Origin of the sequence: Brevundimonas sp., from assembly GCF_052436175.1 — a bacterium.
Lineage (GTDB): Bacteria > Pseudomonadota > Alphaproteobacteria > Caulobacterales > Caulobacteraceae > Brevundimonas.
Genome location: NZ_JBQVNM010000006.1, coordinates 1 through 54631, shown reverse-complemented (window position 1 = coordinate 54631; position 54631 = coordinate 1). Strand labels below are relative to the sequence as shown.

57 protein-coding genes and 1 pseudogene (1 of these 58 cut by a window edge) are annotated in these 54631 nt (G+C 67.9%); 31 read left to right on the top strand and 27 right to left on the bottom strand.

Features of this window, described 5'->3' with window-relative positions:
- Both ACT6QK_RS02850 and ACT6QK_RS02845 read left to right on the top strand, forming a co-directional pair.
- On the top strand, positions 1-369 hold the 3' end of the coding sequence (locus ACT6QK_RS02850; protein WP_444596297.1) for an RcnB family protein. Its footprint begins 645 nt before the window's first position; only the last 369 of its 1014 coding nucleotides appear in the window; its start codon lies beyond the left edge, outside the window; it ends in the stop codon at positions 367-369.
- Between the two features lie 190 nt (positions 370-559).
- On the top strand, positions 560-973 hold the full coding sequence (locus ACT6QK_RS02845) for an RcnB family protein (RefSeq protein ID WP_444596296.1): 414 nt from the start codon (positions 560-562) through the stop codon (positions 971-973).
- Positions 974-1127: 154 nt separating this feature from the next.
- Here ACT6QK_RS02845 and gatB read toward each other — a convergent pair whose 3' ends face one another.
- Genes gatB through gatC form a run of 4 tightly spaced genes read right to left on the bottom strand, consistent with a single transcriptional unit; the run spans position 1128 to position 5021 of the window.
- Entirely contained in the window at positions 1128-2633 is a 1506-nt protein-coding gene (gatB, locus tag ACT6QK_RS02840) for an Asp-tRNA(Asn)/Glu-tRNA(Gln) amidotransferase subunit GatB (RefSeq protein ID WP_444596295.1), read from the bottom strand.
- A complete protein-coding gene (locus tag ACT6QK_RS02835) occupies positions 2630-3256 on the bottom strand; it encodes a hypothetical protein (protein ID WP_444596294.1) in 627 nt (208 codons plus the stop codon). The genes gatB and ACT6QK_RS02835 overlap by 4 nt, the downstream gene beginning before the upstream one ends.
- Positions 3253-4731 carry an Asp-tRNA(Asn)/Glu-tRNA(Gln) amidotransferase subunit GatA gene (gene gatA, locus ACT6QK_RS02830; protein WP_444591724.1) on the bottom strand — a complete coding sequence of 493 codons (1479 nt, stop codon included), beginning with the start codon at positions 4729-4731 and terminating at the stop codon, positions 3253-3255. The genes ACT6QK_RS02835 and gatA overlap by 4 nt, the downstream gene beginning before the upstream one ends.
- Before the next feature lie 2 nt (positions 4732-4733).
- Entirely contained in the window at positions 4734-5021 is a 288-nt protein-coding gene (gene gatC / locus ACT6QK_RS02825) for an Asp-tRNA(Asn)/Glu-tRNA(Gln) amidotransferase subunit GatC (protein ID WP_444591723.1), read from the bottom strand.
- Between the two features lie 115 nt (positions 5022-5136).
- Between gatC and ruvX the strand changes: the two genes are divergently transcribed.
- The 4 genes from ruvX to pyrC all read left to right on the top strand — a co-directional run bounded on the left by ruvX (position 5137) and on the right by pyrC (position 8854).
- The gene (gene ruvX / locus ACT6QK_RS02820) at positions 5137-5601 is read left to right on the top strand and encodes a Holliday junction resolvase RuvX (protein ID WP_444591726.1); all 465 of its coding nucleotides are present in this window, start codon (positions 5137-5139) and stop codon (positions 5599-5601) included.
- Complete coding sequence (locus ACT6QK_RS02815) at positions 5598-6533, top strand: AEC family transporter (RefSeq protein WP_444591722.1); 936 nt, start codon at positions 5598-5600, stop codon at positions 6531-6533. Before ruvX ends, ACT6QK_RS02815 begins: the two co-directional genes overlap by 4 nt.
- 66 nt (positions 6534-6599) lie before the next feature.
- The gene (locus ACT6QK_RS02810; protein ID WP_444596293.1) at positions 6600-7580 is read left to right on the top strand and encodes an aspartate carbamoyltransferase catalytic subunit; all 981 of its coding nucleotides are present in this window, start codon (positions 6600-6602) and stop codon (positions 7578-7580) included.
- Entirely contained in the window at positions 7577-8854 is a 1278-nt protein-coding gene (gene pyrC, locus ACT6QK_RS02805; protein ID WP_444596292.1) for a dihydroorotase, read from the top strand. The genes ACT6QK_RS02810 and pyrC overlap by 4 nt, the downstream gene beginning before the upstream one ends.
- Here pyrC and ACT6QK_RS02800 read toward each other — a convergent pair whose 3' ends face one another.
- Entirely contained in the window at positions 8855-9778 is a 924-nt protein-coding gene (locus tag ACT6QK_RS02800; RefSeq protein WP_444596291.1) for a glycerophosphodiester phosphodiesterase family protein, read from the bottom strand.
- A gap of 140 nt (positions 9779-9918) precedes the next feature.
- Here ACT6QK_RS02800 and plsY point away from each other — a divergent pair, with 140 nt between their 5' ends.
- The 3 genes from plsY to ACT6QK_RS02785 all read left to right on the top strand — a co-directional run bounded on the left by plsY (position 9919) and on the right by ACT6QK_RS02785 (position 12206).
- Positions 9919-10557, top strand: coding sequence for a glycerol-3-phosphate 1-O-acyltransferase PlsY (gene plsY, locus ACT6QK_RS02795; protein ID WP_444596318.1), 639 nt, complete (start codon positions 9919-9921; stop codon positions 10555-10557).
- Positions 10557-11642, top strand: a complete 1086-nt coding sequence (dprA, locus tag ACT6QK_RS02790; RefSeq protein ID WP_444596290.1) for a DNA-processing protein DprA — start codon at positions 10557-10559, stop codon at positions 11640-11642. The genes plsY and dprA overlap by 1 nt, the downstream gene beginning before the upstream one ends.
- A gap of 87 nt (positions 11643-11729) precedes the next feature.
- Positions 11730-12206, top strand: a complete 477-nt coding sequence (locus ACT6QK_RS02785) for an Hpt domain-containing protein (protein ID WP_444596289.1) — start codon at positions 11730-11732, stop codon at positions 12204-12206.
- Positions 12207-12271: 65 nt separating this feature from the next.
- Here ACT6QK_RS02785 and ACT6QK_RS02780 read toward each other — a convergent pair whose 3' ends face one another.
- Positions 12272-13408, bottom strand: a complete 1137-nt coding sequence (locus ACT6QK_RS02780) for a DUF2336 domain-containing protein (protein WP_444596288.1) — start codon at positions 13406-13408, stop codon at positions 12272-12274.
- Between the two features lie 91 nt (positions 13409-13499).
- Complete coding sequence (locus ACT6QK_RS02775) at positions 13500-14294, bottom strand: transglycosylase SLT domain-containing protein (protein ID WP_444596287.1); 795 nt, start codon at positions 14292-14294, stop codon at positions 13500-13502.
- 167 nt (positions 14295-14461) lie between these two features.
- On the opposite strand from ACT6QK_RS02775, the gene ACT6QK_RS02770 reads away from it, so the two are divergent.
- Entirely contained in the window at positions 14462-15190 is a 729-nt protein-coding gene (locus tag ACT6QK_RS02770) for a TonB family protein (RefSeq protein ID WP_444596286.1), read from the top strand.
- On the opposite strand, the gene ACT6QK_RS02765 is transcribed toward ACT6QK_RS02770, so the two are convergent.
- On the bottom strand, positions 15187-16215 hold the full coding sequence (locus ACT6QK_RS02765; RefSeq protein WP_444596285.1) for an NAD(P)/FAD-dependent oxidoreductase: 1029 nt from the start codon (positions 16213-16215) through the stop codon (positions 15187-15189). The genes ACT6QK_RS02770 and ACT6QK_RS02765 overlap by 4 nt on opposite strands.
- 43 nt (positions 16216-16258) lie before the next feature.
- Positions 16259-18106, bottom strand: coding sequence for a phosphoenolpyruvate carboxykinase (GTP) (locus ACT6QK_RS02760; RefSeq protein WP_444596284.1), 1848 nt, complete (start codon positions 18104-18106; stop codon positions 16259-16261).
- A gap of 219 nt (positions 18107-18325) precedes the next feature.
- On the opposite strand from ACT6QK_RS02760, the gene ACT6QK_RS02755 reads away from it, so the two are divergent.
- The 7 genes from ACT6QK_RS02755 (at position 18326) to ACT6QK_RS02725 (ending at position 25686) form a co-directional block, all read left to right on the top strand.
- Complete coding sequence (locus tag ACT6QK_RS02755) at positions 18326-18940, top strand: DUF938 domain-containing protein (RefSeq protein ID WP_444596283.1); 615 nt, start codon at positions 18326-18328, stop codon at positions 18938-18940.
- Positions 18941-18967: 27 nt separating this feature from the next.
- Positions 18968-19480, top strand: coding sequence for a GlcG/HbpS family heme-binding protein (locus ACT6QK_RS02750; RefSeq protein WP_444596282.1), 513 nt, complete (start codon positions 18968-18970; stop codon positions 19478-19480).
- A gap of 87 nt (positions 19481-19567) precedes the next feature.
- On the top strand, positions 19568-20032 hold the full coding sequence (locus ACT6QK_RS02745) for a hypothetical protein (RefSeq protein ID WP_444596281.1): 465 nt from the start codon (positions 19568-19570) through the stop codon (positions 20030-20032).
- 58 nt (positions 20033-20090) lie between these two features.
- Positions 20091-20849, top strand: coding sequence for a pseudouridine synthase (locus ACT6QK_RS02740; RefSeq protein ID WP_444596280.1), 759 nt, complete (start codon positions 20091-20093; stop codon positions 20847-20849).
- A gap of 52 nt (positions 20850-20901) precedes the next feature.
- A complete protein-coding gene (gene mutL / locus ACT6QK_RS02735) occupies positions 20902-22767 on the top strand; it encodes a DNA mismatch repair endonuclease MutL (protein ID WP_444596279.1) in 1866 nt (621 codons plus the stop codon).
- 161 nt (positions 22768-22928) lie between these two features.
- On the top strand, positions 22929-25205 hold the full coding sequence (locus tag ACT6QK_RS02730; protein ID WP_444596278.1) for an HAD-IIIC family phosphatase: 2277 nt from the start codon (positions 22929-22931) through the stop codon (positions 25203-25205).
- Positions 25206-25218: 13 nt separating this feature from the next.
- Complete coding sequence (locus ACT6QK_RS02725) at positions 25219-25686, top strand: low molecular weight protein-tyrosine-phosphatase (RefSeq protein WP_444596277.1); 468 nt, start codon at positions 25219-25221, stop codon at positions 25684-25686.
- Here the strand turns inward: ACT6QK_RS02725 and ACT6QK_RS02720 are convergent.
- Positions 25683-26750, bottom strand: a complete 1068-nt coding sequence (locus ACT6QK_RS02720; RefSeq protein WP_444596276.1) for a Kelch repeat-containing protein — start codon at positions 26748-26750, stop codon at positions 25683-25685. The genes ACT6QK_RS02725 and ACT6QK_RS02720 overlap by 4 nt on opposite strands.
- Positions 26750-27313, bottom strand: a complete 564-nt coding sequence (gene rsmD / locus ACT6QK_RS02715) for a 16S rRNA (guanine(966)-N(2))-methyltransferase RsmD (RefSeq protein WP_444596275.1) — start codon at positions 27311-27313, stop codon at positions 26750-26752. Before rsmD ends, ACT6QK_RS02720 begins: the two co-directional genes overlap by 1 nt.
- Here rsmD and ACT6QK_RS02710 point away from each other — a divergent pair.
- Positions 27312-28316 (top strand): lysostaphin resistance A-like protein, encoded by a 1005-nt coding sequence (locus ACT6QK_RS02710; RefSeq protein WP_444596274.1) that lies wholly within the window; start codon positions 27312-27314, stop codon positions 28314-28316. The genes rsmD and ACT6QK_RS02710 overlap by 2 nt on opposite strands.
- A gap of 8 nt (positions 28317-28324) precedes the next feature.
- Here the strand turns inward: ACT6QK_RS02710 and ACT6QK_RS02705 are convergent, their stop codons facing one another.
- Positions 28325-29821, bottom strand: coding sequence for a pseudouridine synthase (locus ACT6QK_RS02705; protein ID WP_444596273.1), 1497 nt, complete (start codon positions 29819-29821; stop codon positions 28325-28327).
- 12 nt (positions 29822-29833) lie between these two features.
- Here ACT6QK_RS02705 and tadA point away from each other — a divergent pair, with 12 nt between their 5' ends.
- Both tadA and ACT6QK_RS02695 read left to right on the top strand, forming a co-directional pair.
- Positions 29834-30307: a tRNA adenosine(34) deaminase TadA gene (gene tadA, locus ACT6QK_RS02700; RefSeq protein ID WP_444596272.1), complete on the top strand. Its 474-nt coding sequence runs from the start codon at positions 29834-29836 to the stop codon at positions 30305-30307.
- A 59-nt stretch (positions 30308-30366) separates the two neighbouring features.
- Positions 30367-30783 (top strand): MliC family protein, encoded by a 417-nt coding sequence (locus ACT6QK_RS02695; protein ID WP_444596271.1) that lies wholly within the window; start codon positions 30367-30369, stop codon positions 30781-30783.
- A gap of 3 nt (positions 30784-30786) precedes the next feature.
- Here the strand turns inward: ACT6QK_RS02695 and aroB are convergent, their stop codons facing one another.
- Positions 30787-31893, bottom strand: a complete 1107-nt coding sequence (gene aroB / locus ACT6QK_RS02690) for a 3-dehydroquinate synthase (RefSeq protein WP_444596270.1) — start codon at positions 31891-31893, stop codon at positions 30787-30789.
- Positions 31890-32462 carry a shikimate kinase gene (locus ACT6QK_RS02685; RefSeq protein ID WP_444596269.1) on the bottom strand — a complete coding sequence of 191 codons (573 nt, stop codon included), beginning with the start codon at positions 32460-32462 and terminating at the stop codon, positions 31890-31892. The genes aroB and ACT6QK_RS02685 overlap by 4 nt, the downstream gene beginning before the upstream one ends.
- Positions 32463-32560: 98 nt before the next feature.
- Here ACT6QK_RS02685 and ACT6QK_RS02680 point away from each other — a divergent pair, with 98 nt between their 5' ends.
- The gene (locus ACT6QK_RS02680; protein ID WP_444596268.1) at positions 32561-33490 is read left to right on the top strand and encodes a tyrosine recombinase; all 930 of its coding nucleotides are present in this window, start codon (positions 32561-32563) and stop codon (positions 33488-33490) included.
- A 2-nt stretch (positions 33491-33492) separates the two neighbouring features.
- On the opposite strand, the gene ACT6QK_RS02675 is transcribed toward ACT6QK_RS02680, so the two are convergent.
- Complete coding sequence (locus ACT6QK_RS02675) at positions 33493-33825, bottom strand: hypothetical protein (protein WP_444596267.1); 333 nt, start codon at positions 33823-33825, stop codon at positions 33493-33495.
- 106 nt (positions 33826-33931) lie between these two features.
- Here ACT6QK_RS02675 and ACT6QK_RS02670 point away from each other — a divergent pair, with 106 nt between their 5' ends.
- The 3 genes from ACT6QK_RS02670 (at position 33932) to ACT6QK_RS02660 (ending at position 36066) form a co-directional block, all read left to right on the top strand.
- Complete coding sequence (locus ACT6QK_RS02670) at positions 33932-34882, top strand: acetyl-CoA carboxylase carboxyltransferase subunit alpha (RefSeq protein ID WP_444596266.1); 951 nt, start codon at positions 33932-33934, stop codon at positions 34880-34882.
- Positions 34883-34965: 83 nt separating this feature from the next.
- Positions 34966-35595: a response regulator gene (locus ACT6QK_RS02665; protein ID WP_444596265.1), complete on the top strand. Its 630-nt coding sequence runs from the start codon at positions 34966-34968 to the stop codon at positions 35593-35595.
- Positions 35596-36066, top strand: coding sequence for a chemotaxis protein CheE (locus ACT6QK_RS02660; RefSeq protein WP_444596264.1), 471 nt, complete (start codon positions 35596-35598; stop codon positions 36064-36066). It abuts the gene before it with no gap.
- Here ACT6QK_RS02660 and ACT6QK_RS02655 read toward each other — a convergent pair.
- The 6 genes from ACT6QK_RS02655 to ACT6QK_RS02630 all read right to left on the bottom strand — a co-directional run bounded on the left by ACT6QK_RS02655 (position 36051) and on the right by ACT6QK_RS02630 (position 44036).
- Positions 36051-37937 (bottom strand): ABCB family ABC transporter ATP-binding protein/permease, encoded by a 1887-nt coding sequence (locus ACT6QK_RS02655; RefSeq protein WP_444596263.1) that lies wholly within the window; start codon positions 37935-37937, stop codon positions 36051-36053. The genes ACT6QK_RS02660 and ACT6QK_RS02655 overlap by 16 nt on opposite strands.
- Positions 37938-37980: 43 nt before the next feature.
- Positions 37981-38997 (bottom strand): beta-eliminating lyase-related protein, encoded by a 1017-nt coding sequence (locus tag ACT6QK_RS02650; RefSeq protein ID WP_444596262.1) that lies wholly within the window; start codon positions 38995-38997, stop codon positions 37981-37983.
- A 3-nt stretch (positions 38998-39000) separates the two neighbouring features.
- On the bottom strand, positions 39001-39984 hold the full coding sequence (locus tag ACT6QK_RS02645; RefSeq protein WP_444596261.1) for a mechanosensitive ion channel family protein: 984 nt from the start codon (positions 39982-39984) through the stop codon (positions 39001-39003).
- A 47-nt stretch (positions 39985-40031) separates the two neighbouring features.
- Positions 40032-41750 carry a cisplatin damage response ATP-dependent DNA ligase gene (locus ACT6QK_RS02640; RefSeq protein ID WP_444596260.1) on the bottom strand — a complete coding sequence of 573 codons (1719 nt, stop codon included), beginning with the start codon at positions 41748-41750 and terminating at the stop codon, positions 40032-40034.
- Between the two features lie 91 nt (positions 41751-41841).
- Positions 41842-43656, bottom strand: a complete 1815-nt coding sequence (locus ACT6QK_RS02635) for an ATP-binding protein (protein ID WP_444596259.1) — start codon at positions 43654-43656, stop codon at positions 41842-41844.
- A 74-nt stretch (positions 43657-43730) separates the two neighbouring features.
- Complete coding sequence (locus ACT6QK_RS02630; RefSeq protein WP_444596258.1) at positions 43731-44036, bottom strand: BolA family protein; 306 nt, start codon at positions 44034-44036, stop codon at positions 43731-43733.
- Between the two features lie 46 nt (positions 44037-44082).
- Between ACT6QK_RS02630 and ACT6QK_RS02625 the strand changes: the two genes are divergently transcribed.
- From ACT6QK_RS02625 to ACT6QK_RS02610, 4 genes are all read left to right on the top strand, one after another.
- Complete coding sequence (locus ACT6QK_RS02625; RefSeq protein ID WP_444596257.1) at positions 44083-44757, top strand: J domain-containing protein; 675 nt, start codon at positions 44083-44085, stop codon at positions 44755-44757.
- 57 nt (positions 44758-44814) lie between these two features.
- Entirely contained in the window at positions 44815-45240 is a 426-nt protein-coding gene (locus ACT6QK_RS02620; protein WP_444596256.1) for an organic hydroperoxide resistance protein, read from the top strand.
- A gap of 71 nt (positions 45241-45311) precedes the next feature.
- Positions 45312-46316 (top strand): cobaltochelatase subunit CobS, encoded by a 1005-nt coding sequence (cobS, locus tag ACT6QK_RS02615; protein ID WP_444596255.1) that lies wholly within the window; start codon positions 45312-45314, stop codon positions 46314-46316.
- A gap of 80 nt (positions 46317-46396) precedes the next feature.
- Positions 46397-47125 (top strand): hypothetical protein, encoded by a 729-nt coding sequence (locus ACT6QK_RS02610; protein ID WP_444596254.1) that lies wholly within the window; start codon positions 46397-46399, stop codon positions 47123-47125.
- A 53-nt stretch (positions 47126-47178) separates the two neighbouring features.
- Here ACT6QK_RS02610 and ACT6QK_RS02605 read toward each other — a convergent pair.
- Positions 47179-47487 (bottom strand): annotated as a pseudogene (locus ACT6QK_RS02605) (DUF2239 family protein); the annotation flags it as partial.
- Positions 47488-47694: 207 nt separating this feature from the next.
- Complete coding sequence (locus ACT6QK_RS02600) at positions 47695-48051, bottom strand: phage holin family protein (protein WP_444596253.1); 357 nt, start codon at positions 48049-48051, stop codon at positions 47695-47697.
- A 163-nt stretch (positions 48052-48214) separates the two neighbouring features.
- Between ACT6QK_RS02600 and ACT6QK_RS02595 the strand changes: the two genes are divergently transcribed.
- Positions 48215-48523, top strand: a complete 309-nt coding sequence (locus tag ACT6QK_RS02595; protein WP_444596252.1) for a CsbD family protein — start codon at positions 48215-48217, stop codon at positions 48521-48523.
- Between the two features lie 17 nt (positions 48524-48540).
- Here ACT6QK_RS02595 and ACT6QK_RS02590 read toward each other — a convergent pair whose 3' ends face one another.
- The 3 genes from ACT6QK_RS02590 to clpS form a co-directional block, all read right to left on the bottom strand.
- On the bottom strand, positions 48541-49269 hold the full coding sequence (locus ACT6QK_RS02590; RefSeq protein WP_444596251.1) for a hypothetical protein: 729 nt from the start codon (positions 49267-49269) through the stop codon (positions 48541-48543).
- A gap of 126 nt (positions 49270-49395) precedes the next feature.
- The gene (gene clpA, locus ACT6QK_RS02585; protein ID WP_444596250.1) at positions 49396-51714 is read right to left on the bottom strand and encodes an ATP-dependent Clp protease ATP-binding subunit ClpA; all 2319 of its coding nucleotides are present in this window, start codon (positions 51712-51714) and stop codon (positions 49396-49398) included.
- A 13-nt stretch (positions 51715-51727) separates the two neighbouring features.
- Positions 51728-52057 (bottom strand): ATP-dependent Clp protease adapter ClpS, encoded by a 330-nt coding sequence (gene clpS, locus ACT6QK_RS02580; RefSeq protein WP_444591728.1) that lies wholly within the window; start codon positions 52055-52057, stop codon positions 51728-51730.
- Between the two features lie 169 nt (positions 52058-52226).
- Between clpS and ACT6QK_RS02575 the strand changes: the two genes are divergently transcribed.
- Positions 52227-52592 carry a hypothetical protein gene (locus ACT6QK_RS02575; RefSeq protein WP_444591729.1) on the top strand — a complete coding sequence of 122 codons (366 nt, stop codon included), beginning with the start codon at positions 52227-52229 and terminating at the stop codon, positions 52590-52592.
- 69 nt (positions 52593-52661) lie between these two features.
- Here ACT6QK_RS02575 and ACT6QK_RS02570 read toward each other — a convergent pair whose 3' ends face one another.
- Positions 52662-53132, bottom strand: coding sequence for a phasin family protein (locus tag ACT6QK_RS02570; RefSeq protein WP_444596249.1), 471 nt, complete (start codon positions 53130-53132; stop codon positions 52662-52664).
- A gap of 319 nt (positions 53133-53451) precedes the next feature.
- On the opposite strand from ACT6QK_RS02570, the gene ACT6QK_RS02565 reads away from it, so the two are divergent.
- Positions 53452-54631 (top strand): D-alanyl-D-alanine carboxypeptidase family protein (locus ACT6QK_RS02565; RefSeq protein WP_444596248.1); only part of this gene is annotated, 1180 nt, incomplete at its 3' end.

Below are 54631 nucleotides of genomic sequence, written 5' to 3'. Positions count from 1 at the left end.
ACCCGCCGGGAGTGGCGCAACCGCTTCGACAGCCAGCGTTGGCAGCGCGACTGGAATCGCAGCCGCGGCTACGACTGGTGGCGCAACGACCGTCGCTTCCGCGGCTGGAGCGGGGTCCGGATCGGTTTCTATTTCGCGCCGGGCTACGGCTACTACAGCGTGCCGCGCCAGTACTACGGCCGCCACTACCAGATCGGCCAGTATCTGCCGGAGATCTTCTGGCGCTACCGGATGGACGACTACCGGACCTACGGCCTCGGCTATCCCCCAGAGGGCACGCGCTGGGTCTATGTCGACAACTCGGTCTATCTGATCGACGAGTACGACGGCTACATCATCGACGTCGTCCGCGACTTCTGGCGCTGGTAGGCCGTCTGTGAGGAACGAGGCCCCGGAGCGCGATCTCCGGGGCCTTTTCCTTGCCCGGGATCCCGGGGCCGAAATCGGGCGGGAGCCTGAACCCGGTGTTCAGCGCGGGTTCAGGCGTCGGGTCGCATTCTTGAAGCAGTCGGAATGTCTCGTCGGCCCCGGTCGGCGAGCCTTGCAAAGGAGACAGACCGTGAAGAAGACCCTGATCATAGCCGCCGTGGCCGCCGTCACCGCCCTGTCCGCCCCCATGGCCGCCTCCGCGCAATCGTGGGGTGACCGCGACCGGGACGGCCGCTACGAGCGCTGGGAGCGCCGCGCCGACCATAATCGCCATGACGGTCGCCGCTACACCCAGCGTGAACGCTACAACGACTACCGTCGCGGCGTCCGCGACCAGCGTCGCGACTATCGTCATGACTATCGCCGCTGGCAGCGCGGCGCGGTGATCCCGCGCGACTACCGCCGCAGCTGGTACGTTAGCGACTACCGTCGTCACGGCTGGCGCGCCCCGCCGCGCGGCTACGGATACTATCGCACGGACACGGGCGACATCGTGATCGCCGCCCTGGCCACCGGCGTGATCCTGTCGCTGTTCAACAACTAGGACGGGCGATTTCCGTCATCCTCGGGCTTGACCCGAGGATCGGACGATCCTCAAGCTGAAAGACGAAGGGGCGCTCCATCGCTGGCGCGCCCCTTTTCTTCTTACGATCGTCGCTGAACCGCTGATCCTCGGGTCGAGCCCGAGGATGACGAATTTAGAGGCCCAGCTTCGCTTTCAGGATGTCATTGACCGCCGCGGGGTTGGCCTTGCCGCCCGTGGCCTTCATCACCTGACCGACGAACCAGCCGAGGGCCTGCGGCTTCTCCGCCACCGCCGCCGCCTTGTCGGGGTTGGCGGTGATGATCTCGTCGATGGCGGTCTCAATGGCGCCGGTGTCGGTGACCTGCTTAAGGCCGTGCTTCTCCACCACTTCCGACGGCGAGCCCTCGCCGTTCCAGACGTGGTCGAACACCTCCTTGGCGATCTTGGACGAGATCACATTGGTCTCGATCAGCTCGACAAGTTCGGCGACATGGGCCGCTGGCAGCGGATTGTCGCTGAACTCCGTGTTGGACGCCGCCAGCCGCGCCGAGACCTCGTTCGTCACCCAGTTGGCCACCAGCTTGGCGTCCCGGCCCTTGGCCGCTTCCTCGAAGTAATCCGCCTTGGCCTGATCGGAGATCAGGACGATGGCGTCGTACTGCGACAGGCCATACTGGCTCATCAGCCGCTTGCGCTTGGCGTCGGGCAGTTCGGGCAGGTTGGCCTTGATCTCGTCGATCCAGGCCTGTTCCAGCTCCAGCGGCAGCAGGTCCGGGTCAGGGAAGTAGCGATAGTCCTGCGCCTCTTCCTTGGACCGCATCGACCGCGTCTCGTTCTTCGTGGGGTCGTAAAGGCGGGTTTCCTGAACGATCTTACCGCCGTCCTCCAGGATCTCGATCTGGCGCCGGGCCTCGTGGTTGATGGCCTGGGAGATGAAGCGGAACGAGTTGACGTTCTTGATCTCGCAGCGCGTGCCCAGATGGCTGAAGTCGCCGGTCGCCTTGAACTTCGCGTACTGGCCTTCGCGGCAGACCGAGACGTTGACGTCGGCCCGCAGATTCCCCTTCTCCATGTCGCCGTCGCAGGCGCCGAGATAGATCAGGATGGTCCGGATCTTCTTCACATAGGCCACGGCCTCTTCCGGCGAACGGATGTCCGGACGCGAAACGATCTCCATCAGGGCCGTGCCCGCCCGGTTCAGATCGACATAGGAATGGGTCGGCGACAGGTCGTGGATCAGCTTGCCCGCGTCCTGTTCCAGGTGCAGCCGCTCGATGCCGACGTTGAAGAACTCGCCGTCCTCGCCCTCGACCTCGACCACGCCCTCGCCCACGATCGGGTGATACAGCTGGCTGATCTGATAGCCGGTCGGCAGGTCGGGATAGAAGTAGTTCTTGCGGTCGAACTGGCTGAACAGATTGATCTTCGCGTTCAGGCCCAGACCCGTCTTCACCGCCTGTTCGACGCAATGTTTGTTCAGCGTCGGCAGCATGCCGGGGAAGCCCGCATCGACCAGCGACACCTGGGCGTTCGGCGCCGCGCCGAAGCCCACGGCCGCGCCCGAGAACAGCTTGGCGTTCGACGCCACCTGGGCGTGGATCTCCAGCCCCATGACGATTTCCCAGGCGCCGGTGCGGCCCTGGATGAGTTTGGATGTGGTGGCAGTCGTGTCGGTCATGTCGATTTCTTATTCAGCAAGCGTGCGAGCTCGACGTCGGAGAATGTCTTGCTGAAGGCTTTAGGCCCCAGCGTATGGGCGACGAGGAATTTATAGTATCGGTCGGGCCGCCGGAAGCCGACGAGATTGCCCAGCTTTGTGCCAAACTGACTGTGGTAGCGCCTTTCAAGGTCTTGGACCTGGAGGGCGATAGGATCATTCTGTCGTATGACCCTCAGGCAGGAATGCAACACGCGGTCCGCCCACATAACACCTCGTGCGAAATCAGACTTCGGCTCTGGCGAAACGCGACTTTCCCGCGACATTTCCTCCACCATCCTGTCGTAGCGGCTGGAGAGCCATTCGCGGTCGATGTCGAACACGCTCGGCGCGGAATCCAAGAACGTCGCTCTGATCACCTGCTCGCCCGGATAGTCGCGTTGAAACCATCCCGACCAATGAGCATCTTTGGCCAGCTCCAAACCTAGAAGGGAGTGTCGGTATTGGTATCCTATGCTGAAATCCGAACGCCACGCCTCACTGTTGCGGAGCCCTAGCACCTCAGCCGCAGTCTTGAGTTGGGTCAGTTTGCCTCGGGCAAAACGAAGAGCATTCTTGTTTCGACCGGCGACAAGAAAACTCACCACCACTTCTCCGCCTTGCCGGTGAACCCGGCGGCCTTTTCCAGCGCCCCGGCGACCTGGAAGACGGTCGCCTCGTCCAGCGCCTTGCCGATGACCTGCAGACCGAGCGGCAGGCCGTTGGCGTCCACGCCCGCCGGCACCGAGATGCCAGGCAATCCCGCCAGGTTGGTCGTCACCGTGAAGACGTCGTTCAGATACATCTTCACCGGGTCGATCTGCTTCTCGCCCAGGGCGAAGGCGGCCGACGGCGTCGAGGGCGTCAGGATGGCGTCCACCCGGTCCCAGACGTTGTCGAAGTCCTCGGCGATGCGACGACGCACCTTCAGCGCCTTCACATAAAAGGCGTCATAGAAGCCGGCCGACAGCACATAGGCGCCGATGGTCAGGCGCCGCTGGACCTCCTTGCCGAAGCCCTCGGCCCGGCTGGTCTCATAGAGGTCCGTCAGGTTGGCCGCGTTCTCGGCCCGATGGCCGAAGCGCATCCCGTCATAGCGGGCCAGGTTCGACGAGGCCTCGGCGGGCGCCACGATATAGTAGGTCGGCAGGGCGTACTTCGTGTGAGGCAGGCTGATGTGGACGATCTCGCACCCGGCCTCCTTGAGCCATTCGATGCCGTCGGCCCAGATCTTCGACATCTCTTCCGGCATGCCGTCCACGACATATTCCGAGGGCACGCCGATGCGCAGGCCCTTGACTGACTTGCCGACGAACGGCGTCCAGTCGGGGGTCGGGATGTCGAGGCTGGTCGAGTCCTTGACGTCGAACGAACACATCGACTTCAGCAGCAGGGCCGCGTCCTCGACCGTCTTCGCGATCGGACCGGCCTGATCCAGCGAGCTGGCGAAAGCGACCATGCCGTAGCGGCTGGCCCGGCCATAGGTCGGCTTGATCCCGACCGTGCCAGTGAAGGCGGCCGGCTGGCGGATCGACCCGCCGGTGTCCGAGGCCGTCGCGGCCAGGCACAGGTCGGCGGCGACCGCCGAGGCCGATCCGCCCGAGCTGCCGCCCGGCGTCAGATCAGCATTCGAACCCTTTGATTTCCAGGGATTGACCACGGGCCCGAAGGCCGAGGTCTCGTTGGACGAGCCCATGGCGAACTCGTCCATGTTCAGCTTGCCCAGCATCACCGCCCCGTCGCGCCACAGATTGGCGGTGACGGTCGACTCATAGGGCGGGACAAAGCCGCGCAGCATGTTCGACCCGGCCGTCGTCTGGACGCCCTGGGTGCAGAACAGGTCCTTGATGCCCAGGGGCGCGCCTTCCAGCACGCCGCCCGTCCCCGCCGCGATCTTCGCGTCGGACGCCCGGGCCATGTCGATCGCCTTGTCGGCGGTGACCTCGACATAGGCGTTCAGGGTCGGATTGGCGGCCTCGATGTTGGACAGGAAGGCGCGGGTGATTTCCTCGGAGCTGAATTCCTTCGACTTCAGCCCGTCGACGGCGCCCTTGAGGGTCAGTTGGGTCAGGTCGCTCATGACTATTCGACCACCTTGGGCACGACATAGAAACCTTCGGCGGCGCTGGGCGCGTTCGACAGCACGTCGGCCACCCTGTTCCCGTCGGTCACCACGTCATCGCGCAGGCGCAGGGGCTGGCTGACGTTCGAGGTCATCGGCTCCACGCCCTGAATGTCCACCTCGTCGAGCTGCTCGATCCAGGCCAGGATGCCGTTCAGCTCCTGGGCCAGCGGCTCCAGCCGGTCCTCGGGGGTCTTGATGCGGGCGAGGTGCGCAACCTTGCGCACGGTCGCGGCGTCGATGGCCATGCGGCCCTCCAGTCGTCGGTCGTGTCGGAAATTGAACCGTCGGGATTAGCCGTCCGATGCCGGATTCACAAGGTTCCGCCTTCGCAACCGCGTCATCGTGGCCTATGCACCCGCCGTGCCCGTCCTCGACCTCACCGCCCTGCCCGACGCCTGCCCGCCGAACACGGCGTGGATGGGGCTCGACCTGGGCGAAAAGACCATCGGCGTGGCGGTCTCGGATACCAGCCGGATGATCGCAAGTCCGCTGGAGCTGATCCGCAAGTCCAAGTTCACGCTCGAGGCCGAACGGCTGTTCAAGCTGATGGATCAGCGTCAGGTCTCGGCGCTCGTGATCGGTCTGCCGATGAACATGGACGGGACCGAGGGGCCGCGCGCCCAGTCCTGCCGCGCCTTCGCCCGCAACCTCGACCGCATCCGCCCGACTCACGTCGCCTTCTGGGACGAGCGGCTCTCGACCAGCGCGGTCGAACGCTTCCTGATCGACGACCTCGACCTCAGCCGCAAGCGTCGGGCCGACGTCGTGGACCGCACAGCCGCCGCCTGGATCCTGCAGGGGGCTCTGGACCGGCTGAGGCCGTGACCGCCCTGATCGCCGGCATCCTGCCGGTCTTCGTCCTGATCGCCCTCGGCTATGGTCTGCGGAAATCCGGCTTCCTGCCCGACGTCGCCTGGCGACCGATCGAGAAGCTGTCGATCAACTGGCTCTATCCGGGCTTCCTCGTGCCCGCCATCTGGCATGCGGACCTGTCGGGCGGCAGCGCCCCCGCTGCGGCCGGAGCCGCCGTCGTCGCCATCCTGATCGTCACGGCGGGAGCCCTGATCGCCAAGCCCTTTCTGACGATCGAGGGCCCCGCCTACACCAGCGTCTTCCAGGGCGTGATCCGCTGGAACAGCTTCGTCTTTCTCCCGGTCATCCAGTCGGCCTATGGCGAACGCGGTCTGGCCCTGGCGGCCGTCATGATCGCCTGCATCATCCCCGTGACCAACATCGCCTGCGTCGCCGTCCTGGCGCGCTGGGGCGCCGACCAGCGCGGCGTCCGGCCCCTGGCCCTGCTTAAGGCCATGCTGGCCAACCCGATCCTGATGGCCTGTTTCCTCGGTCTGGCCCTCAACTTCGCCCGCGTGCCGCACCTGCCCGGCATCTCCGAGACGCTGGAACTGCTCGGCGCGGGTGCCCTGCCGCTCGGATTGATCGTGGCCGGCGCAGGCCTCAGCTTCGCCGAGGTCGCGCGGCGCAAATGGACCATCGGCGTCGTCTCGGTCGTCAAGCTGGGAATCATGCCGGCCCTGATGTGGGGCCTGTGCCTCCTGTTCGGCGGCGACGAGCTCGCGCAGGGGCTGGCCCTGCTGTGCGGCGCCGCGCCCGGCGCGGCCGCCTCCTACATGCTGGCGCGCCAGATGGGCGGGGACGCCCCCCTGATGGCCGGCATCATCGCCCTGACCACGGTCGGCAGCGCCGTGATGATCCCGATCCTGCTGGCGGTGTTCCATCTGGGTCAGGGTCTGGTGTAGCTTTGCCGGAAATCTGACCCCGAACGCTTCGCATCCAGCGTGTTTTCGCTCTATAGCGACCCCTCGATGACCCAGCCCACCGTCACCGAGTCGATGATCGAAGAACGGCTGGCCCCGTTCCCGACGCCCCATTTCCTCTCCGCCGGCGATCTGAACGCCCCCACGGCCATGGCCCTGCTGGACCTCGCGGACGCCTTCGTCGACTTCAACCGCCAATCCTCCAAGAGCCTGTCGCTGCTGCACGGCCGCACGGTGGTCAGTCTGTTCTTCGAGAACTCGACCCGCACCTCCTCATCATTCGAGATCGCGGCCAAGCGACTGGGCGCCGACGTCGTGACCATGCCGGTGGGCGCTAGTTCGGTGAAGAAGGGCGAGACCCTGATCGACACGGCGGTCACCCTGAACGCCATGAAGCCGGACATTCTGGTCATCCGCCACGGCGCCTCGGGCGCGGCGGCCCTGCTGTCCCAGAAGGTCGGCTGTGCGGTGGTCAACGCCGGCGACGGGCGGCATGAGCACCCGACCCAGGCCCTGCTGGATCTGCTCAGCCTGCGCCGCGCCTTCGGCGACGTGACCTCCCTGACCGTGGCCATCTGCGGCGACATCGCTCACAGCCGGGTGGCGCGGTCCAATGTCATCCTGCTGTCGATGCTGGGCTGTCGCGTTCGGCTGATCGGCCCGCCCACCCTGGTGCCCGGTGACGCGGACCGCTGGGGCTGCGAGGTCTTCCATGATATGCGCGAGGGACTTCAGGGCTGCGACGTCGTCATGATGCTGCGCCTTCAACTCGAGCGGATGGAGGGCGCTCTCGTCCCCTCGACCCGCGAATACTTCCGCTTCTGGGGTCTGGATCGCGAGAAACTGGCCTGGGCCGCGCCGGGTGCGAAGGTCATGCATCCCGGCCCGATGAACCGCGGCGTGGAGATAGATTCCGACGTCGCCGACGACCTGTCGGTCAGCCTGATCCAGGATCAGGTCGAAATGGGGGTCGCCGCCCGCATGGCCGTGCTGGCCGCCCTCTCCGCCCGCATCGGAGACGACCGATGAGCGCGCTCGCTGTTATTAACGCCCGCCTGCTCGATCCGGCGTCGGACTATGACGGCCCCGGCGCCGTCCTGATCGAGGACGGCCGGATCGTCGAGGTCGTCCACGGCGCCGCGACCGAACGCCCGTCGGGCGTCGAGATCGTCGATGCGAACGGCCTCTGCCTCGCCCCCGGCCTGATCGACATCCGGGTCAAGACCGGCGAACCGGGCGCCGAGCCGCGCGAGACCCTGAAGTCCGCCAGCCTGTCGGCGGCGGCGGGCGGCGTCACCACCATCGTCATCCAGCCCGACACCGACCCGGCCATCGACGACCCGGCGATGATCGAGTTCATCCAGCGGCGCGGCGCGGCTCTCGATCTGGTCAACGTCCGGGCCGCCGGCGCCGCCACCAAGGGCCGCGAGGGCCAGCGCATGGCCGAGATCGGCCTGATGGACGAGGCGGGCGCGCTCTATTTCACCGATGGTGTCCACGTCATCGCCAACAGCCGCACCCTGCAGCGGGTGATGAGCTATGCGGCCTCCTTCAACGCCCTGATCGCCTGCCGTCCCGCAGACCCCTGGCTCAGCGAGGGCGGCGTCGCCACCTCCGGCGAGATGGCCTCACGGCTGGGCCTGTCGGGCGTACCCGCCATCGCCGAGCGCATCCAGCTGGAGCGCGACCTGGCCCTGGTCGAACAGACCGGCGTGCGCTTCCTCGTCGACCAGATCTCGACCGAGGGCGCGCTGGAGACACTCGCCCGGGCGCGCAAACGGGGTCTGGAGGTCGCGGCGTCGGTGTCGATCAACCACCTCTGCTTCAACGAGATCGACATCGGCGACTACCGCACATTCTTCCGCCTTGACCCGCCCCTGCGTTCCGAGAGCGACCGTCAGGCCCTGATCGAGGCCCTGCGCGACGGCCTGATCGACATCGTCACCTCCGCCCACGCCCCCGCGCCCGCCGAGGACAAGCGCCGCCCCTTCTCGGAGGCCACGCCCGGCGCGGTCGGTCTGGAGACTTTGCTGCCCGCCCTTCTGTCCCTGCATCACGAGGATGGGCTGGACCTGCTGGAGGTTCTGCGCCCCGTCACCCAGGGGCCTGCCTCGGTCCTGGGCCTCGACAGCGGCGCTCTCGCCGCCGGCGCACCGGCCGATCTCGTCCTGTTCGATCCGCACGCCCCGGTGGTCATCGACGCCGCGACCCTGAAATCCAAGTCCAAGAACTCCCCCTTCGACGGCCGCCGCCTCCAGGGCAAGGTCATGGGAACCTGGGTCGCGGGCCGGAAGGTCTTCTGACTATCGCGGGCAGGCGGCGGCCTTCGCCGTCTCCGCCGCCAGCACCCGTTGCACCACCAGCGGCGTGTCGGTGGCGATGACCGTCACGCCTTCACGGAACAGATCGCGGTATTCCGAGGGATCGCCATCGGCGGCATAGGCGTCGTCCCGGCTGCGTCCGGCCGGCCCCAGGGTCCCGAACTGGACCTCGACGCCCCGCTCCCTCAGCGAACGCCACAGGGCCGGACGCTCTTCGCGCGTGCCGGTCCAGGCCAGGACCTGCGGTGGGTTCAGCCCCTCCAGACTGTCCGGCGACGACAGACCCACCGACAGCATCATCTCCGGCGCCATGGCCGCAACCGCCCGCGCCGTCGCGTCGGAATAGGTGATCAGGATGACCCGATCCTGCGCCCCGACGCGGCGCACCTCGTCCACCACGGCGCGGGCCAGGGCCACGGTCGCAGCTTCGTCCGACGGCTTCAGATCGATGGACGCGATGGCCCCGACCCGACCCGCCGCCGCCAGCGCCTCGGCCAGTGTCGGCGGCGCTTCGTCCAGCGTCTGGCCGCCGGGCGTCGTCAGCCGCGCCGCCTTCACCTCGGCCAGAGTCAAATCCGCGACCTTGCCCCGCCCCGTTGTGGTCCGGTCCAGACTATCGTCGTGCATCAGCACCAGCTTGCCGTCGCGCGTCAGGGCCGCGTCGATCTCCACAACTGCGCCCGGAATGGCACGCCCCGTCGCCTCGATGGACGACACGGCGTTCTCCGCCGCCTCCGGCGAGACCTGCCCCCGGTGCGCCGAGATCACCACCCCGCCATCACGCATGCAGTCGAAATAAGCCGCGAGCGCCGGACCGCTGTCGACCGCCGGGCGAGGTTCCGCCCCGGGGGCGACACAGGCGGCCGTCGTCGAGACCAGCAGCAGGGCGACAAGGGTTCGGGTCATGGCGGGCTCCTCGACACGTCCCGCCTGTGGTGGACAGAGCGCACCGGGTCAAGTGAAGCGACGGTGACGGCCGCCTCCCCTTGCTCCAGCCTCGCCGCCGACGCATCGTACGGCCAACGCGAATGAGGGGAGCGAATCAGGTGCAGGATCTGGCGGCGGCAGCAATGGGCTCGTTGGCTCTGGCGGCGGTCGGCGGCTATCTGCTCGGCTCGATCCCGTTCGGCGTGCTGGTGACCCGCCTCGGAGGCGCGGGCGATGTGCGTCAGATCGGTTCGGGCAATATCGGCGCGACCAATGTCCTGCGTACGGGGCGCAAGGATCTGGCCTTGGCGACCCTCCTGCTCGACGCCGGAAAGGGGGCGGCCGCCCTGCTTTTGGCCCGCTGGCTTCTCGGCAGCGAACTGGCCGGCTGCATCGCCGGCGGCGCGGCCTTCCTCGGTCACATCTTCCCGGTCTGGCTGAAGTTCAAGGGCGGCAAGGGGGTCGCCACCTTCTTCGGCCTGCTGATCGCCGCCCACTGGCCGCTGGGCCTGATGGCCGGGGCGACCTGGCTGATCGTGGCCTTCGCCCTGCGCTATTCGTCGCTGGCGGCCCTCGTCGCTGCGGCCCTGGCGCCCCTCTATTCGCTTCTGCCCCTGCCGTCGGCAGGCCTGCCGACTTCGAGCGCGATCACCCTGCTGGCGGTGTTTACGGCTCTGCTCATCTACATCCGGCACCATGAGAACATCGGGCGGCTGCTGAAGGGCGCCGAACCCCGCATCGGGGCGTCAAAAGCCTGATGGCCGCCGGACCGCTCGATGACGCCGAGCGGTTCGCACGTCTCCGCCTCGCGCGCACCGAACGGGTTGGGCCGGTTTCCTTCCGGCAGTTGCTCCAACGCTATGGATCGGCGGTGCGCGCGCTTGACGCCCTGCCCGGGCTCATGGCCAAGGGCGGCAAGGGTGGAGACATCCCCTCCCTCGACCGGATCGCCACCGAAATGGACGCCGGGGCGCGTGTCGGCGCAGCACTCGTCGTGCTGGGCGACGCCGCCTACCCGCCCCGCCTCGCCGCCGTCGATCCGCCGCCTCCGGTGCTTTGGACGCGAGGAAACGTCGCCCTCCTGTCGCGCGAGTCGGTCGCCATCGTCGGCGCCCGGATCGCTTCCGCGGGCGGCCAGAGGATTGCCCGCGGCCTGGCCGACTCTCTCGGCCGATCCGGGTTCGTCGTGGTGTCGGGGCTGGCGCGCGGCATAGACGCCGCCGCGCATGCGGGCGCGCTGGACACCGGCACGGTCGCCGTCCTCGGCGGCGGGGTGGACGACGTCTATCCGCCCGACAACGCTGGCCTCTATGCCGACATCGTCGAAAAGGGCTGCATCGTCTCCGAAAGCCCGGTCGGCCATCGGGCCCAGGCGCGCGACTTCCCGCGCCGCAATCGCATCATCTCCGGTCTGTCGCGTGGCGTGATCGTGGTCGAGGCCGAGATCCGCTCCGGCTCCCTCATCACCGCCAGCCTCGCCGCCGAACAGGGCCGCGACGTCTTCGCCGTGCCCGGTTCGCCGCTGGATCCGCGCTCGAAGGGCCCTAACGATCTGCTGCGCCAAGGCGCCATCCTGTGCGAGGGGGTGGACGACGTCATTCGCGCCTTCGAGACCCTGCGCTCCCTCGCCGAGCCGCCGCCCGACCCGTTCGACATCCCGCCGGAGGATGTGGACCTCGAGGTTCTGGACCGGGTCGCCGCCCTTCTGTCGCCCACGCCGACGCCGAGGGATGAGCTGGCGCGGGCCTGCGGACTGCCGATACAGGTCGTGGCCGCGGCGCTTCTGGACCTCAGCCTGAGCGGGCGGGCCACGCTCTTGCCGGGCGGTCTGGCGACTGATTGACAGTATCTGGAACCGCCGTTCGCCGTAGTCACCGTTCCTTAACAGCGGGCGTCGCATCATCTCCCCAGACGTCTTCGGGAGTTATCGGTGAGTAATCCGGCTCAGGTTTTCAGTCCGCCCAACACCCTTCGCATGAAGGTCGGAGGCGGATTCGGCGGCATCGACGCCAGCGCCATCGCCAAGGCCGAGGCCGCGCTTCAGGCCATGTCGGCCCAGTTCGGCCAGTGGCTGGACGACGAGATCGTCAAGCTGGACGCCGCCCAGGCCGCCATCCGTACCGAGGGTCTGACGCCTGAGAACGGGGAATATCTCTACTGCCGCGCCCATGACCTGAAGGGTCTCGGCACCACCTACCAGTATCCGCTGGTCACCCGTCTGGCTGGATCTCTCTGCAAGTTGCTGGACGACGCCAGCAAGCGTATGGCCGCTCCGATGCCCCTGGTCGACGCCCATGTCGATGCGATCAAGGCCGTGGTCCGCGACAAGATCCAGACCGACGAACACCCGACAGGGCGTGTCCTGGCCGAGGCTCTGGAAAGCCGCGTCGCCGAACACATGGCCTGACGCCTTCGCCGGCTAAACAAAGACGACGCCCGCTCCATCAGGCGGGCGTTTTCAATTCAAGATTGTCAGGCTGCGGCTCGACGGGTCACGGGCTCGGTCGCCCGATCCAGCCGCTCCATCAGATAGGCCAGGTCCTCGCGAGGGGCGTTGGGACGCTGGGTCAGGAAACGCTCCAGCATCTGCTGGCGAAAACCATCGCCGCTGACCTGGCCGCCCTCGGCCACCAGGGTGCGCCAGGTGTCCACGCCGGCCCGGAAGGCCGGAAACAGGCGCGGCGGCAGCCCGGCGCGATCATAGATGGCCCTCAGCCCCAGAGGCCCTGCGTCATGGATCATCAGCCAGGCGCGCGAATGCGGCGTCATCGCCAGTTCGGCCAGGCCATGCTCGAAGAGGCCCATTTGGCCCCGCGCCAGAGCCCGCAACAGAAGGGACGCCGTCAAGGCCTTGCGCCCGTTCAACTGGGCGACGAACTGCGCCAGATCGACGCCCGAACCGGCCTGGTCGATCAGATCGACCGTGGCGCGCTCCCGAGCGAACCCAGCCAGTCGGATAGCCGTCTCAGGCGCGACCGCATGACGCGAAATCAGATGCTCGCGCACAGCTTCGCTCGCGATGGTGATAAGCCGCTCGGTGATCTCGACGGGCAGAACCCGGCGATAGGCCATCGCGGCGACGACTTCCGGGGCGTCGCTGAAACGGTCCAGCGCCTGGGTCATGGCGCGCTCGGACAGGTCGGCGTTGTCATTGGCGGCCAGGGCCTGAACCGCTTGCTCGCACCCGTCGATGCTCAAGGCCTCGGCCACATCGCGCGACACGAACGGCCGGGACGCAACCGCGATCTGACGGATGGCCGAACCGGCCTCGACGATCTCGATCAGGTCCTCGTCGGAAAAGGCGGGCGAAAAACCGATGATGGGCAGAGCGACGCTGTCCACGTCTGCAGCCAGACGGCGCGCCACGTCATGCGGGATCAGATCGGAGGCCTTGAGCGTCACCGCCAGGGCCCGTCGCACCAGCTCGGCGGCGTCCTCCGCCAGCAGTCTCAGGATCTTCTGGGCGGCTTCCCGCTCGTCGTCCGACAGATCCGCGCGATCCATGCTGCGACAAAGCTTGTGCGCGGCCGAGGCGCGTTCGTCCTCGTCGGTCGCCTTGATCATCCTGCGGATGTCGGCGTCGGTCAGGCGGGCTTGAAAGGCGGTCATGGGCGACTCACGAATCCAGAGGACGGCTTCTGTGCGATCATCGGCCCGGCTTGCTTAACGGCCGGTTTACCCTGACGGTCACCGCGTCTCGTCAGGCGGCGTCCGGCCCGGGGCCGAAGGCGCCGCCAAAGCCCGTCTTGCCGCCCTGCCCGTCCTGTCCGAGCAACATGGCAAGGAGGGTCTGATCCTGCTTCAGCCGATCCAGCCGCGCGGCCAGCATGATGTCGCGCTCCGCATCCGTCGGCGGCTTGAGCGGATCGGCGGTGGTGGCTGCGGGCGCGCCCTCTCCCGCCGTCTTTTGAAGGTTGGCGTGAACTTCGGCGACGGTCGCGGGCCGACCGCCCCTGTAGAAGATCGAGCGATTGGCCGATGCCGCCTCCGGGAACAGCGCCGCCGCGCTGGCGCCTGGCCGTGACTGCATCGCCTCCATCAGCTTGGCGGCGCCCGCCGGACCCAGGAAGTGGGCGGCATAGAGATCACCGGCGCCCGGCTCCTGTCCTGTCCGGCCCCGGAGATAGGCGGCGTTGGACGCCGTCAGCTCCGCCGCCATGGTCGAGGCCGCCTGCGGGTCGAACCTCAGGTCCATCACGACATTGCGCGCCGAGCCCTGAACACGCCAGCGCCCGTCGGCGCCGCGCTGGATCAGGTCGGCGTACTGGCCATAGCCGTGCTTGTGGCCCGACTGCTTCACGGTCGCCAGCCAGGTTTGCTCGATGAATTGGAACAGACCCGCCGCCGACGAGGTCCGCGCCTGCGCAGACGGATTCATCGCGCTTTCACGCCTGGCGGTCTTCATCAGAAAGTCGAAGTCCACGCCGGTCGCCCTCGAGGCGCGGCGAATGGCCGCTTCCACGCCGCCTGCAGGGGGAATCGCTCCGATGCTCATAATCCCCGAACGCTGTGCGATCGTGGTTAACAGGAGGTAAATCTTAACGGCGACAGACCGGCATCTGGTGATCGACGATAAGCTTGGCTGCGCCAAAATCCCGCCACAGCTTGAGCGCGCACTTCCCTCACGGCGGGGTCGGGGGCGGCCACGAAGGGATGACGATCATGATGATACGCACCGCCGGCGGTCCAGCCCTGGTCCACCCGCTGGACTATGGAGAACGCAAACGCCCCCTGCCACGGGCGACCTGGCTCGCCATCGGCGTCGTGGCCCTTGCCCACGTCGGCGTCGGGGCGGCGCTCTATTACCAGCGCTTCGAGATGGCCGAGCCGGTGATCGACGTGCCGCCTTCGGTCACCATCACGATGGAGAAACCCGAGCCCCGGCCCGTCATCAAACCAGACGTTCGTCCGCCCGCTCCGAATCCGCCGATCCACAAGGCCGTGCCCAGTCCGGTGACGCCGCCCGTCACCCTGCCGGTCAATGTCGTGGACAACCCCGCCCCCAATCCGGGCCCGGTCATCACCCTGACGACGCCGGTTCCGCCAGAGGCGCCGGTCGGCGTCGCCACGACCCCGACGCCAAAGGCCCCGCCGGTCATCACCCGTCCTGACTGGGTCAGCCAGCCCAGCGCCGCCCAGATGTCCCGCGCCTTCCCCGAGCGGGCGCTCGGCGACGGCATCGGCGGCGCCGCGACCCTGAGATGTCAGGTCCAGGTCAGCGGCGCCCTGTCGGGTTGCGCCATCGCCAATGAGACACCCGGCGGCAAGGGCTTCGGTCGCGCCGCTCTCGGTCTGACCCGCTACTTCCGCATGAGCCCGCGGACCGTGGACGGTCAGGCGGTCGATGGGGCGGCGGTCGTCTTCACCGTCCGCTTCGGCGTGACGGGCTAGAAGGACCGCAAGGGGTCGAGGGCGGCGGCGTCCGGCAGGGACGTCCCGCCCTCGACGGCGTCCGCCACCACCCGTCCCACCATCGGCCCCAGCAGCCAGCCGTTGCGCCGGGGCGCCAAGGCCAGGAACAGTCCGGGCGCGCCTGACGCCCCCGCCAGGGGCAGGCCGTCCGCCGTCGCGCCCCGCACGCCCACGCGCCAGTCGACCTCGGCCGGATCGACGACTGCGCTTGAGAACCGCTCGAGAGCGGCGATCAAGCCCTGCCCCGTGACGGGATCGGGCTCCAGATCGCGCCGTCCGGCCTCCATGGTGGCGCCGATCAGCAGGCGGGCTTCGCCCGACGCCGCATAGGCGCCGAGCCCCCGCACCACGCCGGGCTCGTCCTGGGCTTGAGCCAAGCCGATCTGGCCTCGAATCGGCAGAATACCCGAGACGCGCGCCCACGCGTCGTCAGGCAGACCGGGCAGGGCCGCAGCGGCGCCCGTGGCGAGGACGACCATCCCGGCATCGACCACGCCGCCGGAATGACGCACGCGCCATCCGGCTACTGTCGCCGAAATCTCCTGAGCCTCCGCCAGAATCAAGGAATGGGGCAATCCGGCGCTCAAAGCCGCCAGCGTGTCCTCGGCGTCCACGCGCCGGTCCTCCGGCGCGAACACCCGGTCGCCGTCGCGCCGGGGTGCAAAGCCGAGAGCCCTTAGGCGCGCTTCGATCTCATCAGCCCCCTCGCCCCGCCATTCCGCGCCGTCATCGAGCAATTCCAGCCCATGCGCCTCGGCGAACCCAGGCCAAAGGTCCGCAGCCCGGCGCAGCAGAGCCGCCCGTTCCGGCGTCACATCGTCGATGGCGGATTCCATCGCCGGAGCAATCATCCCGGCGGCGACGGCGGAAGCGTTGAGTCCGCCTGGGTCGAGAACCCGGACGTCACGCCCGCGACGGGTCAGCTCCGCCGCCGTGCACAATCCCAGCACGCCGGCGCCGATGACGAGGATTTCCAAGGACAGGGGGGCAGGCTCGGACGACACGGGCCGCTGTTTCGGCCCGTGCGATCACGATTTCAAGGGGGCGTCAGGCCGAGGCCGCCTCCAGCCGCTCAATGAGGGCCGCATGCTGGCGCCACAGGGCCGGCGGCAGCCGCTCGCCGAAGGTCGCATAGAACTCCGGGATCAGGGCCGCCTCCTCGGTCCAGACCGCCGGGTCCACGTCGAGCAGGATCGACGGGTCGGCCTCCGACAGGTCCAGCCCGTCCAGATCCAGCGCCTGACGCGTCGGGACGCGACCGACCGGGGTGTCCACGGCCTCGGCGGTTCCGTCCAGGCGTTCTGCAATCCACTTCAGAACCCGGGCGTTGTCCCCGAACCCTGGCCAGACGAACCTGCCGTCCTCGTTCTTGCGGAACCAGTTGACGAAGAAGATGCGCGGCAGCTTCGCCGCGTCCGCCTTTTCACCCAGGGCCAGCCAGTGGGCGAAATAGTCGCCCATGTTGTAGCCGCAGAAGGGCAGCATGGCGAAGGGATCGCGGCGCAGCTCGCCGACCCGGTTCTCGGCCGCCGCCGTCCCTTCAGACGCCACGGTCGAGCCCATGAAGACCCCGTGCTCCCAGTCGAAGGCCTCGGTCGCCAGGGGCACGGCCGAGGCGCGACGGCCGCCAAACAGGATGGCGTCGATCGGCACGCCCCTCGGGTCTTCCCATTCACCGGCGATGGTCGGGCACTGGGAGGCGGGCGAGGCGAAACGGGCGTTCGGATGGGCGGCGGGCTCGCCCGACGCCGGATCATGCGGCTGGCCCTTCCAGTTGGTCAGGCCGGCGGGCGCCTCCTTCGTGAGACCCTCCCACCAGACGTCGCCGTCCTCGGTCAGGGCGACATTGGTGAAGACCGTATTCGTCGCCAGGGTCTCCAGCGCGTTCCTGTTGGTGTTGCGGCTGGTGCCGGGCGCCACGCCGAAGAAACCCGCCTCGGGATTCACGGCATACAGGCGGCCGTCGTCGCCGAACCGCATCCAGGCGATGTCGTCGCCCACCGTCTCGGCCTTCCAGCCCTCCAGCGTCGGCTGAAGCATGGCGAGATTGGTCTTGCCGCAGGCCGAGGGGAAGGCGGCGGCCACGTACTTCACCACGCCTTCGGGGCTGGTCAGCTTGAGGATCAGCATATGCTCGGCCAGCCAGCCCTCGTCGCGGGCCATCACCGAGGCGATGCGCAGGGCGTAGCATTTCTTGCCCAGCAGGGCGTTGCCGCCATAGCCCGAGCCATAGGACCAGATTTCACGCGTCTCGGGGAAGTGCACGATCCACTTGTCGTCGTTACAGGGCCAGGCCACGTCCGACTGGCCGGGATGCAGGGGCGCGCCGAGGGTATGGACGGCGGGCACGAAGGCGCCGTGATCGCCCAGCTGCTCCAGCGCCGCCCGGCCCATCCGGGTCATGACGCCCATCGACACGGCGACATAGCCGCTGTCGGTGATCTCGACGCCCAAGGCGCTGATCTTCGAACCCAGCGGCCCCATGCAGAAGGGCACGACATACATGGTCCGCCCGACCATGCAGCCGTCGAACAGGCCCTCCAGCCGGTCGCGCATCTCGATCGGATCGGCCCAATTGTTGGTCGGCCCGGCGTCGGCCTCATCATCCGAACAGATGAAGGTCCGGCTCTCGACGCGGGCCACGTCGCGCGGGTCGGAGGCGGCGTAGTAACTGCCGGGGCGCTTGACCGGGTCCAGCGCCTTCAGCGTGCCCTTGTCGATCAGGTCGGCGATGATGGCGGCCTTTTCGGCCTCGGAGCCGTCGCACCAGTGGACGCGATCCGGACGTGTCAGGGCTGCGATCTGCTCGACCCAGTCGATCAACCGGGCATGACGCGTGGGTGCGGGAAACAGGCCGGGCACGGCGAGCCCTGCCTCGATTTCAACTGCGGACACTGGGGGGCTCCTGGAATCGGGATCGGGCGATCTGCGTCGCCTCGACCGGCAAGAAACATGACGTGATGTTTCAGTTACAAAGCCACGCCGCTTGACCCCGGGTCAAATGACGCACGAAATCACCCGGCGTCCCATGTACTGAAACGGTTACACCGACTTTTCCGGTCGCATGACACCGATGTCACCGGTATCTCCGTGCCATCACATCCTCGAGTTCAGATGCCCCTGCCGACCGATGCGCTTGAATCGCCCGCCGCCGCGCGCAACGCCGAGCCGATCCTGGCCGTGCTTCGCGCCCATCTCGGACCGCGCGCCCGGGTGCTGGAGATCGCCGCCGGCACGGGCCAGCACGCGGCCGCCTTCGCCCGCGCCTTGCCCGAGGTCATCTGGACCCCGACCGATCCTGACGAGACCGCGCGCGCCAGTATCGCCGCCTGGCGTGAGGACGCGGGCCTGTCCAACCTCGCCGCGCCCCTCCGGCTCGACGCCTGCGACGCGACCACCTGGCCCGCAGGACCATTCGACGCCGTCGTTTGCATCAACATGGTCCACATCAGCCCTTGGGCTGCGACCGAGGGACTCATGGCCGGCGCCGCCTCAGTCCTCGTCACGCCCGGCGGCCTGCTGGCGCTTTACGGCCCCTATCTGGAGGCGGACACGCCGCTCGCCCCGTCCAACGCCGCTTTCGACGCCGATCTCAAGCGCCGAAACCCGGACTGGGGCCTGCGCGACCGCGACGCCGTGGTCGCCGAGGCCCGTCGCCACGGCCTGACCCTGACCCGAAGGGTGGAGATGCCCGCCAACAATCTGATGCTTCTGTTCCGCCGCGCCTGACAAGAACAATCAAAGGGAGACCTATCCATGAAGACCGCCGCCAAAGCCATCGCCCTGACCCTGACGCTCGCCCTCGCCGGCGGCGCCGCCACGGCCCAGTCGGTCGCCAAGACCCCCGCGCCCGCCGCCGCCGCCGCGCCGCCTGCCTATGGCGCCCCGATCTCGCTGGCCGAGGCCGAGGCGCTAATCGACCGCGCCGTGGCCGCCTCCAGGGCCCGAGGCTTCCGCATGGCCGTGGCCGTGGTCGAACCGTCCGGCGAACTGGTCGCCTTCGCCCGCATGGACGACACCCAGTACGGCTCGATCCATGTCGCCCAGAAGAAGGCCTGGAGCGCCGCCCGCTATCGCGGAACCACGGCGGCCATGGAGGCGCGCGTCCTTGCCGGCCGCACCGTCAGCCTGGCCAATGAGGACAGTCTGCCCATCGCCGGCGGGGTGCCGATCGTGGTCGGCGGCAAGATTATCGGCGCCATCGGCGTCTCCGGCGCTGCGGCTGCCGAAGATGACGAGATCGCCCAGGCCGCGCTCGTCCGACCCTGACGCCGCCGGCGTGACGCCAACGTCAGGCTTCGTCAGTCGCGTCGGTTCTCCCCCGGCTCCACTGTGTCCCGCACGGGGGAGCACGCCATGTCCGGACAGCGGCCAGATTCATCAGTTCGCGACGTCGTCCGTGCGGCGCTCCTGTCCGTCATCCTCGCGGCCTCGGGCGGCGCGACCCAGGCCCAGGGGGTGCCCCCGCCCCCCGCGCCGCGACTGCCTCCCGTCCCGTCCCTTCCCGTGTTCGTCGCCCCGCCGGCCTATGCCCCGCCGCAGTCCGGCCGATGCGGACGCGAGGACTGGTCATGCCGGCTGGACCGGCTCGAACGGCGCGTGGCCGAACTCGAGGAACAGCTGGATCGCGCCGGAGACCGGGGCGGCGGTCGTCGCGGCCGGTCCGTCGACATGACGGTCGAGCAGGACTGCATCTTCGACAGTTGCTCGGCCATCGCCACCCGGTTGTGCACCGACGGCGGCTTCGCCCGCGGCGTGCCGATCGAGATGCGGCAGAATGGGTCCTGGCAACGCCTCGTCCGGGCCACCTGCCTCGACTGAGCCCGCATCAAGGCGGTCATCCATTGACGAGACGTGCCGCCGCCTGTCAGGGACGGCCATGGCCTGGTCGCGCACCTATGACGGCTCCGAGCCGATCCGTCTGAACAAATGGCTCGGCCAGTCCGGCGTCTGTTCGCGACGCGAGGCGGACGCCTTGATCGCCTCCGGCCTGGTCGCCGTCGACGGCGCCGTGGTGACCGATGCAGGCCGCAAGGTCGAGGCCGGCCAGACCGTCGTCCTGAACGACCAGGCCCAGGCGGCTCTGGCCGAGGGCGTGACCATCGTGATGCACAAGCCCATGGGCTATGTCTCCGGCCAGCCCGAGCCGGACAAGATCCCCGCCGTCCGCCTTCTGACCGCTGACCGCCTGGTCGGACCTGGCGAGCCGCCCGCTCGCGACGCCTCATTGCCCCCCATAGGTCGGCTGGACGAGGATTCGCGGGGCCTGCTGCTGCTGTCGTCCGACGGGGTGGTGGCCAAGGCGGTGATCGGCCCCGATAGCGACCTCGACAAGGAATATCTGGTCCGCGTTAGCGGCGACATCACCGAGAAGAAGCTGAAGATCCTGCGTCACGGCCTGATGCTGGACGGCCGCCAGCTCCGTCCCGCCTATGTCAGCCGGATGGAATCCTTCCGTCTGAAATTCATCCTGCGCGAAGGCCGCAACCGACAGATCCGGCGCATGTGCGAGATGGTCGATCTGGAGGTCGTCGACCTGATCCGCGTCCGCATCGGCCCGCTGAAGCTGGACAACCTGCCCGAGGGTCATTGGCGGATGTTGACGCCCGGGGAACGGGCGGCGCTGGTCGGCGGCTGATCCTGTTCGGTCGTGGCGCGCCCCGGTCGTTCGCCCTATCTTTCCGACTCACATGCCCATCCGCCGCCTCCCCCCCGAGACCGTCAACCGCATCGCCGCCGGCGAGGTGGTCGAGCGGCCGTCCAGCGCCATTAAGGAACTGGTCGAGAACGCCCTGGACGCCGGGGCGCGGCGGATCGAGATCCAGGCCGACGGCGGCGGCCTGTCGCGCATTCTGATCGCCGACGACGGCAAGGGGATGCCGGTCGAGGAACTGCCCCTGGCCATCGAACGCCACGCCACCTCCAAGCTGGAGCCCGACGATGCGGGCGACGTCGACCTGCTGCGGATCAACACCCTCGGCTTCCGGGGCGAGGCCTTGCCCTCCATCGGCTCGGTGGCGCGCCTGACCATCACCAGCCGGGCGCGGGACGCGTCCGACGCCTGGTCCATCACCGTCGAGGGCGGCGACCAGCACCCCACCGCTCCCGCCGCCTTCCCCGGCCCGCACGGCGCCCGGGTCGAGGTCCGCGACCTCTTCTACGCCACCCCGGCCCGGCTCAAGTTCATGAAGTCCGAGCGGTCCGAGGCCATGGCCATCTCGGAGGAGATCAAGCGTCAGGCCATGGCCCATGAAGGCGTCGCCTTCACCCTCGACCTCGACGGCCGGACCACCCTGCGCCTGCCCGCCGAACATCCGGGCGACGAAGGCCGGCTCAAGCGGCTGGCCGCCCTGCTGGGTCGCGACTTCGAGGCCAACGCCCTGTTGATCGACCAGTCGCGCGACGGCATCCGCCTGTCGGGCTATGCGGGCCTGCCGACCTATTCGCGCGGCAACGCCCAGCACCAGTATCTGTTCGTCAACGGCCGTCCGGTGCGCGATCGGCTGCTGCAGGGGGCCCTGCGCGGCGCCTATGCCGACTTCCTCGCCCGCGACCGGCATCCGGCGGCGGCCCTGTTCATCGACATCGACCCGCTGTTCGTCGACGTGAACGTCCACCCGGCCAAGGCCGAGGTCCGGTTCCGCGATCCGGCCATGGTGCGCGGCCTGATCGTCGGCGCCCTGAGGCACGCCCTGGCCGCCGCCGGACACCGCGCCTCGACCACCGTCGCGGCGAACGTGCTGGAGGGTTTCACCGCCCACGCCGGGCCGGCCGCCTACAGCCCTTCGTCGCCCTCGGCCTCCGGCTTCAGCGGCTGGACCGGATGGACCTCAAGCCCCGCCCCCGCGACCGGCACCGGCGTCCTTCCGGGCCTGAACGAACGTTCCGTCAGGGTGGAGAGCTTCGAACCCAACACACTCGCCACGCTCCACTCGCCACTCGCCACTGACACGTCCCAGCCGCTCGATCTGGTCGACTATCCCCTCGGCGCCGCCCGCGCCCAGCTTCACGGCACCTATATCGTCGCCCAGACCCGCGACGGTCTGGTGGTGGTGGACCAGCACGCCGCCCACGAACGCCTGGTCTATGAGCGCATGAAGGCCCAGATGGCCGGAGGCGCCGTCACCCGTCAGGCCCTGCTCACGCCCGAGGTCGTCGAACTGGACCCCGCCGAGGCCGACCGCGTCGTCGCCCGCATCGACGAACTGGCCGAGCTGGGCCTGATCGTCGAACCCTTCGGCGGCGGGGCGGTGCTGGTGCGCGAAACCCCCGCCCTGCTCGGCGACACCGACGTTCAGGGCCTGATCCGCGACATCGCCGACGACCTGGCCGAACACGGCGCGGCCCTCAGCCTGAAGGAACGCATGGCCGAGGTCTGCGGCACCATGGCCTGCCACGGCTCCGTCCGCGCCGGCCGCGTCCTCTCCGCCCCCGAAATGAACGCCCTCCTGCGCCAGATGGAGGCCACCCCCCACTCCGGCCAATGCAACCACGGCCGCCCGACCTATGTGGAACTGAAGCTGCACGACCTCGAAAAACTGTTCGGGCGGCGGTGAAATCGCCCTTTCGCGCCTCCAGGCGTCTGTTGTTTTGAAGGATTCAGCCCTATCTGGGCGGCATGTCGATCAAGGCTCTATCCAAGACGTTGTCGCGCGCCAAATCTGCGGCCAAACTGGCGCCAGCCCCCCCCCTCCCAGCCAAAACTGCCATCGTCAAGATGTCGGAGGCCGAGGCGGGTGAGATCGCTCGCCATTATTTTCATACCCGCCAGTTTGAGGCGGCTTCAAAAGTCGTCGAGACCTGGCTCAAGAAGAATGACGGCTTCTGGATGCAGCGTGAGCGCTACGAAATCGCCTACGAGACCGGCGATCGCGACGGTGCGATCGAGGGTCTGGCGCGTCTGGTTCGCGAATACCCCGACATTGCTGCCGCATACGCGACCTATATCAGTCGGCTGATAGACGCCGACCGACTGCCTGAGGCTCGTTCAGCCTTGGCGATCGCTGAGCCCCTGTTCCCGGATGACGTATGGATACTCAACCACTCGGCCGACCAGGCTGAAAAGTCCGGCGATCTGGCCAAGGCCTTCACCTCACGACGCAAGTCGTTGTCGCTTCAGCCAGACACGCCTTTTGTCCGCACGGCGATGGCGCGCGCACTCGCCGCCGCAGGAAAGACTGAGCTCCTCCTCCGTCACCTGGATGGAGAGGATGTCGAGTTCGGCCATCCGGCGGTCCGCGACCTGGACTATCTGACGCCGACGGACCTGCGGGTCACCCCGACGCGGATGCGACGCGGACTGGTGATTGGGTCATGCTTGGCCAGCGGCATGCCGGATGTCTTTGTCGCCAACGACCCCTTCTGCGAAGCCGACTATGTGATCACCAACAACGGCATGGGCCTGCCATCCAAGCCGCCCCGCCCCCTGTCCGATTACGACTTCCAGTACATCCAACTTCCCCTGCGATCGGTGCTTCCTGAAGCCGCCTATTTCCACCTGCGCTATGACCAGCCCGACGCCTATCAGGCGTTGTTCGACGACACCTGCCAGAACCTGGCCGATCAGCTGGCGGACGTGATGACCTGGAATGTCGAGGCCGGCCTTCTGACCTTCGTGTCGAACTTCCTGCCGCCACAGCAGAACCCTTTGGGGCGCCTGATCCCGCGCTACGATCTGCGCAACCTCGTCCACTTCGTCGAGCGCCTGAACGTCTTCCTCTCCGGGGAGATCGCGAAATACTCCAACGCCCACCTGCTCGACATCGACCAGATCGCCGCCAACATCGGACGACGCAATGTACAGGATGACGTGCTGTGGACCGTCAACCACGCCGCCACCCTTGGCGACAACGATCTGGAGCAGGATCAACAAAGGCTCGAAATAGTCCATCCGGCCTCGGTCCACTACCCGACCCAGCCCTACCGCTTCGTCCAGATGATCTGGCGCGAGATCGAAGCCATGTATCGGTCGATCCATCAGGTCGATATGGTCAAGATGGTGCTGGTCGATCTGGACGACACGCTCTGGCGGGGCGTTCTCGCGGATAACGGCAGCACTGACCTTGAGGGTTGGCCGCTCGCCTTTGCTGAAGCCCTGCTGTTCCTGAAACAGCGCGGCGTCATTCTGGGCATCGTGTCCAAGAACACCGAGGACCGTATCAAGGAGCTTTGGCCCTATCGTGACCTCCTCACGCTCGATGACTTCGCGATCCGCCGGATCAACTGGACGCCCAAGGCGGACAACATCGCGGAGATACTGGCGGAGGTGAACCTGCTGCCCAAGAGCGTTGTCTTCATCGACGACAACCCCGTCGAGCGCGAGGGGGTCAAGCGAGCTTTCCCCGAGATGCGCGTCTTCGGCTCCAACCCCTATCTGTGGCGCCGCATCCTGCTGTGGTCGGCCGAAACCCAGACGGCGACCATTACAGCGGAATCGGCCAACCGCTCACAGATGATCCAGGCTCAGTCCAAGCGGGAGAGCCGGCGCAAGACGCAGTCGCGCGGCGAGTTCCTGGCCTCATTGAACATCCGTGTCGGCATGAAGGTGATCCGGAACACCAACGACCCGAGCTTCCCTCGGGCTCTGGAACTGATCAACAAGACCAATCAGTTCAACACGACCGGTCATCGCTGGACCCAGACCGAGGCGGAAGCCTTCCTCGGCGGTGGCGGCGTCTTCTACGCCATGACGGTGGTGGACGATTTCACGCCCTATGGCCTGGTCGGCGTCCTCTGCGTCAAGGACGATCAGGTTGTGCAGTTCGTGATGAGCTGCCGCGTGATCGGCCTGGAGGTGGAATTGGCGGCAGTGGCCCATGTCCTGGCGGACATGAAGGCGTCAGGCCTGACGGAGGCCCGCGCCTCGATAGTCGAGACCCCGGCTAACCTCCTGTCGCGCGACATCTGGGCACGCAACGGCTTCTCGGGCGAGAGCGAGTTTGCCCGCGCGCTCACCGATTTGCCGCCGATCCCGTCGCACATTGTTATGGAATGAGAAGCGGGGGGCGATGACTCCTTCGGTCCTCTTTGTCTGTCTCGGCAACATCTGTCGCTCACCCCTCGCCGAGGTCGCGATGCGGGAGGAGGCCCGTCGCGTCGGGCTGGAGGTCGTCATCGATTCCGCCGGGACCGGGAATTGGCATGCGGGCGAACCGCCCGACCCTCGCGCGCAAGCGGTGGCGCAGAAGAACGGCGTAGACGCTTCGGCCCTGCGCGCCCGTCAGGTGACGCGGGGCGACTTCACCCGCTTCACACACATCGTGGCCATGGATGCGGACAACCTGGCCAATCTGCGCCGCCTCGCCCCGACGAACGCCACGGCCGAACTCAGCCTGCTGCTCGACCACGTCCCGAGGCGCGAAGGCCAGTCCGTGGTTGATCCCTATTTCGGCGACGACGACGGCTTCGACGTCACGTGGGCGGACGCGGTGGCCGGCGCCCGGGGCCTGATCCAGACGCTGCGCGCGTCGGGCTAGAGCCGGAAGGCTTCCAGCACCGCGCTGGCCCCGCCGCCCGACACGACCTCGCCGCCCGCGATCGCATAGACGGCGTCGCCCACGGCGACGGCCGCCAGCCCGTGCCGGGGCGTCCGCATGGGCGCGCCGGGCGACCAGACATCCTGCGCGGGATCGTAGAGCCAGGTCTCGGTGAAGACACCGCCGCCGCCCTGATCGCGAGGGGCGAACCATTCGCCGCCGAAGGCGACCAGCCGCCCGTCCAGCGCCGCCATGGCCAGCCCTCCGCCGACCTGCCGGCCTGTGGTCGGCGACGGCGGTATGGGCGCGCGCGTCTCCCAGCGGTCGGTCGCGGGGTCGTAGCGGTCGAGTTGTCCAGTGCCGCCGCCCGACACCGTCCGGCCGCCCGCGATCCACAGTGCGCCGTCCAGCACCGCCCCGGCCGCGCTGTTGCGCGCCATCGGACAGGGCCGGCCCTCGCTCCACTTCAGCGTCGCGGGATCGAAGATCAGGTGCGTATCGACATCACCCTGATCGTTCCACTGGCCGTTGGCCTCGCCCTTGGGTGAGCGGCCGGTGATCAGGTGAATGCGGCCGTCATGGTGCAGGCCGACCGTCTCGCACAGCCGCTGCGGCATGCGCCCGACCTCGTGCCAGCGGCCCTGATCAATGACCCAAACATTGGTCATGGCCGTCCAGTCGCCGCCGTCGCGACGGTCATAGCCGCCGAAGCCCCAGACCCGATCCAACGGCCCGTCCACCAGCATCAGATGGTGGCGCGGCTCCGGCAGGCGCGGACCGGGGCTCCAGCGATCCAGAGCCGGATCATAAATGTGGGAGTCGTCATTGATGAACAGCCCGCCCGGCCTGCCGACCAGACCGCCGGCCGTCACGATCCGGTCTCCCTGCCGTGCGGCGTAGATTTCCTGAGTGACAGACGGCAGGGGCGCCGCCGAGGTCCAGCGGCCAGCAACCTCAGCTTGAGCCCGCGTGGCGCCCAACGCGCCGCTGGCGGCGAACGGCGCGACAGCGGCGGTGGCGAGCATGGATCGGCGGGTCAGATCAAACATGACCCGAGGCTGCATCAGGACCTCTTCAGGAACAACACCCGGGCAGCGCCATAGTCGCGCGCGTCCAGCCGCTCGTAACCGGGGGTCTCGATCTCCGGCTCGTCCGACCCGCGCTCGAACACCACCAGGGCGCCGGGTTTCAGCCAGTCCCCCTCGATCAGCCGTTGCAGCGCCTGCTCGCCCAACCCTTTTGCATAGGGCGGATCGAGGAAGGCCATGTCGAACGCCTCGGCGATGGGGCCGGGCCGCACGCCGAGGTCGGTGGCGCTGCGCCGATGCACCCGCGTCGCCCCCATCAGGCCGTAGGCGTCGGCGTTCTCGCGGATCGCGCCGCGCGCGCCGTCGTCGGTCTCCACGAACAGACAGAAGGCCGCCCCCCGGCTCATGGCCTCGAACCCGAGCGCGCCCGACCCGGCGAACAGGTCGATGACCCGCATGCCGTTCAACGGCTCGGCCCAGGCCGCATGCTCCATCACATTGAACAGGGCCTGCCGCGCGCGGTCCGAGGTCGGGCGCGTGCCCTGCCCTTCCGGGGCGACGATGGCGCGGCCCCGCAGATGTCCGGCGACGATTCTCATGCCGGATGCTCTGGACCGGAACGCCCTGGCGTTGCAACGGTCAGAGATGGATTCCCCGCCCGAGTCGCCCGTTCGCCGCAGCCTGCTCTTCGCCGTCGAGGCCGCGCGTCACAGCCCCTTCCTGACCTTCCAGCCGGTGGACCGGCCCTGGCTGCGACTGATCGGAATTGTCGCCCTGTCCGCGGCCTTGATCGTCGCCGTCAGCGCCGGGCTTGGATTGCTGACCGGAGCGCTGACGACCGCCCTGCCGGAACTCATCTCGCCGACCCTGCTCACCGACGCCATTCCCGAAGGACCGCGCCGCCTCTATCAGGAGAGCGCCTTCCTGGTCCTGTTGGCCACCGTCCTGGGCGCCATGGCCCTCGCGATCCTGACGGCCGCCGCCCTCTTCCACCGCCGCTCGTTCGAGGTGTTCCAGTGGCCCGCCCGAAAGCCGTCCTGGAACCTGCTGGGCGGCGGCTTCGTCATCATGGCCGTGAGCAGTCTGGCGCTGTGGCCCGTCGGATGGCTCATCGAGGGAAAGATCGAGCCGGCTCCGGTGCTCAACCCCGCCTATCTGCTGGACAGCCGACTGATCTACGCCGGGGTGGCGGCGGTGATGATTCTGATCGCGGCTGCGGCCGAGGAGGTCGTGTTCCGGGGCGTGCTGCTGCGCGTTCTGGGCGGACTGACGCGCCGCGTCTGGCTGATCGTGCTGATCAACGGCGTCCTGTTTTCCCTGATCCACCTGGACCCCGATCCCGCCGCCTTCGTGGCGCGGGCCGTTTCGGGCATGGTCTGGACCTGGGCCGCGCTCAGGCTGGGAGGGATCGAGTTCGCCATTGGCGCCCACTGGGCCAACAATCTGCTGATCGCGCTCCTGGCCGAGCCCATGTCAGAGGCGGCGGCCGTCGGTCAGAACATCCCTGCCATCTACCTGATACCGGAACTGGTCATCGCCGTGGTGATGGTCGTCGCCGTCGAGGTGATCGCCCGCCGCCGGCCGGCCCTTGAAACGGCTTGAGGCTCAGATCAGCGATCGCCTCGGGGCGGTCCCTTGGGGCCTGAACGCGGCGGCCCCGACCGAGCGGGCCCGGAGCGAGGAGGTCCCGACCGCGCCGGGCCGGATCGCGCGCCGCCGCCACCCGGACCAGAGCGCGGCCCGGACGACCGCCCACCCCCGCCCTGGCGTTCGCCGTCGCGCGCCCAGGTCGGGGACTTGGGCCCGATGACCTTGTCCTCGCGCGACTTGAAGGGACGGCGCGGACGCTCTTCCCCCTCGCGCTCCGGCGCGGAACCTTCCGGCCGGGCCCGGGGTTTGAAGTCACGCTTGGGATGTTCGAACCTCGGCTTGGCCTTGGCCCAGCCCGCCGCCTTCTTCGGCGGATTGGCGGCGCGGGCGGTCCCGGCCTCGGCGGCGGCGTCAGCCGCACGCACCCGGCTGGGCTTGCGCGACGGATCCGACAGGGCCGAGCCGGACTTGCCCTTGACGATCGGCGGGCCGTTGCGCCGACCGGGCGTCGGCGCCGGGGTCTGGACCGTATTGCCTTCGGGCAGGTTCTCCGGCCGGATATGCTCGCCCAGCAGCTCGCGGATCACGCGCGGCCCGACCTCCTCGACCGCGCCCAGCGGCAGTTCGCCCAGCTGGAACGGTCCATAGGCCAGGCGGATCAGCCGGTTGACGGTCAGACCGACCGATTCCAGCACCTTGCGGACCTCGCGGTTCTTGCCTTCGGAAATCCGCACCGTCAGCCAGAGGTTGGCCGAGCTCTGGTCGCCTGCCTCCTTGGCCTTTTCGATGGTCGCTTCGACGGGCCCATAGCGGACGCCGTCGACGACGCAGCCGTCCTTCAGCACGTCCAGCCGTTCCTGGGTGATCCGACCCCGCGCCCGCGCGCGGTACTGGCGCACCAGGGCCGTGTCCGGCAGTTCCAGCGCCCGGCTCAGTTCGCCGTCGTTGGTGAGCAGCAGCAGGCCCTCGGTGTTGATGTCCAGTCGTCCAACCGAGATCACGCGCGGCAGACCGTTGGGCAGGTTGTCGAACACGGTCGGTCGCCCGCCGGGGTCGTTGTGCGACGTCAACAGGCCGACCGGCTTGTTGTAGCGCCAGACGCGCGTGGCCTGGGCCGCCGCGATCGGCTTGCCGTCTACGGTGATCTTGTCGTCGCGCGTCACCAGAGTGGCGGGCGTATCCAGGATGCGGCCGTTGACCGCCACCTTGCCCAGACCGATCAGGCGCTCGACCTCGCGACGCGAGGCGATGCCTGCGCGCGCCATGGCCTTGGCGATTCGCTCGGTCCGCTTGGGTTCGGCGGGTGTCTTGTCGAACTTCCCGCCCGACTTGCCACCGGGTTTTCCACCCGGCTTCCCGGCGAACTTCGGCTTGTCGCCGTCGCCCGGACGGTCGGCCGAGTAGCGCTTGCCGCTGATGCCTCCCTCGGGCCGGGGACCGCGATCCATGGGTTTACGGGCGCCGGCGTCTTGACGCGGGCGGGGCTTCTTGTCGTTGTCGTCTGTATGGCGGACCATGATGAGCGGTTCATGCGCATGGCATTGGCCTTGGCGCAAGCGGCGGCGAACGAAGGCGAGGTGCCCGTGGGGGCGCTCGTCGTCGATGAAACGACCGGCGAGGTGATCGCAGGGGGCTTCAACCGCCCCGTGGCGACCCATGATCCGACCGCCCATGCCGAGATCGCGGCCCTGCGCGCGGCGGCTCTGGCGCGCGGCAACTACCGCCTGACTGACCTGACCCTCTATGTGACGCTGGAGCCCTGCGCCATGTGCGCCGGGGCCATCAGCCACGCCCGCATCGGACGCGTCGTCTGGGGCGCCGACGACCCCAAGGGCGGGGCCGTCCTCCATGGCCCCAGACTGTTCGACCAGCCGACCCTGCACTGGCGGCCGGCCACGACCGGAGGCGTTCTGGCCGCTGAGGCGGGCGACCTGCTGCGCGGCTTCTTTCGTGCGCGGCGTGGCGGCAAGGCCACGACCGGGGACGCCACGGAACAGGGCTGACGGCCCGGCGTTATGCGCAGGAGAGCGGAACGGCTCCGCTTGATGCGAAAGGCCCGCCCTTGTCCCGACTTCGTCCGACCGCTGTCCTCGTCCTGTTTGGCGGCGTCGTCCTCTCCGCCTGCGGGCCGCAGCCGTCAAAAGCGCCCACCGACGGCGAATCGGTCAAGCAGCGCGCCATCGAGGCCCAGACGGCGAAGCGGCGAACCGGGGCCGAGCTTCAGGACCGCGCCCTGAATCGCGTCATCCGCACCGTCTATCTGTGCCAGAACGGCGAGGGCCTGACCGTCGACTTCGACAATCCGCGCCAGATGGCCACGGCGCGCAATTCCAACGGCCTGGCGATCGACCTCTATCAGGAGCGGGCCGCGGACGGCATCTGGTACCGGGCCAGCGGCTATGAGTTGCGCGGCAAGGGGGTGCTGGCCACCTGGAGCGTGGCCGACCGTCCCCCGACCGAATGCCGGGCCATAGACTGACGTTCAGCCGGCCGCGCCCTGTTCGACCAGGAAGGCGCGGACGTCGACCGCATCCACGGACCTTTCCGCGAAGGCGTCGCCGATGGCGCGGGCGAGGATCAGGGTCAGCCGCCCGCCCTCGGCCTTCTTGTCCCCGGCCATGCGCGCGATCAGGGCGTCGGCGCTGAACTGACCCGCCTGACCCAGACGCGTCGGCAGGCCTGCGGCGGCGATCACCGCCTCGACCCGATCCGCGTCCGCCGCCGGACACTGGCCCAGGCGCGCCGAGTAGCGGAAGGCCAGCACACACCCCAGGGCCACGGCCTCGCCGTGCGCCAAGGCGGCTTCGTCAAAGCCCAGCTCCGCCTCGACCGCATGACCGAAGGTGTGGCCGAGGTTCAGCAGGGCGCGCCGCCCCGCCTCCTTCTCGTCCTCGCCGACGATGGCGGACTTGATCTCCACCGACCGCACAACGGCCCGTTCCAGCGCCCCGGCGTCACCGGTCGCGCCCGCCGCGCCCTCGCCGGCCAGCCAGTCGAAGAAGTCCGCGTCGCAAATCAGCCCGTGTTTTAGCACCTCGGCCCAGCCCGACCGCAGTTGCACGGGCGGCAGGGTCGCCAGAACGTCGATGTCGGCCAGCACCAGCCGGGGCTGATGGAAAGCGCCGACCAGGTTCTTGCCGCGCGGGGTGTCGATCGCCGTCTTGCCGCCCACGGACGAATCGACCTGGGCCAGAAGCGTCGTCGGGATCTGGATGAAGTCGATGCCGCGCATGTAGAGGGCTGCCGCCAGCCCGGCGAGATCGCCCACCACGCCTCCGCCCAGGGCGATGACCACATCCCTGCGGTCCAGCCCGGCCGCCAGCAGCCGGTCCAGCAACCGCTCCAGCTCGGCGAAAGACTTGGACCCCTCCCCCGGCGGCACCGTGACGATCTCGGCCCTGATCCCGACGTGGGCCAGAGCGGCGACCAGCGCAGGGCCATGCAGCCCGGCCACGGTTTCGTCGCTGATGATGACGGTGCGCCCCCTCACCAGAGGCCCGATGCGTTCGCCGGACCGCGCCAGCAGACCGCGCTCGACGACGACGTCATAGGCGGCGAAGTCCCCGCCGCTCACAGTAACGACGGTCATCGGCCGGTCTCTTTCTCTGGCGTCTGGTGGGCCTTCAGGGCCGCGAGGATGGCGTCCACGGCGTGGGAATGGGCGCCGCCGCCGACGTCCACGACGATGTCGGCCTCGGCGTAGAGCGGGTAGCGGACTTCGGCCATGGCGGTCAGGGTCTGGAAGGCGTCCTTGCCGCGCAGCAGGGGCCGGGTGTCGCGCCGCTGCACCCGCGAGGCGATGACGCGAATATCGGCGCGCAGCCAGACCGTGATCGCCCGCGTCTTCAGCAGTGCGCGGGTGTCGGCGTTGATCATCGCCCCGCCGCCCGTGGCCAGGACGATGGGTGGTCCTTCCAGCAGACGGCGCATGACCCGCGCCTCGCCTTCGCGGAAGGCGGCTTCACCGAGGCTTGCGAAGATGTCGGACACGCTCATCCCTGCCGCCTCCTCCACTACGTCGTCCCCATCGGCGAAGGGCAGGCCCAGCCGCGCGGCCAGGCGCCGACCCACGGTCGATTTGCCCGCGCCCATCAGGCCGACGAGCGCTATGGTGCGGGCGCCGGGCGCCGACGAGTCGCGCGGTGCGGGGCCGCTCATGCGACGATCCGGAAAGAGGAGGCGGAGAAGAGGATCATGACCAATCCGTCCTCTACACCATGGGCGGGCGCTGGCCACAGCCCCGGTCGGTCCGCGTCGTGACGGTCGAAGCCGCCTCGCCCCAGATCGAGGCCTTTCTGGAGATGATGGCGGTCGAGCGCGACGCCTCGCCCCACACCCTGTCCGCTTATGCGCGCGATCTGGCCGACGCCGAGGCCGGGGTGGGATCGGGCGGCCTGATCGCGGCGGAAGAGATGGCGGTCGAAGCGTGGTTTTCCGGCCTGGCCGCGCGGGGCCTGTCTGCGGCGACGGCGGCCCGCCGGCGATCCGCCGTGCGCCAGTTCTACCGATTCGCCCTCGGCGAGGGCTGGCGCGGCGACGACCCCTCCCACCGCCTTGATGCGCCGAAACAGGGCCGCAGCCTGCCCAAGGTCCTGACCCGCGCCGAAATCGAGTCTCTGTTCGCCGCCGTCGCCGCCCGCGACACGGCCGGGGCGGTGCGGATGCTGGCCCTGGTCGAACTGGCCTACGCCTCCGGCCTGCGGGTGTCGGAGTTGCTGGCGCTCAAGATGGAGGCCGTGCGGCGCGATCCTGCCTGGCTGGTCGTGCGCGGCAAGGGCGGCAAGGAACGGCTCGCCCCGCTCAATGATGCAGCGCGAACCGCGACCAAGGCCTGGCTCGCGGTGCGCGAGGCCCAACGTAAGCCGCTACCCTCTGGGGCCCTACCACCCGACAGCCCGTGGCTGTTTCCGTCCAGCGGCGCGACCGGCCACCTGACCCCCCGCCGCTTCGCCCAGATTCTGGATCAGGCGGCGGTCGAGGCGGGCATCGACCCCGCCCGCGTCAGCCCCCACGTCCTGCGCCACGCCTTCGCCACCCACCTGCTGGAGGGCGGCGCCGACCTGCGCGTCGTCCAGACCCTTCTGGGCCACGCGGACATCGCGACGACCCAGATCTACACCCACGTAGCCACCGACCGCCTGACGCAGGTGGTGACGCAGCATCATCCCTTGGCGAAGGACGAATAGGCTCAACCCGAGGGTTCGTTGTTTTCCGGTGCAGCCCGACGTTCCTGCAGGGTCAGCCGGTCGGTCTTGGCGAAACGGCGCGGATTTCCGCACATCCAGCAGGAACAGACCGCCAGGTGTTCCGCATATTTGGCCGTTGGATCATGGGGCCGGACCCGTCTCGCCTTCTGGCGCATTCGCTCCAAGTCCCGGCGCCGCCTTTGCCGTTTCTCTTCCTTGCCGATCATCTTCCCATCCTCGAAGCCAGAGGGCGGAAAGCCCCGCGCATTGCTGCCGGGGCTGGTGTAGACATGGAGGTGGATAGTCATTCTGATTGCCGTCTCGAAGATGGTCAATCCGCCGCCACTCAACGCCTGAACCCGACTTGCCCGCGCGCGTTGTCGGCTCTAGGTTCCGCCGCCTCGCCGGGCGGCTCTCCTCGCCCGTCACACCGGACGCCCGATGGCCACGCATTATCTCGAATTCGAAAAGCCGATCGCCGAGCTCGAGCACAAGATCGACGAGCTGAGCCAGCTCTCGGCCACCTCGGGCTCGTTCGAGACTGAGATCGCGGGCCTGCGCAAGAAGGCCGCCCAGCTTCGCAAGAAGACCTATGCTGACCTGGATCCCTGGATGAAGACCCAGGTCGCGCGCCATCCCGACCGTCCGCATCTGATCGACTATCTGGCCGGCCTGTTCACCGACTTCGTCGAGCTGAAGGGCGACCGGCAGTTCGGCGACGATCAGGCGATCATGGGCGGCCTGGCCCGGTTCAGGGGTCAGTCGGTCGTGGTCATGGGTCACGAGAAGGGCAACGACACCGCCAGCCGCCTGACCCACAACTTCGGCATGGCCCTGCCCGAGGGCTACCGCAAGGCGGTGCGCCTGATGGACATGGCCGAACAGTTCGGCCTGCCGGTCCTGACCTTCGTCGACACCGCCGGCGCCTATCCTGGCCTCGGCGCCGAGGAGCGCGGCCAGGCCGAGGCCATCGCTCGCTCGACCGAGCGCGGCCTGACCCTGGGCACGCCGATGATCGCCACGGTCACCGGCGAAGGCGGATCGGGCGGCGCCATCGCCCTGGCGGCCGCCAACCGGGTGCTGATGCTGGAGCATTCCATCTATTCGGTGATCTCGCCCGAGGGCGCCGCCGGCATTCTATGGCGCGACGGCGCCCGCGCCCGCGACGCCGCCATGGCCATGAAGATCACCGGGCCCGACCTGCTCGAGCTCAAGATCGTCGATCGCGTGATCCCTGAACCGATGGGCGGCGCCCATGCCGATCCCGCCGCTGCGATCAAGGCGGTCGGAGACGCCGTCGCCGAGGAGCTTCAGGCCCTTTCCGGCCTGTCGCCGGACGCCCTGCGCAAGCAGCGCGCCGACCGCTTCTACGCCATCGGCCGCGCGGGCTGATCCACCCCGACCGCACGTCCCATTAACCACTTGTCCATGGCAGCGTGAGAGCGTCGCCGCGTGGGAATCAATGTGGCGGGGACATGAGCGGCTTCGGTGAGAAACTCCGTGACAGTGCGGTGTTCAACTTCAGCGGCGCCGTCGTCATGGTCGTGGACGATTCGCCCTTCAGCCGCGAACTGACGGCTGAGGCTCTGCGCGGCTTCGGCGCCCAGATCCGCTACGCCTGTTCCACCGCCGAGGAGGCGCTCGACATCATCCGCGACCACGCCATCGACCTGTTGCTCGTGGACTGCGAAATGCCCGGCATGGACGGCTGCGACATGGTGCGCTGGATCCGTCATTCGGGCCTTGAGCCCAACGCCTATGTGCCCATCATCATGACCGCCGGCCACGTCCGCCGATCAAAAGTCGGAACCGTGCGCGATTGCGGCGCCAATTTTCTGATCACCAAGCCCTTCAGCGCCGCCAGCCTGCTGGAGCGCCTGGTCTGGGTCGCGCGGGACAATCGTCCCTTCCTGGAAGCGGGCGACTACAAGGGGCCGGACCGTCGCCGCGCCAAGGCCAAGCCGCTGAAGGAAGGCGAGCGCCGCGCCGACATGATCGCCCGAGCCAAGAGAGAAGCGGAACTGGGACTTTCAGAGGACGAGGCGGAACTGGAAGCCGTCGCCGCCGAACTGGAAGCCGAGGTCGCCGCCATGGGGAGACACTAGATGGTCGTCGTTCGCCAGCAGAGGACCTCGCGTCTGTCCTCGATGATAAACGCCCCGGGTGGCGTCAGCGTAGGGGTCGCCATGGCCCAGGCCATCGCCAATCTTGAGAAACTCAAGCCACAGGGTATGGAGATCGTGACGGCCCAGATCGCCGAACTGGCCGCCCTCACCGCGCCGACGGGTCCCGACGAACACGCCAAGGCCCGCGCCTATGGCTTGTCCGCCGGCATTCTGGACGCGGCCGGGCCGTTCCAGATGGACGACCTGTGCGCCGCAGCCTCCAACCTTTGCGACCTGCTCGACGCCGCTCCAGAGGGCGAGGTCTTCGACTGGCGGATCGTCTCGGTTCACGTTCAGGCCATGCAGCTGATGCAGAAGCTTCCGGCCGGTGCGGCCGGCGACACCGCGCGGCACCAGGTTCTGGGCGGGCTGCGCGAGGTCCTGAAGGCCAAGGTTCAACCGACGGGCTGACCGCTTCCCCGCGTCTGCTTGCGCCACAGGGCGGCGTATTCTCCGCCGACCCGCGCCACCAGTTCATGATGCGCGCCGCGTTCGATGATCCGCCCGGCCTTGAGGACCAGGATCTGATCCGCATCGGCGATCGTCGACAGGCGGTGCGCCACCACCAGGGTCGTGCGACCGGACCGCGCCCTGCGCAGGGTCTTCTGGATCGCCGCCTCGGTCCGGCTGTCCAGAGCGCTGGTCGCCTCGTCGAGGATGAGCACCGAAGGATCGGCCAGCAGGGCGCGGGCAAGACCCACTCTCTGCCGCTCGCCGCCCGACAGCTTCAGGCCGCGTTCGCCCACGCGGGTATGCATGCCTTCCGGCAGGCCGCGAATGAAGTCGGCCAGTTCCGCCGCCTCGGCCGCCGCCCAGATCGCCGCCTCGTCGGCGTCCGGACGGGCGAAGGCGATGTTGATCGCCAGGGTGTCGTTGAACAGGGCCACGTCCTGCGGCACCAAAGCCACCGCCTGCCGGATCGAGGCCTGGGTCACGGCGCGCATGTCCTCCCCGTCGATCCGCACCTGACCGCCCTGCGGGTCCAGCAGGCGAAGGGCCAGCTTGACGATGGTCGACTTGCCCGATCCCGAGGGGCCGACGATGGCCGTGGTCTGGCCTGGCGCGGCGATGAAGCTGACGGCTTCCAGACCGCTGGCGCGCGCGTCGTGGCGGAAGGTGACCTGATCGAAGACGATCTCCGACCCCCGCGCATCGGCCTGCCGCAACAGTGGGCGCGCGTCGGGCGCGTCCGCCACCAGCGGCTGTTGACGCGTCACCTTCAGCATCTCCTCCATGTCTATGAAGGATTGACGGATTTCCCGGTAGGCGAAGCCGAGGATGTTCAGGGGCGCATAGAGAGAAATCAGGATCAGGACGGCCGCCGTCACATCCCCCGGCCCCATCCGTCCGGCGGCGGCCTCATAGCCTGCCATCACGGCCATGACCGCCAGCCCCAGGTTCATCACCAGGGCCTGAACCACATTCAGCATGGCCAGAGACGCGTTGGCCTTCAACGCCGCGTCGTTGTAGGCGCCCAGAGCGCGATCATAGCCCTCCGCCGCCCGCGCCTCGGCCCCGAAGGACTTCACGGTCTCGTAGTTCAGCAGGGCGTCCACCGCCAGGCCCGCCGCCTCGCTGTCGGCGGCGTTCATCGCCCGCCTCTGTTCGATCCGCCAGTTGGAGATGGAGAAGGTCAGAACCGTGTAGATCACCACCACCACGACCGCGACGGCGGCGAAACGCCAGTCGTACTTGCTGCCCAGAACCCCGGCCGCGAGCACGAGCTCCAGTCCGGTCGGGATCAGGTTGAAGGCCAGGACCCGCAACAGGAAGTCCACCGCGCGCGATCCTCGATCGACCGTGCGCGAGAGAGATCCCGACCGCTTGGTCTGGTGGAAATCCAGCGACAGGTTCAGGGCATGGGCGAAGGTCTCGGCCGCCGTCGCCCTCTGGGCCGCCGCCCGCACGGGAGCGAACACCACGTCCGACGCCTGGGGCGCCGCCGACGACAGGAAGCGCACGATGGCCCAGCCCACGGCGAAGCCGGCGAACCCCAGCCCCACGGCCACGCCGGTCGGCTGATCCCGGGCGAGATGATTGACGGCCGCGCCCAGGACCAGAGGCCCCAGCACGCCCAGCCCCTTGCCGGCCAGCGTCAGAAGGATGGCCAGGGTCAGCCGCAGCCTGAGATGCGGCGCCCGCGAGCGCGCCACCAGCCGCGCCAGTTCCATCAGGGCCGTCAGTGTTCCAGGCGCGTCATCCAACGCCGTCCCGCCTTGGGCGCGGACCTCCATCGACCCGCCGCCGCGTCCACCACCTCTGCCGCCCTCGCCTCTTGCCATGGCCGTCATATGGACGGCGGACGCGCCCAGAGGAAGGGCGGGATCACTCCAGCCCGCAGATCACGGCCACCAGTTCATCCACGGCCTCGACCTGCGTCGCCCAGGAACAGACGAACCGCACCGAGCCGTCATCGAAGCGATAACAGGCCCACCCCAGGTCATTCAGCCGCCGGTGCGCCGCCTCGGGCATGCGGACGAACACCGCATTGGCCTCGACCGGATGCGCCAGAACGAAGCGCGAGCCGACGGCGATGCCTGCGGCCAGTCGCTGGGCCATCAGATTCGCGTGGGCGCCGCCCGCCTCCCAGTCCCCGCTCTCCATCAGACCGAGGAAGGGCGCGGCCAGAAACCGGCTCTTGGACGCCGTCTGCCCGGCCTGTTTCAACCGGTTGTCCAGCCGCCGCGCCAGGGATCTGTCGAACAGGACCAGCGCCTCGCTGGCGGCTAGACCGGACTTGGCTCCGCCGAACACAAGGACGTCAACGCCCAGGCGTGGAATGTCCTTCAGGTCGAAACCCGCCGCCGCCGCATTGGCAAGTCGCGCCCCGTCCAGATGGACGCCGAACCCCCGCGCCTTCACCGGCTCGATCAAGTGACGTAGGTCCTCGGACGAATAGACCGCGCCGTATTCCGTCGCCTGGGTCAGGGACAGGGCTGCGGGCGGCTGGCGATGGCCGACCTCCGGCTCCTCGAGGATCGCCTTCAATCCGACCGGATCAATCTTGCCGGACTCGCCCGGCAGACCGATCAGGCCCACGCCGTGCCCGAAAAACCCCGGCGCCCCGGTCTCGTCCGTACAGACATGGGCCGCCTGATGGGCCAGCACCGCCTCATAGGGCTGGGCTAGCATCGCCAGGGCGATGGCGTTCGCGGCGGTCCCGGAAAAAACGAACCGCACTTCTGCGTCAGCATCCAGCCGCGCGCGGATCGCATCCGCCGCGCGCGCCGTGACGTCGTCCGCGCCATAGGCCCGAGCGAAGTCGGCGTTGGCGGCGTTCAGTGCGGCCAGGGCCGAGGGGGCTATCCCCGCCGTATTGTCTGAGGCGAAATCGTAGCGCACGGCTCAGCCCTTTCCGCGCGGCTTGGTCCGCGAGGGATCGTCGGCGTCCCGAGTGACTGCGGTGTGGCCATCCGCCGTTCGCACCGTGACGACGGGCAGCACGTCCTCGTCGCCATAAGGCACCGCCACCTGATGCGGGAACGGGATTTCGATACCGGCCTCGTCCAGCGCTTCCTTGCCCGCCTGCATCAGATCCGCCTGCGTCTGCCACCAGTCGCCGGGCACGACCCAGGCGTGCAGGGTCACCTGCACCGCGCTGTCCAGCAGTCCGGTCACACCCGACCACGGCGCGGGATCGGTCAGCACCTTGTCATGGAGGGTCGCGATCGCCAGCAGCACCTTGCGCGCGTCCGACAGGTTCTCGCCGTACCCGACCGTGAAGTGGATCTCCACGCGACGGGTTTTCTGGCCCGAGAGGTTGGTGATGATGTCGCCCAGAACCTTTGAGTTGGGCACGACGATCTTGTGATTGTTGGCGTTCGACATCTGGGTGGTGAACAGGTCCAGCCGCTGGACCGAGCCGGTCGCGCCCCCGATATCGACGACGTCCCCGACGCGGTACGGCCTCAGCACCAGAAGCATTACCCCGGCGGCCACATTCGAAAGAGTGCCCTGCAGGGCCAGCCCGACCGCCAGGGAGGCGGCGCCCAGAACGGCGATGATCGAGGTCGTCTGAACCCCCAGCCGCTGGAGCACTGCGATCAGGCCGATGATGATGATGACCACCCGCACCACCTGGGCAGCGAAGGTCGTCACCGTCGAGTCGTGGCGGAAGGCCCGCGTCCGCCCCAGGGCCCGGCGCGTGACGCCCGCCCCCCATTTGGCCACGAACAGGGTGGCGGCGAAGATCAGGATGGCGACGGTCAGATTGACCGCAAAGGCGCCGCCCACGTCGATCAGCTTGGCCAGCACGGCCTCGTCGATCTTCAGGGTCTGGCGGCCGGCGGCCACGGCTTCGGAAAGTTGGTCGGGAACGAGGGTGGTCATCGGGCGGGGTCTAACGCCTCACCGGGGGAATGGAACCCGAGCACGCCTCAATTTTCCTTGTTTTTCGGTTTCGGCACGCGTCCGCCACCGCCCTCGAGGGCGTCGAGCAGGTCCATCACCTCGTCCGTCGTCGCGGCCTCCCGCGCGGGCTTGTCCCAGCGGATGCGGCTGATGCGCGGGAACCGCATCGCCACCCCCGACTTGTGCCGCGGCGAGCGCTGCAGTCCCTCGAACGCGATCTCCAGCACCAGGCCGAAATCCCGCTCGGCCCGCACCGAGCGCACCGGGCCGAACCGCTCGACCGTGTGATCGCGGACGAACTTGTCCAGCTGCTTCAGCTCTTCATCGGTGAAGCCGAAGTAGGCCTTGCCCACGGGCGTCAACGCCCCGTCGGCCGTCCAGACGCCGAACGTATAGTCGGAGTAGAAGCCGGACCGTTTCCCGTGGCCGCGCTGGGCGTACATCAGGACGCAATCCAGAACATGGGGATCGCGCTTCCATTTGAACCACGGCCCCTTGGGCCGCCCGGCGACATAGGGACTGTCCCAGCGCTTGAGCATCAGCCCCTCGGCCGCCGCGCCCACCGGCGGATCGGCCCGCAGGACGCCGAGGGCGTCCCAGCTGTCGAAATCCACGACCGGAGAAAGATGCAGTCGCTCGCCTGCATGGCCCGCCACGACCGCCTCAAGCCGCGCCCGGCGCTCCCGCAACGGCAGACCGCGCAAATCCTCCCCGGCCTCAGCCAGCAGGTCATAGGCGTAGAGCGCCGCCGGATAGGCCGCCGTCAACTTCGCATCCACGGTCTTGCGGTTCAGCCGCTGCTGCAGATCGCCGAACGGCGCCACATGCGGCGTGCCCTGGTCATCGGCGCGCACCACCAGCAGCTCGCCGTCGATAGCGCCCTCGAACGTCAGGCCCTGCATCAGGTCGGAAAAGGCGGCCGTGATCTCGTCGCCGTGCCGGGAATAGAGCCGCGCCACGCCGTTCTCTCGCACCGCCTGCACCCGGATGCCGTCCCACTTCCACTCTGCCGCATAGTCGGCCGGGTCGAGCCGATCGAAATCCACCGCCTCGTCGATCGCCACCGCCAGCATGACGGGGCGGAACCGCCCCGGCGCCTCGGTGTCCGGCCGCTCTCCCCTGCCCTCGACCCAGGCGAACAGCTCCGCATAGGGCGGCTCGACCGCGTGCCAGACCTCCACGATGTCGGCCGCTGTGAGAGGCTCCAGCGCCGTCGTCGTCTCCTCGCCTGCCGGCTCCGGCGGCGCGGTGACGGATACGGGCCGCATCATGGCCACGGCCGTGCGCGCCAGTTGGGCCGACAGACCGATCCGCAGGGCTCCCGTCACCAGTTTCAGCAGGGCCCAGCGTCCCTTGGGCGCCAAGGCGTCCAGCCAAGCTTCGATCAGGGCCTGCACCTCGCCGCGCTTCGCCTGGGTCAGGGCGTCGACCACCTCGCCGAGGTCCGGTTCGCGATTGGGTCGTCGTTCGGGATTCGTCGGCCAGGCCAGGGCGACCGTTTCGGCCAGATCCCCGACGTAGTCGTAGGACCAGCCGAACAGCACGGGGTCCATCCGCCCCTCGATGGCGCGGCGGATCAGGGCGGGTTTGGCCGCGTCGAAGCTCAGTTCCCCGGTGAGGGCGGCCAGAGCCCATCCGCGATCCGGATCAGGCGTGGCGCGCAGATAATCCCTCAGGATCACCAGCTTGGCGTTGCGTGACCGCGTCAGCGACAGACGGTCCAGCAGTTCGGCGAAGGCGCGCATTCCATCCAGCCCGACGTGACGCGATCCGTCACCGGTTGGCTAACGGACGAGACAGCACAGGTTTCCCCGGCCGGCGCGCTTTGCGCAAGCGTCAGGCCGCTTCGGCCTCGACCCCTGCGTCTTCCAGAGTGGTGCGCATCGCAGCCCGGCCGCCCGGCGCCAGAACCATCAGTTCGGCCAAATCGGCGAAGTTGATCGGCTTGGTCAGATAGGCGTCCGCTCCGGCCGCAAGTCCCGCCCGGCAATCCTCGGCGCGGGCGGAGGCCGACAGGACGGCGATGGGGGTATCGGCATTGGCGCCCGCATCCCGGATCAGACGCGTCGCGGTCAGGCCGTCCATCACCGGCATGTTCACGTCCATCACGATCATGTCGAACCGCTGATCGGCACAAAGCTCCACGGCGATCTGGCCGTTCTCCGCCGCCACCGTGCGATGTCCAGCGGAGTTCAACCAGGCTTCCAGGATCATGCGATTGACCGGGTGATCCTCGACGATCAGCACGTCCATGCTGCGGGCTTCGCTCGTCAGCTCGACCGACTCGACCGCCGCGCCGGACGCCGTCCACTCCACGACCTCGGCCTCGACAGTGAAGGTGAAGGTCGAACCCTTGCCGGGCGTCGAGGCGACCTTGATGTCGCCGTGCATGATGTGCGCCATGCGCCGGGCGATGGTCAGGCCCAGGCCCGTGCCGCCGAACCGGCGCGTCGAGGAGGCGTCCAGCTGGGTGAACGGCTGGAACAGCCGCCCGATATCCTCTTCGGAAATGCCGGGGCCGCTGTCGGCGACGATGAAGTTGAACCGCACCCGCCGATCCGACAGGCGGATGCTGTTCACCTCATAGTCGATGGCCCCGCTGTCGGTGAACTTCACCGCGTTGGACAGGAGGTTCTGCAGAATTTGTCCGACCCGCAGGGGATCCCCGCGCACCACGGCCGGCGTCTCGCCGCTGAAACGGCAACGCAGATCGACGCCCTTGGCCTCGGCCAGGGCGACGAACGGCGAGCTGACCCGCTGATGAAGGTCGTCCAGGGCGATATCGACCGTCTCGAACCGCATCCGCCCCGCCTCGATCTTGGTCATGTCGAGGATGTCGTTGAGCAGCGACAGCAGGCTGTCGCCGGAGTTGCGAATGATCGACAGGTATTCGCGCTGGGTCTGGTCCAGCCCCGTCGAGCCCAGCAATTGGGCCGCGCCCAGCACGCCGTTCATCGGGGTGCGGAGCTCGTGCGACACCACGCCCAGGAAGCTCGACTTGGCCTCGCTGGCGGCGTTGGCCTTGTCGCGGGCGGTCTCCAACTCCTCGATCAGGCGGGCCTGATCGGCCTGGAAGGCGCGGATCCGCTCCTCGCGCAGCATGTTCATCGTCACCATGACGAACAGGCCCGCAGCCGTGAACGGCAGGACGGCCAGGAGCGACCAGAAGAGGGGCGACCCCCAGAGACTGGCGGCGATCACGGCGGCGACCGCGCCATAGGGAGAGGAGATGACCAGGGCCTGGCGCGGCGAGCCGCGCAGCTGGGCGAAGACCAGCACATAGCCCGAAATCAGAAGCGCGACGGCCAGGGCCCCGCCGAAGGCGTTGCCGTTGAACCAGGCCATCAGGGGCGCAGCCGCCCAGGCGGCGGTCGTGACGGTGGCTACGGCGGGAAACAGCAGCCCCCAGCGGGCGCCGACCTTTCCGGACATGGATTTTTCGAACCAACTGCGGACGGCGCCCGCAGCCAGGGTGACGAGGAACCAGACGAGAGCGGACCGCCAGCCGACGACGCCCAGCAGGCCCACGGCCCAGCTGGCGATGATCATATAGCGCAGGTACTGGGTTTGCAGCATCGCCGCGAGCGCCTGTGCGGCGTCTCCGGCGTTGAGCGACTCCAGCCCCTTGCCCATTCCGTCGGATCCCACCATCCGCAATTCCGGTCTACTATTGGCCCCGGAAAAGACGGTAGTTTGAATGCCCTAAGACGACATGAACGCCGCGATCAGGCGCGGGACGCCGCCTCTGCGGGTGTCAGGGCACGGATTGAAAGGGCGTGGACGGGCCCGGCCAGTTCGTCCGCCAGTAGCGTATTGACCGCCCGCTGGCGCGCCACACGGCTCAACTCCTCGAACGCCGCCGAGACGATGGTCAGGTTGAAGTGGCTCTCGCCGCCCGGCCTGGCGTCCATGCCGCCCTCATGGTGATGACCGGCGTGACGCCAGCTGTCGTCCTCCAGCTCCAGCGCCACCGGCGACAGGGCCGATGTCAGTTTTTCCCGGATAATCGTCGCAATCGGGCCGTCCGACATCGATGCTTCCTTGATGAGGTCCAAATCGACCCTACACTTGGGGTCGATGGCTGCCGAGTTCCAATACAAACCCCGTTTCAAGGACATGCGGATCAAACCGCCCCGCCCCGAAGAGGAGGCGGCGGAGGCTGACGTCCTGCGCCTGAAGCCCGGCGAGAAGCCGTGTCAGTGGCCCGACTGCCGCCAGGCGGCCACCGCCAAGGCGCCCAAATCGCGCGAGCGGCTCAATGACTTCTACGAATTCTGCCAGCGGCATGCTGGCGAATACAACAAGGGCTGGAACTTCTACGCCGGGATGAGCGAGGGCCAGATCCGCGCCGCCCAGGAGAACGAGGCCATGACCGGCGGTCGCCCGACCTGGGAGATGAAGGCCGGCAAGATGTCGCGTGAAGCCGCCGCCTTCGCCGCCAAGATGGGCACGGCCAATACCCAGGGCGCCGGCAGCTGGCGCGACAGTTTCGGTCTGTTCGGTCGCCGCACCCAGGAACAGGCCGGCCCCAACGGCGAGGCCGAACTGCGTATCGGCAAGCTGGAGCGGACGGCTCTGGCTGACCTCGATCTCGACCTCCGCACCGACAAGGCGGCGGTCAAGGCGCGCTATCACGAGCTGCTGAAGCGCTTCCACCCCGACCTGAACCAGGGCGACCGCGGCGCCGAAGCCAAGCTCCAGCGCGTCATCAAGGCCTACAAGACGCTCAAGAAGGCCGGACTGGCGGCCTGACCTCTGGCGGACCGGCCGCGAACGCATACCTTCAGGCTCCCAATCAAGGAGCCCACCATGGAAGTTCTCTACACCGCCCACGCCACCGCATCGGGCGGCGGTCGTGACGGCCGCTCGGCCACCGACGACGGCAAGATCGACGTCAGCCTGTCCGTTCCCAAGGCCATGGGCGGCGACGACGGCCCGGGCACCAACCCGGAGCAGCTGTTCGCCACCGGTTATGCGGCCTGCTACCTCGGCGCCCTGCGTCTGGTTTCGCGCAACGAGGGCAAGCCGGTCGGCCCCGACACGAAGGTCACCGCCGGCGTCGGCTTCGGCAAGAACACGCGCGGCGAGGGCTTCAACCTCGACGTCTCCCTGACCGTCAGCGATCACGGCCTGGACCAGGCGACCATCGACGACCTGATCCAGAAGGCCCATCAGGTCTGCCCCTATTCCAACGCCACGCGCGGCAATGTGGACGTGGCCCTGAAGGCCGTCTGACTCCGCTCATCCCGGCGAAAGCCGGGGTGAGCGGGGTTTATGTGTCCACGAACGTGCGCTAATCGCACCTCATGACCTCCCCTCTCGACGCCGCCCCCGATCCGCTCCTGACGTTCGAACCGCACCGCAAGGCAAGCGTGCGCGAGCTTTTCGGCGTCGATAGCGACATGCAGGTCCCGGTCTTCGAGCCGGGCGACAGCCATGTGCCGGAAGTCGACCCCGCCTACCGCTTCGATCCCCAAACGACCCTGGCCATCTGCGCCGGCTTCGCCCACGACCGCCGCGTCATGGTCCAGGGCTATCACGGCACCGGAAAGTCGACCCATATCGAACAGGTCGCCGCCCGCCTGAACTGGCCGCTGGTCCGGGTGAACCTGGACAGCCACGTCAGCCGTATCGACCTGGTCGGCAAGGACGCCATCGTCCTGAAGGACGGCAAGCAGATCACCGAGTTCCGCGAGGGCATGCTGCCCTGGGCCCTGCAACGTCCGATCGCCTTGGTGTTCGACGAATACGACGCCGGCCGCCCTGACGTGATGTTCGTCATCCAGCGCGTGCTGGAGGCCCAGGGCCGCCTGACCCTGCTGGACCAGAACCGCGTCATCCGTCCCAACAAGCATTTCCGCCTGTTCGCCACGACCAACACCATCGGTCTGGGCGACACCTCGGGCCTGTATCACGGCACCCAGCAGATCAATCAGGGCCAGATGGACCGTTGGTCGATCGTGACCACCCTCAACTACCTCGACCACGACGTGGAGGCCGAGATCGTCGCCGCCAAGGTTCCCGAATGGTCGGACGCCGAGGGCAAGCGCAAGATCGCCGCCATGGTCCGCGTCGCCGACATGACCCGCAACGCCTTCATGAACGGCGACATCTCCACCGTCATGTCGCCCCGCACCGTCATCACCTGGGCCCAGAACGCCCAGATCTTCAACGGCGACCTCGGCCTCAGCTTCCGCCTGACCTTCCTCAACAAATGCGACGAACTGGAACGCCCGACCATCGCGGAGTTCTACCAGCGGGCGTTCGGGGAGGACCTGCCGGAAGCGGCGACGCGGGTGAAGGTGGGGTAATGACTGACGGAGATTTCTTTAGCCGAAATTACCTTCGGCCAACCGAGAACCTCCGCGACTCTCCCCGGTTTAGACGGCGTTTGCAGGGCTACTTCTTCGACCGTGTCGCCCAGACACATGGCCACGACATCTCTAAACTGATCTTGCGCGAACTGGGCGTGCAGGTGCCCTTCGGCAGCGTCAGCTACGACTGGGTAGGCTTCTTTGACAAAGCTGAGCTGAGAGATATTCTCGGCCTCATTACTGTAACATATCAAGTTCTATTAAAGAACAATTCATCAAAAGCTTCCGCCTGGCTAGAATTCTGCGCGCGCGCACTCCATGAAGAGGCATTGAGTTATCGGATCGACGATAAGGGCGGGGTTCACTACCTCGTCGATGCCGAGTTTGGGCGCTCACTGTCGTCCACTATCGCTGCTTTAGACCACGCAGACTTCGGCCATGCGCGGGACTCTCTTGTTCGATTGAACGCCGCCCTTGATCGCGGACCGGATACACTCAGCGCTGTGCGAGAATGTTGGGACGCCAATGAGAACGTCTTCAAGATATTGTTCGCCGGCAAGCCGCCTCGATTGACTGAGAATGAGCTCAAGCTCCTCGAACCGCTTCTGGTTGATCAATATTCGGCAAATGGCTTGGCTGCCGCGCGGCAGATGAAGGAGTCTTTCGGGAGATGGGTTACGGCAATGCATCAGTATCGTCACGCACCCCACTTGACCGACCCTGCCCCGCCACCATTGGACCTTGCAGTCCTCATGGTTAGCCAAGGATTGGGTTTCTTGAGATGGCTGGCTGCATTCAAGCGATAAAAATGTTGTCGTCGCGGCAGAGCGTTGCGAACACCTGCCTCCTCACCCCCCTCCGGCCACCCCTTCATCGCCGCCTCCAGCGCCGCCTCATCCCCCGCGAACAGCGCCCGCACGGCCTCCTCACAGCCGGGCCTATCCCCCGCCATCGCAGTCATGAAGGCATAGGCGGCGTCGCGGGCCTTGCGCGCGCGGTCGGGACCCTCGGCGTCGCGCAGGGCGGTCTCGACCAGCTTCCTCAGGGCTGTCGACGCCCCGCCGGGTTGACCGGCGAGCCAGTCCCAGTGGCGCGGCAGTAAGGTCACCTGCCGCGCCGTCCCCCCCAGCTTCGGCCGCCCCGGGCCCCGTTTTTCCTTGACCGGCGCCGGCTTCAGCTGCTCCACCGGATACTATCTCTTTCGTCATTCCGGGCGAAGCGTAGCGGAGACGCGGAACAGGGCGGCGCGCGAGAGCGCGAAGCTGTCGCAACCTTGGCGGTTGGCGTGAGGGTCTATCGCCTGCGCTTCGCTTCGGCGCCGCCTTGTTCCGGGTCTGCGGCTCGCGGCGCTCGCCTTCGCCCGGAATGACGAAAGCTACTCCCGCCGCTTCCCGTCGCCGATAAACGCCCCCGCCGCCCAGCTGACCACGCCGGTGATGATCGCCGCCCCGATTCCCGCCCACAGCCCGTCAACGACGAACCCGCCCAGCAGCACAGCCACCAGACCGATAGTCGCGGCGTTCACCACCAGTAGGAACAGGCCCAGGGTCACCACCGTCAGCGGGAAGGTCAGGAACACCAGGATCGGCCGCACCAGGGCGTTCACGATGCCCAGCAGAAACGCCGCCCACAGCAGGGAGCTGGTCGCCGTGAAGGCCACCCCGGGCACGACCTGGGCGGCCAGCCACAACCCGGCGGCGGTGACGAAAAACTGGAGAATGGCGCGCAGCATGGAGACCTCCGTTGGCCCCGAATCTAGGGCGGCGCGGCCCCGCCCGCAATCGCGCCAAAACCGCCGGTCGTTCTTGGAACCTTGGCCGTTGGCGCGCACTATGATGGACAGGCGGCCCTCCCCCTCACCCCACTGTGGCCGCGTCATCGAGACAGGACAAATCATGACCGACCAACGCATCGAAGGCGCCGCATCCACCCTGACCGGCAAGGCCCAGGACACGCTCGGCAAACTGACCGGTGACAGCAAGCTTCAGCTCGACGGCAAGCTGAACGAGGTCAAGGGCAAGGCGCTCGACGCCTATGGCCGCGTCATCGACGGCCTGGACGGCCTCGTCGAGAAGGCCCCGGCCCAGTATCAGGACAAGGCCCGCCAGGGCCTCGACTTCGCCCGCCGCAAGCCCCTGCTCACCACCGGCATCCTCGCCGGCGCCGCCATCCTGCTGTCCAGCTTGGGCAAGCGTCGCGGCTGATGTAACCGGACGCCCGGTCAGTCGTCGCCGCGAGGCGGGCTGGCCGGGCTCTTGTCCTTGGCGTCGATCATGCGCCGCGTCATTGCGATCCGCTGGACCAGATCGCCGCCCTCGCTGTCCGGCGGCGTCACCGGCAGGGCGTCAAGCCGCGCTTTGGCCCCGTCGAAGTCCCCCGACTGACGCTGGACATTGGCCAGGATGACCTGATGCCCCCACCACTCCGCGGGATCTTCGTCCTTCAGTGAGCCGATCGCGGCGTCCATCGCCGGAATCAGTTCGGCGGCATAGCGGCCATACCGATCCGGGTCGTCCCTCACCTGCCAGCTGGCCTTCAGAAGCATCCAAGCGGAGCCCAGCGGCGGGATGTCCTTTTCCAGCCGCGCTGCCACGAAGCCGAACACATAGTATGACGCCTCATCCTTGATCGCCGCGTATTCCGGCGTCATGACCAGCGCCTGGATCGCCGTGACCTCTTCGGGCGTGAAGTCTCGATAGACCGGGAACCTGCTGCCGGGGCATTGCGGCAGGGGCATGGGGAAGGTCCAGGACCCGATCGGCATCCCGTCCAGTTCCATCCCGAAGGTCGAATAGGAGCCTGTGCTGGTCCAGGTGAACTTCTTGCCGTCCACCGGACAGGTCGCCTCGGCCTGATACGGCGTCCCGGCCGCCGCGACGCCCGGCAGGGCCAGTCCGCCCGCCATCATCGCCGCCGCGACCGCCCCTGCGAAGACCCTGAACGAACGCATGCGACCCTCCTTGTGGACCGGGTCAGGCTCGACCGCCTTCGTGGCGCATTCGTGGCCAGACAGGCAGCAAGAAAAAGGCCCGGATCCTGGGATCCGGGCCTTTGTGGTTTCAGCCGGCGGGCCGGATCATTCGACGATCTCGTCCGCCTTCTGGGCCGCCTTGATCGCCGCGCCGCTGGCCTCGGTGATGTCGAAGGCGATCTTGCCGTCCTTCAGCTCCACCTTGACGTGACCGCCCTTGGTCAGGCGACCGAACAGGATGTCGTCGGCCAGCGGCTTCTTGATATTTTCCTGAATGACACGGCCCAGAGGACGCGCGCCGTACAGTTCGTCGAAGCCGTTCTTGGCCAGCCAGTCGGCCGCGTCCTCGGTCAGTTCGATGGTGATGTTCCGGTCCGCCAGCTGGGCTTCCAGCTGCATCACGAACTTGGTCACCACCGAGCGGATCGTGTCGGCGTCCAGCGATTTGAAGCTGACCACGGCGTCCAGACGGTTCCGGAACTCCGGTGCGAACAGGCGCTGGATGGCCTTTTCGTCCTCGCCTTCGACCTTGCCGCGACCGAAGCCGATGGAGGCCCGGGCGTTGTCGGCGGCGCCCGCATTGGTGGTCATGATCAGGACCACGTTGCGGAAATCGACCTTCTTGCCGATGGCGTCGGTCAGCATGCCGTTGTCCATCACCTGCAGCAGGATGTTGTAGACGTCCGGGTGGGCCTTCTCGATCTCGTCCAGCAGGACCACGGCGTGGGGATGCTGGTCGACGGCGTCGGTCAGCAGACCGCCCTGATCGTGGCCGACATAGCCCGGAGGCGCCCCGATCAGACGCGAGACGGTGTGCCGCTCCATGTATTCCGACATGTCGAAGCGCAGCATCTCGATGCCGAGCGTCGAAGCGAGCTGCTTGGCCACCTCGGTCTTGCCCACCCCGGTCGGGCCGGCGAACAAGAAGGAGCCGATCGGCTTGTTCGGATCGCGCAGCCCGGCCCGGGCCAGCTTCATGGCCGAGGCGACCTGTTCGATGGCAGCGTCCTGACCGAAGACGGCCCGGTTCAGGTCGGACTTGAGCTCGCGCAGGCCCTCGACGTCGGACTTGGACACCGACTTCGGCGGGATACGGGCCATCTTGGCGATGACGGCCTCGACCTCCTTCTGGCCGATGACCTTCTTGCGCTTGGATTCCGGCAGCAGCATCTGCGACGCCCCCGCTTCGTCGATCACGTCGATCGCCTTGTCCGGCAGCTTGCGGTCGGTCATGTAGCGGGCCGACAGCTCGACCGCCGAACGGATGGCGGCGTCGGTGTAGCGCAGCTTGTGGTGACCTTCGTAGGCGGTCTTCAGCCCCTTCAGGATCTTCACCGTATCCTCGACCGTCGGCTCGTTGACGTCGATCTTCTGGAAGCGCCGGACCAGGGCCCGGTCCTTCTCGAAGTGCTGGCGATATTCCTTGTAGGTCGTCGACCCCATGCAGCGCAGGCTGCCCGAGGCCAAGGCTGGCTTCAGCAGGTTGGACGCATCCATCGCCCCGCCCGAGGTCGCCCCGGCGCCGATCACCGTGTGGATCTCGTCGATGAACAGGATGGCGTTCTCGTGGTTCTCCAGCTCCTTGACGACCTGCTTCAGCCGCTCCTCGAAGTCGCCGCGATAGCGGGTGCCCGCCAGCAGGGCCCCCATGTCGAGACTGTAGATGGTCGCGCCTTCCAGCACGGCCGGAACCTCGTGCTTGACGATCTTCAGCGCCAGCCCTTCGGCGATGGCGGTCTTGCCGACGCCGGGCTCGCCGACCAGCAGGAGGTTGTTCTTGGTCCGGCGGCACAGAATCTGGATGGCGCGCTCGACCTCGGCCTGACGACCGATCAGGGGGTCGATCTTGCCGTTCTTCGACTTCTCGTTGAGGTCGACGCAATAGGCTTCCAGAGCCTCACCGCCGGTCTTGGCTGCGGCGGCGTCCTCGGCCTCCTCCGGCGACTGGCCGTTGGTGCGGGCCGGACGGGTCTCGCCGGCGCCGGCCTTCTTGGCGATGCCGTGGGCGATGTAGTTGACCGCGTCATACCGGGTCATGTCCTGCTCCGGCAGGAAGTAGGCGGCATGGCTTTCCCGCTCGGAGAAGATGGCGACCAGCACATTCGCGCCGGACACTTCCTCGCGGCCGGACGACTGGACGTGGATCACCGCGCGCTGGATCACGCGCTGGAAGCCGGCGGTCGGCTTGGCGTCCTCGCCGTCGCTGGTGGCCAGGGCGGCCAGGTCGGTGTCGACATAGCTGGTCAGCGCCGTCTTCAGCGCGCCGAGATCGACGTTGCAGGCCTTCATGACGCCGGTGGCGTCCGGGTCGTCGATCAGGGCCAGCAACAGGTGTTCGAGCGTGGCGTACTCGTGCCGACGCTCATTGGCGTAATGGACCGCGCGATGCAGGGTCTCTTCGAGAGGACGGGAAAACGAGGGCATGGGGAGGTTCCTCTCAGTCCTTTTCCATCGTGCATTGGAGGGGGTGTTGGTGACGGCGGGCGGTTTCCACCACCTGGGCGACCTTGGTTTCGGCCACCTCATAGGTGAAGACGCCGCACACGCCGACGCCATGCTGGTGCACATGCAGCATGATACGGGTCGCGGCCTCGCGGTCCTTCTGGAAGAACCGCTCGAGCACATAGACGACGAATTCCATCGGCGTGTAGTCGTCGTTCAGGATCAGCACCCGGTAGAGCGAGGGCTTCTGAAGCTTGGGTTTTGTTTCGGTGATGGTAGCGGAGCCTGAGCCCTGCCCCTGTTCACCCGGCCGACGGATAGGCATTCGGTGTCCGGTATTTCGGGAGAGTCGAAACGCTAGATAGGGAATGATGGCCTGAATTGAAGCGACGGCAAGTCACAGCTTTCGTGACGTGCCGCTGCGGCGCCCCTCCGACACCTGACGTTGCGGCGCGAGCAGGTTGCGCAAGGCCGGAAACGGGCGACTTTAGCCCATGACCGAGTGGAATATGTTCCTTCAGGCCTATGTCCGGGCCGACGACTATGCCGCAGCCCTTCGCGCGGCCGAGCGGTTGATAGAGCTGACGACGCCGCTGGCGAGGACCGCCGACTGCCACGTCTCGCCGTACTACAAGTTCGAGGATCAATACGGGGTCTGGCTGTCGCTGGAGGCCCCCGACAAGCCCTTAGCCTGGCTGGCCCTGCAGACTACACTGGCGACGGGCTGGCATGTCGGCGGCGACGAGACGGACCGCCATGCCGTCTGGGATGTTCGCAGCGACGGCCCCGGCCCGATCCCCGAGGCGCGGTGGCTGAATCTGGAGCTCTATGCGACGGGCGAAACCGGGGCCGCCGATTGACCCGCAAACGAAAGGCCCCCCGGATCGCTCCGGAGGGCCTGACGGTACGCTACTGAAAGGTTCGGTCGCTTAGCGGGCGGCCTGGAACTTCTCGACGGTCGCGGTGACGCGCTCGTTGATCGGCTTGAAGCTGTCCTTCACCGAGGCGGTGAAGACGTCCGTCGCCTTGGTGACTTCAGCCAGGTAAACTTCCATGGCCGACTTGGTGTAGCTGGTTTGCAGCTCGATCAGCTCCTGGACCGAACGGACCTTGGCCATCGACTGGGCGGCGGCGACGCCGGTTTCCCAGCTGGTCTTGCCGTACGACAGGGCCTGGGCCGACAGGGTCTCCGCGCCCTTCTGGGCGGCGGCGGCGGCGGCCACGACGGCGTCGAGGTTCTGCTTGCTTTCGGCGCTCAGGTCCGAGAGCGAGGCGGTGGTGCGGTCCAGACCTTCACGGAAGGCCTGGGCGCCGGCGGCCTGGACTTTTTCAGCCTGGGCGGTGGCGGCGGCGGCGGTCTTTTCGACGGTCTTCTTAACGGCTTCGGCGGTGTCGGCCATGGGATGATCTCCAGAACTCGAATGCGCGGAAAACCCCGCGCCGGATTTTTCTCGTGACGGGCGATTCCGTCTCGACGATGGTCATATGGTGCAAGTGCGAAGAGAGGTCAAGGGATATTGTGCACTGCAACAAATGAACACTGATAAGCTTCATCCGCCCGTCACACAGCCGTTCAAATTCCTGTTGAGACCTCATTAACCACCGCGAAACCCACGGAGGCCATGTTAGGAGCCACTATGCCGGGCCGGGGGGCCGCCACCGGGATCGCGCCCGCCCCCGCCGGGCCGCCCCATAGACTGTGAGGCTATCGCTTTGCCGATGACCGCTCGATTCCGTCGTTTCTTCACCGGCCTGATCGGGGTGATGGTCGTGCTCGGGCTCGCCGCGACGCCGATGTCGGCCCCGGTCGAGGCCCAGTCGTCCGAGAACGCGCGCTACGCCGCCATCGTGGTCGATGCCACGACGGGCGAGACCCTATTCACGCGCTATGCCGACACGACGCGCTATCCGGCGTCCCTGACCAAGATGATGACCCTCTACATGACGTTCGAGGCCCTGTCGGAAGGACGGGTCAGCCTGAACGACGAGATCGTGGTCTCTCCCCTCGCCGCCTCGCAGCCGCCGTCCAAGCTCGGACTGGCCGCCGGTCAGCGCATCAGCCTGGACGACGCCATGCGCGCCACGGCCGTGCGCTCGGCCAACGATATGGCCATGGCCATCGCCGAACACGTCGGCGGATCCCAGGCGCGGTTCGCGGCGATGATGTCGCTCAAGGCCCAGCAGCTGGGCATGACCCGGACCCGCTACGTGAATCCCAATGGCCTGCCCGACAGCCGTCAGGTAACCACGGCCCACGACCTCGCGATTCTGGCCCGCGCCCTGATGCGCGACTATCCTCAGTACTACAGCTATTTCGGCCAGCACGACTGGGCCTACCAAGGACGCGGCTACCGCAACACCAACGGCCTTCTGTCCTCCGGCGCGGGCTATGACGGCATCAAGACCGGCTTCACCAACGCCTCCGGCTACAACCTCGCCGCCTCCGCCGTGCGCGACGGTCGTCGGTTGATCGTGGTGGTTCTGGGCGGCCGGTCCAGCGCCAGCCGCAACGGCCATGTCGCGGACCTGATGAACACCGGCTTCGAACTGGAGAACCGTCGGGCCAGGGGCGAGCCGATCCAGATCGCCCAGGCCTTCTATGAGCAGCGCGGCTTCGGCATCAACACCGGCCCCGTCAACGATGGCGCAATCGCCTACGCCTCCCTCCCGCGGGAAGACGAGGAAGAGACCGGCATGGGCTCGCCCGGCCCGGCCCCGACCGCCGTGGCCTACGCCAGCCTTCCCCCCGCCCCGGCGGCGCGCGTCCCGTCGCCGATCCATGTGGCCGGCGTCGATGTTCCCGCGCCCGCCCCGACGCGCCCGGCGCCCAACCTGACCGCCTCGTTGAATGGGTCCGTCTCCAGCCGCGCCGCCGCGACCCCGCCGCGCGCTGCGACGC

Coding starts and splice junctions, on each gene's coding strand:
- ACT6QK_RS02725 (WP_444596277.1), top strand. CDS start 25,219: ATGACTCCTTCGGTCCTCTTTGTCTGTCTCGGCAACATCTGTCGCTCA.
- ACT6QK_RS02600 (WP_444596253.1), bottom strand. CDS start 48,051: ATGCTGCGCGCCATTCTCCAGTTTTTCGTCACCGCCGCCGGGTTGTGG.
- ACT6QK_RS02755 (WP_444596283.1), top strand. CDS start 18,326: ATGCCCCTGCCGACCGATGCGCTTGAATCGCCCGCCGCCGCGCGCAAC.
- ACT6QK_RS02625 (WP_444596257.1), top strand. CDS start 44,083: ATGGCTGCCGAGTTCCAATACAAACCCCGTTTCAAGGACATGCGGATC.
- ACT6QK_RS02655 (WP_444596263.1), bottom strand. CDS start 37,937: ATGGCAAGAGGCGAGGGCGGCAGAGGTGGTGGACGCGGCGGCGGGTCG.
- ACT6QK_RS02770 (WP_444596286.1), top strand. CDS start 14,462: ATGATGATACGCACCGCCGGCGGTCCAGCCCTGGTCCACCCGCTGGAC.
- ACT6QK_RS02780 (WP_444596288.1), bottom strand. CDS start 13,408: ATGACCGCCTTTCAAGCCCGCCTGACCGACGCCGACATCCGCAGGATG.
- gatB (WP_444596295.1), bottom strand. CDS start 2,633: ATGACCGACACGACTGCCACCACATCCAAACTCATCCAGGGCCGCACC.
- ACT6QK_RS02635 (WP_444596259.1), bottom strand. CDS start 43,656: ATGGTGGGATCCGACGGAATGGGCAAGGGGCTGGAGTCGCTCAACGCC.
- ACT6QK_RS02710 (WP_444596274.1), top strand. CDS start 27,312: ATGCCGGATGCTCTGGACCGGAACGCCCTGGCGTTGCAACGGTCAGAG.
- cobS (WP_444596255.1), top strand. CDS start 45,312: ATGACCTCCCCTCTCGACGCCGCCCCCGATCCGCTCCTGACGTTCGAA.
- tadA (WP_444596272.1), top strand. CDS start 29,834: ATGCGCATGGCATTGGCCTTGGCGCAAGCGGCGGCGAACGAAGGCGAG.
- ACT6QK_RS02570 (WP_444596249.1), bottom strand. CDS start 53,132: ATGGCCGACACCGCCGAAGCCGTTAAGAAGACCGTCGAAAAGACCGCC.
- ACT6QK_RS02670 (WP_444596266.1), top strand. CDS start 33,932: ATGGCCACGCATTATCTCGAATTCGAAAAGCCGATCGCCGAGCTCGAG.
- ACT6QK_RS02575 (WP_444591729.1), top strand. CDS start 52,227: ATGACCGAGTGGAATATGTTCCTTCAGGCCTATGTCCGGGCCGACGAC.
- dprA (WP_444596290.1), top strand. CDS start 10,557: ATGGCCGCCGGACCGCTCGATGACGCCGAGCGGTTCGCACGTCTCCGC.
- aroB (WP_444596270.1), bottom strand. CDS start 31,893: ATGACCGTCGTTACTGTGAGCGGCGGGGACTTCGCCGCCTATGACGTC.
- mutL (WP_444596279.1), top strand. CDS start 20,902: ATGCCCATCCGCCGCCTCCCCCCCGAGACCGTCAACCGCATCGCCGCC.
- ACT6QK_RS02630 (WP_444596258.1), bottom strand. CDS start 44,036: ATGTCGGACGGCCCGATTGCGACGATTATCCGGGAAAAACTGACATCG.
- ACT6QK_RS02685 (WP_444596269.1), bottom strand. CDS start 32,462: ATGAGCGGCCCCGCACCGCGCGACTCGTCGGCGCCCGGCGCCCGCACC.
- pyrC (WP_444596292.1), top strand. CDS start 7,577: ATGAGCGCGCTCGCTGTTATTAACGCCCGCCTGCTCGATCCGGCGTCG.
- clpS (WP_444591728.1), bottom strand. CDS start 52,057: ATGCCTATCCGTCGGCCGGGTGAACAGGGGCAGGGCTCAGGCTCCGCT.
- ACT6QK_RS02595 (WP_444596252.1), top strand. CDS start 48,215: ATGACCGACCAACGCATCGAAGGCGCCGCATCCACCCTGACCGGCAAG.
- ACT6QK_RS02750 (WP_444596282.1), top strand. CDS start 18,968: ATGAAGACCGCCGCCAAAGCCATCGCCCTGACCCTGACGCTCGCCCTC.
- ACT6QK_RS02640 (WP_444596260.1), bottom strand. CDS start 41,750: ATGCGCGCCTTCGCCGAACTGCTGGACCGTCTGTCGCTGACGCGGTCA.
- ACT6QK_RS02740 (WP_444596280.1), top strand. CDS start 20,091: ATGGCCTGGTCGCGCACCTATGACGGCTCCGAGCCGATCCGTCTGAAC.
- gatA (WP_444591724.1), bottom strand. CDS start 4,731: ATGAGCGACCTGACCCAACTGACCCTCAAGGGCGCCGTCGACGGGCTG.
- ACT6QK_RS02590 (WP_444596251.1), bottom strand. CDS start 49,269: ATGCGTTCGTTCAGGGTCTTCGCAGGGGCGGTCGCGGCGGCGATGATG.
- ACT6QK_RS02645 (WP_444596261.1), bottom strand. CDS start 39,984: ATGACCACCCTCGTTCCCGACCAACTTTCCGAAGCCGTGGCCGCCGGC.
- rsmD (WP_444596275.1), bottom strand. CDS start 27,313: ATGAGAATCGTCGCCGGACATCTGCGGGGCCGCGCCATCGTCGCCCCG.
- ACT6QK_RS02745 (WP_444596281.1), top strand. CDS start 19,568: ATGTCCGGACAGCGGCCAGATTCATCAGTTCGCGACGTCGTCCGTGCG.
- ACT6QK_RS02810 (WP_444596293.1), top strand. CDS start 6,600: ATGACCCAGCCCACCGTCACCGAGTCGATGATCGAAGAACGGCTGGCC.
- clpA (WP_444596250.1), bottom strand. CDS start 51,714: ATGCCCTCGTTTTCCCGTCCTCTCGAAGAGACCCTGCATCGCGCGGTC.
- ACT6QK_RS02800 (WP_444596291.1), bottom strand. CDS start 9,778: ATGACCCGAACCCTTGTCGCCCTGCTGCTGGTCTCGACGACGGCCGCC.
- ACT6QK_RS02665 (WP_444596265.1), top strand. CDS start 34,966: ATGAGCGGCTTCGGTGAGAAACTCCGTGACAGTGCGGTGTTCAACTTC.
- gatC (WP_444591723.1), bottom strand. CDS start 5,021: ATGGCCATCGACGCCGCGACCGTGCGCAAGGTTGCGCACCTCGCCCGC.
- ACT6QK_RS02620 (WP_444596256.1), top strand. CDS start 44,815: ATGGAAGTTCTCTACACCGCCCACGCCACCGCATCGGGCGGCGGTCGT.
- ACT6QK_RS02730 (WP_444596278.1), top strand. CDS start 22,929: ATGTCGGAGGCCGAGGCGGGTGAGATCGCTCGCCATTATTTTCATACC.
- ACT6QK_RS02705 (WP_444596273.1), bottom strand. CDS start 29,821: ATGGTCCGCCATACAGACGACAACGACAAGAAGCCCCGCCCGCGTCAA.
- ACT6QK_RS02775 (WP_444596287.1), bottom strand. CDS start 14,294: ATGAGCATCGGAGCGATTCCCCCTGCAGGCGGCGTGGAAGCGGCCATT.
- ACT6QK_RS02660 (WP_444596264.1), top strand. CDS start 35,596: ATGGTCGTCGTTCGCCAGCAGAGGACCTCGCGTCTGTCCTCGATGATA.
- ACT6QK_RS02720 (WP_444596276.1), bottom strand. CDS start 26,750: ATGCAGCCTCGGGTCATGTTTGATCTGACCCGCCGATCCATGCTCGCC.